We start from the raw sequence: 50,593 nt of genomic DNA, 5'->3' as shown, positions 1-50,593 counted from the left end.
GCGGGGACGCCCGCGGGAGCGACGGCGAGGAGTCAGTCCTCGTCGGCGGCTCCGGAGGTGCCGGCGTTGACGTCGCTGAGCTGGTACGTCGCGTAGGCCTTCTCCGCCAGCGACGGGTCGACGGAGCCCTCGTCGGCCAGCATCTGCAGCGCGCGCACCACCATGGAGTGGGCGTCGATGCGGAAGAAGCGGCGGGCCGCCGGCCGGGTGTCGGAGAAGCCGAAGTCGTCGGCGCCCAGCGTGGCGAAGCGGTTCGGCACGAACTGCCGGATCTGGTCGGGGACCTGGGTGGAGAAGTCCGTCGAGGCGACGATCGGCCCCTCGGCGCCGGCGAGCTTCTGCGTCACGTACGGCACCTCCGGCTCCTTCTCCGGATCCAGCATCGCCGACTGCTCGACGTCCAGCGCCTGGCGGCGGAGCAGGTTCCACGAGGTCACCGACCAGATGTCGGCGGAGACGCCCCAGTCGTCGGCCAGCAGCTGCTGGGCCTCCTGGGCCCACGGGACCGAGACGCCGGAGGCCAGCAGCTGGACCTTCGGGCCGTCGGTCTCGCCGACGGCGATCCGGTGGATGCCGCGCAGGATGCCCTCGACGTCGACGTCCTCCGGCTCGGCCGGCTGGGTGACCGGCTCGTTGTACACCGTCAGGTAGTACATGACGTTGCGGTCGATCTCCCGGCCGTCGTGGTCGCCGTACATCTCGTACAGGCCGCGCCGCATGATGTGGGCGATCTCGAAGCCGAAGGCCGGGTCGTAGTGCTTGACCGCCGGGTTGGTCGCCGCCAGCAGCGGGGAGTGCCCGTCGAGGTGCTGCAGCCCCTCGCCGACCAGAGTGGTCCGGCCGGCGGTGGCGCCGACGACGAAGCCGCGGCTCAGCTGGTCGGCGGCCGCCCAGAAGGAGTCGCCGGTGCGCTGGAAGCCGAACATCGAGTAGAAGATGTAGAACGGGATCATCGGCTCGCCGTGGGTGGCGTAGCTCGTGCCCGCGGCGGTGAAGGCCGCCGTCGCGCCGGCCTCGTTGATGCCGGGGTGCAGCAGCTGGCCCTGCGCGGACTCCTTGTAGGCCAGCATCAGCTCACGGTCGACCGAGATGTAGTTCTGGCCCTTGGGGTTGTAGATCTTCGCCGTGGGGAAGAACGAGTCCATGCCGAAGGTGCGGGCCTCGTCGGGGAACATCGGCACGATGCGGTGGCCGATGTTCTTGTCCCGCATCAGATCCTTCAGCTGGCGGACCAGGGCCATGGTGGTCGCGGCCTGCTGCTTGCCCGAGCCCTTCTTCGCCTGGGCGTAGGCCTTGTCCCCGGGGAGCTCGAGGGTGTTGACCGGCTCGCGACGCTCCGGCAGGGGACCGCCGAGGGCCTTCCGCCGCTCGTGCAGGTACTTGATCTCCTCGGCGTCCTCGCCGGGGTGGTAGTACGGCACGTTGTACGGGTCGGCCTCGATCTGCTCGTCGCTGACCGGGATCCGCAGCGTGTCGCGGAAGAGCTTGAGGTCGTCGACCGAGAGCTTCTTCATCTGGTGGGTCGCGTTGCGGCCCTCGAAGCTCGGTCCCAGGCCGTATCCCTTGACCGTCTGGGCGAGGATCACCGTCGGCCTGCCCTCGGACTGCATGGCGGCCTGATAGGCGGAGTAGACCTTCTGGTAGTCGTGCCCGCCGCGCTTGAGGTTCCAGATGTCGTCGTCGGAGAGGTCGGCGACCATCTCCTTGGTCTTCTCCGAGCGGCCGAAGAAGTGCTCGCGGATGAACTCGCCCGACTCGGCCTTGTAGGTCTGGTAGTCGCCGTCGAGGGTCTCGTTCATGATGCGGACCAGCTCGCCGTCGTCGTCGCGGTCGAGCAGCTGGTCCCATTCGCGGCCCCAGAGGACCTTGACCACGTTCCAGCCGGCGCCCCGGAAGAAGGCCTCCAGCTCCTGGACGATCTTGCCGTTGCCGCGCACCGGACCGTCGAGGCGCTGCATGTTGCAGTTGATCACGAAGGTCAGATTGTCGAGCTTCTCGTTGGCGGCCAGCTGCAGCATGCCGCGCGACTCCGGCTCGTCCATCTCGCCGTCGCCGAGGAAGGCCCAGACGTGCTGCTCGGAGGTGTCCTTGATCCCGCGGTTCTGCAGGTAGCGGTTGAACTGCGCCTGGTAGATCGCGTTCATCGGGCCGATGCCCATCGAGACGGTGGGGAACTGCCAGAAGTCCGGCATCAGCCGCGGGTGCGGATAGGAGCTCAGGCCGTGCGGCGCCTGGGACTTCTCCTGGCGGAAGCCGTCGAGGTCCTCCTCCGACATCCGGCCCTCCAGATAGGCGCGGGCGTAGTTGCCCGGGGAGGAGTGGCCCTGGAAGAAGACCTGGTCGCCGCCGCCGGGGTGGTCGGCGCCGCGGAAGAAGTGGTTCAGCCCGACTTCGTAGAGCGTCGCCATGCCCGCGTAGGAGGAGATGTGGCCGCCGACGGAGATGCCCTCCTTCTGCGCGCGATGGACCATGATCGCGGCGTTCCAGCGCAGCACGCGGCGGAACCGGCGCTCGAGCTCCTCGTCGCCGGGGAACTCGGGCTCCTGATCGACCGGAATGGTGTTGACGTAGTCGGTGGTGGTCACCATCGGGATGTCCACGGACTTCGCGCCCGCCCGCTGCAGGAGGGTGCGCACGATGTACTCGGCCCGCTCGGTGCCGTGGATCTCCAGCAGCTGGTCGAACGACTCCAGCCACTCCCGGGTCTCCTCCGGGTCACGGTCGGGGAGCTGATTCGTCAGACCGCTGCGAATGTGCGAGTTCTCTTCACCAGCGCTCACAGGTACCTCTCTCAGGGGTCGGCGGTGCGGTCCCGTGACCCGCGGACAGGGGTGCGTCGCGCGGCGGGGCCGGGAGGTCGGGCGCGACCATCAGTGTGAGGACGCGCTCTTTCTGGGGCAACTTTACCCCCAACGTCGATCCGCGCACGTCGGAGGTCCTCCGGCGGCGGTCCGCGGGGCGGCGCAGACGCAGATCATGACGGCCGGCGTCGTCGAGCGCACCATGAGGCCGCACCGCCGAGGCGGCGCACCCGGTGTGGCACTTCCCACCCGCGCGGGGCCCGACGTACCGTGGTGTCGGGACGTCGTCGACGTCGTGTCGGCGTCATGTCGACGGTGCGCCGACGGCGCACGCTCCGGCGACGTCCGCGTCCGACGCCAGACCTCCGCCGCGAGGTCGCCGACTGAGAGAGAGGGACAGACAGGTGAGCCAGGCAGCCGCTGCCGAGGACCCGCTGAGCGCCGACACCGGCCATGGATACGACGCCGCGTGCAATGTGGTGGACTCATCGGGACTGCTGGGGGAGCTGGGCTTCTCCGCCGACCACCTGGTCCAGGAGATCGGCGTCGACGACGACGTCGACGAGGACTTCCGCCGGCGGCTCGAGGAGCTGCTGGACGAGGAGCTCATCGACGAGGACTCCCAGGAGGTCGTCGACGCGGTGCTGCTGTGGTTCCGCGACGGCGACGATGATCCGGTCGACGCGATGATGGACGCGCTGACCACGCTCGACGAGGGCGGCGTGGTCTGGATGCTGACCCCGCGCTCCGGCCGCGAGGGCTACGTCCCGCCGGTGGAGATCCACGACGCGGCGGCCAACGCCGGACTGCACGTGACCTCCTCGGCCGGCGTGAGCGAGAACTGGGCGGCCTCGAAGCTCATGGCGCGCAAGTGACCCGGACGGCGCGCCGCGGGCCCTCCGCGGGCGCCGACGGCGGAGCACGGATCGGCGAGCTCGCGCCTCCGGCGGTCGGCCGGACCCACCACGGCGAGGAGCTCCGACTGGAGCAGCTGGCCGGGGCGCCGGTGCTGGTGATGTTCTATCCCTTCGCCTTCAGCCGCGTCTGCGGTTCGGAGCTGGCGGAGCTGCAGGCCCGTCGTGCGGAGCTGCGTCGCCTGGGCGTGCGAGCGCTGGCCGTCAGCTGCGACGCGATCCACAGTCTGCGGGCCTATGCCGAGCATCTGGTCGCGGCCGCCGGATCCGCCGGCGACGTCGGCGACGTCGGCGACGCCGAGGATGCCGACGACGGCGCGGGGCCCGCGGCCGGCGACGGGCTCGGCGTCGAGCTGGTCAGCGACTTCTGGCCGCACGGGCGGATCGCCCAGGACTTCGGGGCCTTCGACGCCGAGCGCGGCGTCGCGACGCGGACGAGCTACCTGCTCGACGCCGAGCTCGTCGTCCGGCATATCCAGCACGTGCCGACGCATCAGGCTCGAGAACTGGACGAGACCCTCGACGTGCTCGCCCGGCTGAGCCGCATCCCCTGAGCCGCATCTCCTGACGCGTTCCTGCTCGTCCGCGCCGCAGCATCCGCCCGTGGCGCATCCCATGACCCCATCCGGCGGCCGCGGGCGGCGTCGGCGCCCGCCTTTCGCTTAGAGTGGAGCTCCGTGAGCACCACGACTGAGACTGCGACGGCCGCGCGAGGCGGCGCTCTGGACCGATACTTCGAGATCACCGCCCGCGGGTCGACGGTGGGCCGCGAGATCCGCGGCGGGCTGGCGACCTTCCTGGCGATGTCCTATATCGTCGTGCTGAATCCGCTGATCATCGGGGCCTCGACCGATTCGACCGGCCACTTCCTCGGCGGCGGCACCGAGCCGAACCTGCCCGCGGTCGCCGCGGCGACCTCCCTGGTCTCGGGCCTGATGACCATCCTGATGGGCGTGGTCGGCAAGTTCCCGATGGCGGTCTCCTCCTCGCTGGGACTCTCCGCCTTCATCACCTACGGCATCGTCGTGCTGCCCGGCATGACCTGGGCCGACGCGATGGGTCTGGTGGTCATCGAGGGATTCATCCTGCTGCTGCTGGTGCTCACCGGCTTCCGCCAGGCCATCTTCGACGCGGTGCCCGCCCAGCTGAAGACCGCCATCAGCGTCGGCATCGGCCTGTTCATCGCGCTGATCGGGATGATCAACGCCGGCTTCATCCAGAACGGCGGCGGCACCGCCCTGGAGCTGGGCGCCGGCGGCTTCCTCTTCGGCTGGCCGCTGGTCATCTTCCTGGTCGCGCTCTTCGCACTCTTCGCCATGTGGGCGGCGAAGATCCGCGGCGCGATCCTCTACTCGATCGTCGGAGCGACGGCGCTGGCCATCACCCTGGAGTCCTTCCTGCACATCGGCGCCGTCGGCCAGGACGGCGAGAACCCCTACGGCTGGGAGCTGACGGCGCCGACGCTGGACCAGGAGTGGTTCACGCTGCCGGACTTCTCGCTGCTCGGCGGGTTCAACCTGCTCGGCTCCTGGGAGAGCATCGGCATCATCGCCGCCTCGCTGGCGGTGTTCACCCTGCTGCTGGCGAACTTCTTCGACCTGCTCGGCACCATGGTCGGGGTCTCGAACGCAGGGGGCATCAAGGACGCCGACGGCGGCGTGCCGTGCTCGCGCCGCATCATGGTCTCCGATGCGCTGGGCACCATGGGCGGCGGACTCGGCGCGACGTCGGTGAACTCCGGGTTCATCGAGTCGACGGTCGGCGTGGGCGACGGCGCCCGCACCGGCCTGGCCAACGTGGTCACCGGCGCGCTGTTCCTGGCCACGATCGTGCTCTCGCCGCTGGCTGCGGTCATCCCCACCGAGGCGGCCTCCGCGACACTGGTGCTGGTCGGGTTCCTGATGATGCAGCAGATCACCCGCATCGACTGGACCGACCCGGAGATCGCGATGCCGGCGTTCATGACCGTGGTGCTGATGCCGTTCTCCTATTCGATCACCAACGGCATCGGTGCCGGCTTCATCACCTACGTGGTCATCAAGATCCTGCGCGGCAAGGCGAAGCAGGTGCATCCGCTGATGTACGTCACCGCGGCGCTGTTCATCCTGTACTTCATCTCCGGGCCGATCCAGGACGCCGTGGGCGCCGGCTGATCGACGACGGTCGGGCCGGTCGGGCCGGTCGGGCCGTCGGGCGCGCTCAGCCGGCCAGCAGCTGCTCGCTGAGCTCCCAGTGCCGGCGCGCGACCTCGGGATCGTGTCCGGCGGCGGCGGTGCGCGCGATCTTCAGGTCGGATCCGCAGTACTGGCCGGACTGCCAGGTCCGGCCCGGCGTGCCGGTGATGAGGTGCGCCAGCCGCGTCCCGCCCTCCTCGGGGGTGGTGAACATCCTCCGCAGGGCCGAGTGGTACGCCAGGCGGAACCAGCTGGAGGTGTCGGAGGCGAAGTTCGTGGCGACGAACCCGGGGTGGAAGGCGACCGCCGACAGCCCCTCGGCGTGGAACCGGGCGTGCAGCTCGCGGACGAAGAGGATGTTCGCCAGCTTCGCGTTGCCGTAGGCTCGATTGGCGGTGAATCGCTCCCACGTCTGGACGTCGTCGAGGTCCAGGCGGGAGAAGACGCGGGCTCCGATGCTGGAGGTGGCCACCACCCGCGCCCGCGAGTCCAGCAGCCGGTCCTGCAGCCGCCGCGTCAGCAGGAACGGCGCGAGGTGATTGACCTGGAAGGACTTCTCGAAGCCGTCCGGCGTGGCGCTCGGACCGGAGAAGACTCCGCCGGCGTTGTGGGCCAGCACGTCGATGCGCTCGCAGCCCCGGCGCAGCGCCTCGGCGAGCGACCGGACGTCGTCGAGCCGGGTGAAGTCCGCGATGTGATGCTCGGCGCCGACCTCCTCCGCCACCGCTCGCGTCTTGTCCGGCGAGCGGCCGACGAGCACCAGCCGATGCCCGGCGTCGGCGAGCTGTCGTGCCGCGGCGGCGCCGATGCCGTCGCTGGCTCCGGTGATGACGATCGTCTCGGTCATGCCGTCTCCTGGGCGAAGATCTTGCCGGGGTTGAGCAGACCCTGCGGATCGAAGACCGCCTTGATGCCGCGCTGCAGCTGCAGCTGCTCGGGGCCCAGCTCGTCGGGCAGCCAGGCTCGTTTGAGCAGCCCGATCCCGTGCTCGCCGGTCAGCGTGCCGCCGACCGCCAGGGCATGGGCGAAGAGCGCCTCCGCCGCCGCCCAGACTCTCGCGGGGATCTCCTCGCTCGTGACCACGAAGGTCGGGTGCAGGTTGCCGTCGCCGGCATGGCAGGTCGTCGGGATCGTCACGCCGTGGGCGGCCTCCAGCTCGCGGATCGCCGCGAAGGTCTCCGCCAGGCGGCTCCGCGGGACCGCGATGTCCTCGACGAGCAGCGTGCCCTGCGCCTCCAGGGCGGGCAGGGCGGCACGGCGCAGCGCCAGCAGCTCGGCGGCGCGCTGCTCGTCGTCGGTGGCCTCGACGTCGCCGCCGTGGTCGCGCAGCACGGCGACCACGGCCTCGGCCAACGTCGCGGCGCCGGGGCCGTCGCACTGGACGAGCAGATGCGCTCTTCCCCGACGCAGCAGATCCTGGTCCGCGTGCTCGGCGACCGCGGCGAGCGTCGGCTCGTCCATCAGCTCCATCAGGGCGATGCGATGGCCGGCGGCGGTGATCGCCGCGGCGGCGCGGGCGGCGTCGTCGACGGAGTCGAAGAAGGCTCCGATCGTCGTCGGCGGGCCCTCGGGCAGCGGATCGAGCCGCAGCGTGGCCTCGACGATGATGCCCAGGGTGCCCTCGGAACCGATCAGCAGGGCGCAGAGGTCGTAGCCGCTGACGCCCTTCACCGTGCGATGCCCGGTCTCGACCACCCGGCCGTCGGCGAGCACGACGGTCAGCGCCAGCACCGCCTCCCGGGTGACGCCGTACTTGGCGCAGAGCAGCCCTCCGGCGTTCATGGCGATGTTGCCGCCGACCGTGGAGATGTCGCGGCTGGCCGGATCCGGCGCCCACCAGAGGCCGTGCTCGGCCAGGGCGCGGTTGAGGTCTCCGTTGAGGATCCCGGGCCCGACGACGGCGAGCCGGTCCGCCGGGGAGATCTCCAGGATGCGGTCCATCGAGCGGGTGGAGAGCACGATCTCTCCGCCTCCGGCGACCGCTCCGCCGGCCAGGCCCGTGCCGGCGGCCCGGGTCACGATCGGAGTTCCGTGCGCCGAGGCGATGCGGCAGGTCTCCTGCACGTCGGCGACTTCGCGGGCCTCCACCACCGCCAGCGGCGGTGCGTCGGCCCGGTGGCCGGAGCGGTCCGCCGTGCAGGCGGTCAGCACCTCGGGGTCGGTGACGACGCGGCCGGGCAGGGCCCGTCGCAGCGCCTCGACGACGCGACCGTCCGTCTCCGAGGGGCCCGACGCGGGGGCACCGGTGCTGACGTCGGCGCCGGCGTCTGTGCTGGGGGACATGCTCACCTCGTGATCGCGGGGCAGCGGGGCACGTGCTCGCAAGCAGTCTAACCGGGCCGACTCCGGCCAGAGCGCTGCTGGGCGCCGGCGTCACCAGGCTGGATCAGGTCGCCCGGATCGACGACGCCGAGCTGCCGGCGCTGCACGGCGTCGGGCCCAAGGCCGTGCGGATCCTGCGCGGGGCCCTGCGGGAGCGTGAGGGCCGCGAGAGCTGAGTCAGTCCTGTTCTGGATCGCCGGCGTCGACCGTCGTGCTGTCCGAGGGCTCGTCGCCGGACTCCCGGGGACGAACCGCCGGTTCCACCGCCTGCATCACCCAGGAGGCGACGCCGGCGGTGATCGCCCCGAGCAGCGCGATGCCCACGATCATCAGGGCCACGGCGATCAGCCGCCCGGCGACGGTGACCGGGTAGAAGTCGCCGTAGCCGACGGTGGCGCTGGTGACCACCGCCCACCAGATGGCGTCGCCGAAGCTGGTGATGTTGGCGTCGGGATGGCCGCGTTCGACGTCGAGGATCGCCACGGCGCCCAGCAGGATGCACAGCAGCGCGGTGGCGGCGACGTAGATGCTGGTCTGCCCCACGAGTCGGCGGGTCATCACCCGCTGGACCAGGCGCAGGGCGCTGAGCACGCGCAGCACGCGCAGCGGACGGAACACCGGCACGAGCACCAGCAGCACGTCGTACCAGCGGGCGAGCAGGTAGCGGCCGCGCCGCTCCGCGAGCACCAGGCGGATGCCCAGATCCACGGCGAAGGCCGCCCAGAGCGTCCAGGAGACGGTGATGAGCAGCTGCTCCAGCGTCGGCGGGATGCTGGTGTCGATCACCCGCCAGGCGTAGGCGACGAAGAACGCCGCCGCCAGCAGGATCATCGGGATCTCGGTGCGGCGCTCCCAGCGCTGCACGCGGCTGAGCGTATGGTCGGTCGGCTGCGGGGTCATCGGCTCCGGCTCAGGCGGCCGGGCGGCCGGCGGCCTGCAGGATCTCGCGGCGCCAGGTCTTGCGGCCGAAGAGCACGAAGCGCAGCTCGGCGCCGTCGCGGGTGCGCACCGCGAGCGAGTTCGGCATCACCGGGATCGCGTCGAGGAAGAGCGTCCAGACCGGCTCGGCGTCGACGATCTCGCCGAGCCCCACGACGGAGGTCCCGGTCTGGATGTTGAACGCGTGGGATTCGAAGATCAGCCGGCGGTCGGTCAGATGGAGGCGTCCGCCGGGCGTCTCGGCGCCGCGCTGCAGATTGGCGTTCGAGGACTTCAGCACCGTCTCGCCGGGGTTCAGCTCGGTCTTCATGGATCTCTCCGCACACGGTCGGGAACATCGGCCGGGGCGCGCCGAGGTCGGCCCCGGCGCAGGATGTCGGTGGGCCCTGCCGGGATCGAACCGACGACACTCGCGGTGTAAACGCGATGCTCTGCCAGCTGAGCTAAAGGCCCGTCACCGGCGGCCGCGGCGCCACGATCCGCCGGCTCCGCGGGACGACCCGCGGGCGGCAGGCAAGGCGCCGGGCGCACCGGCGAGAAGACTATACCAGTCGCACGGTCAGCGTTTCGCCGCCTGTCGGCGGGTCTGCTCGGCCGCGTGCAGGGCGGCGCCGACGATGCCGGCGTTGTTCTTCAGCTGCGCCGGCACCACCGGGGCACGGACGTCGGTGACCTGCGGCAGGAAGTCCTCGCTGCGCTTGGAGATGCCCCCGCCGATGATGAACTTCTTCGGCGAGAACAGCCGCTCCAGGTGCACCAGGTAGCGGTTCAGCAGCCGTCCGTACTCGTCCCAGGGCATGTCGGCGCGCTCGCGGGCCGCCGCCGAGGCCTTCTGCTCGGCCACCTCGCCCTCGAACTCCAGGTGACCCATCTCGGTGTTCGGGACCAGCTCGCCGTCGTGGACCAGCGCCGAGCCGATCCCGGTGCCGAGGGTGACGGTCATGACCGAGCCGGAGGTGTCCGAGCCGGCGCCGTAGTGGGCCTCGGCCAGGCCGGCGCCGTCGGCGTCGTTGAAGGTGTGGATCTGACCAGGCAGGTCGCGCAGCAGGGCCCCGGCGTCGCACTCCAGCCAGGAGTCGTCGATGTTCGCCGCCGAGAGCACCTGGTTGTCCACCACGATGCCCGGCACCAGCACCCCGACCGAGAGCTCCGCGACCGCCGGGGCCTTCTCGCGGCGGAGCAGCTCCTCGAGGATCTCGCCGATCACCCCGGCGACGGCCTCGGGGGTCGCCGGCTTCGGCGTGGGGATGCGGAAGCGCTCCCCGGTGAGCTTGCCCTTGTCGAGGTTGACGATGCCGCCCTTGATGCCGGTGCCGCCGACGTCGATGCCGATGGCGCGCTTGGGCAGCCCGTGCGGGCCGGTCGTGGACGGGTTCTCGACTGCGTGGGTCATCGCTCTCCAGGGGTGGGGCGACCGAGCGCGGATCCTGCGGCGACGACGTCGCCCGGGCGCCGATCGCGGGCCTCAGCGTGCGGGGTGTGCGTCGTCGCACCGGAACAGCAGGCCGTGCCGAGCGGCGCGGCGCCGGAGAACAGGATAGCGTCCGAAGCGATCCGGGTCACGTCCGCGCCGCGGAGAAGTCGTCGCGCGCGGCGGGACTCAGGCCTCCTCGGAGGGCAGCGTGAGGATCTCGGCGCCGTCCTCGGTGACGACCAGGGTGTGCTCGAACTGCGCGGTGCGCCTGCGGTCTCGGGTGACCGCGGTCCAGCCGTCCTCCCAGAGCTCGAAGTGCCGGGTGCCCAGGGTGAGCATCGGCTCGATGGTGAAGACCATGCCCGGCTCCATCGGCTGGGAGTGGTCCGGCGCGGCGTCGAAGTGCGGGATGACCAGCCCGGTGTGGAAGGCCTTGCCCACGCCGTGGCCGATGAACTCGCGGACCACGCCGTAGTCGAAGCGCTTCGCGTAGGACTCGATGGTCCGCCCGATGACGTTGATCGGCCGTCCGGGCTTCACCGCACGGATGGCGCGCATCATCGCCTCCTTCGTCCGCTCGACGAGCAGCCGGGACTCCTCGTCGACGTCGCCGACGAAGAAGGTGACGTTGTGGTCGCCGTGGACGCCGTCCAGGTAGGCGGTGATGTCCAGGTTGACGATGTCGCCGTCGGCCAGCGGCCGGGAGTCCGGGATCCCGTGGCAGATCACCTCGTTGACCGAGGTGCAGATCGACTTCGGGAACCCGCGGTAGCTCAGGCAGGAGGGATAGGCACCGCGGCTGACCAGGTACTCGTGGGCGACGGCGTCGAGCTCGTCGGTCGTCACGCCCGGAACGACGTGCCGGCCGGCGGCCACCATCGCATCGGCGGCCAGCTGCCCGGCACGGCGGATCCGCTCCACGGTCTCGGCGTCGTAGACGTCTTCGCCGGTGTACTCCGGCGGCGCGTCGAGCCCGACGTAGTCCGGACGCGGGATATGGTGCGGCACCGTCCGCTCGGGGCTCAGCGTGCCCGGGGTCAGCGTGCCGATCGGAGCCGTGGAGGAGGATGCGGATGCCATGTCGGCGATCCTATCGCTCGGCGCGCGCGAGGACCCAGTCGTCGGCGGGCTGCTCCTCGCGGACGTGCCGGAGGTCACTGCTCGCCACGCGGTGACGGCCTAGCATGGCGACATGGAGAGCAGAGCAGGTGCTGACGGGACGACTGACGGGACGACTCACGGGCCGACCGGCGAAGCGACCGGCCGGGTGGCCCCGCTGCGGCGTCGGGTGATCCAGGCGCCCATGGCCGGCGGGCCGTCGACGCCGGAGCTCGCCGCGGCGGTCGCCGACGCCGGCGGGCTGGGCTTCCTGGCCGCCGGATACCTGGACGCCGAGGCGATGGCCGGGCAGATCGCCGCCGTCCGCGAGCTCACCGACGCGCCGGTCGGGATGAACCTCTTCGCCCCGCCCGAGGACGAGGCCGACCTCGTCGCCGCCGACGATCACGGCCTGGCGGACTACCGGCGACGCCTCGAGCCGGAGGCGCGCCGCCTGGGCGTCGACCTGCCGACCTCGACCATCGTCGACGACGATCACTGGCGCGCCAAGCTCGACGCACTCATCGCCGATCCGGTGCCGGTGGTCTCCTTCACCTTCGGTCTGCCGCAGCCTGCCGACGTCGCGGCGCTGCACGGAGTCGGCACCCGGCTAGTCGGCACCGTGACCGGCGAGCGTGAGGCTGAGGACGCGCTCGCCCGCGGGATGGATGCGATCTGCGTGCAGGGGCCGGAGGCCGGCGGCCACCGCGGCACCCACCGCGTCGGCGCCGATCCGGACGACCGGCCGCTGGGTGAGCTGGTCGCCGCCGTCGCCGAGGTCGTGCGGCGCTCCCGGACCTCCGACGACCCCACCGGCACCACCGGCTCGACCGTCGTGCCGCTGATCGCCGCAGGTGGCATCGTCGACGCCGCCGACGTCGCCGCGGTCCGCCGGGCCGGGGCGGATGCGGTCCAGCTCGGCACGGCATTCCTGCTCACCCGCGAGGCCGGGACCTCGCCGGCGCATCGTCGGGCGTTGGACGAGGAGCGCGATGCGGTCTCCGCGTCGCGGCCGGCACGCGGAACGACGGTGACCCGCGCTTACACCGGACGGCCGGCGCGGGGCCTGCGCACCTCCTTCATCGAGACCTATGGGCACGTCGCTCCAGCGGCCTATCCGCAGGTCCACCAGCTCACGAAGCCGCTGCGGGCGGCCGCGGCCCGTACCGGCGACCTCGAACGGTGCCACCTGTGGGCGGGGACCGGCGCCTCGCGGACGTCGGAAGGCCTCATGTCGGATGTCCCGGCAGCGTCCGTGGTGGACCGGTTCGCCGCGGCCTTCGACGCCTGAGTCGGCGCGCCGCACGTGTCAGCACCTCAGTACCTCAGCACCGTCAGTTCTCTCGGCCCAGCACGGACGGTCATCGGCCGACGGCCGGGCGGCGCGGACGCAGCTGCAGGGCCAGCGCGGCCACGGCGATGATCGTGACCAGGGTCAGCGCCGTCGGCAGCGACCAGACGGCGGTCGCGGCTCCGATGGCCGGGCTCAGGCCGATCGAGACGGTGCGCATCGTCCAGCTGATCCAGGTGACCCCGCTGTGCGCCGGCAGACCCTCCAGGGCGTCGGCGCCGGCGAAGGCCAGCGGCACGGTGATCGCACAGCCCAGGCCCGCCACGGCCAGCGCCGCCAGCGTCAGCGCCAGCGAGGGCGCCCAGGCGGCGCCGAGCATCCCCGCCACCACTGCGGCGAGGCTGCCCAGCAGCGCCGGACGCTTCCCGATCCGGTCGACCACGCGGTCGCCGAACAGCCGGCCGACGAACTGGGCGCCGAGCAGCACGCTGAGCCCCACGCCGGCGGCGGCCACCGGGGCGTCGCGCTCGGAGGCGAGCAGCACCGCCGACCAGTTGTTCCCCACGTCCTCGACGGAGATCCCGGCCAGGGCGACCAGGGCAAGCGGCGCCAGCAGCATCGCCACGCGCAGGCCCGGCGGACGCGCCGTCGGCGCCTCGGCGTCCAGGGCGAGCGTCTTCTCGGGCAGGAACCGTCGGGCCGCCAGCGCCATCGAGGCCGCGCAGGCCAGGCTCCAGATCCCCAGATGGGCGAGCAGCGGGACGCCGAGCATCGCCGCCAGCGTGCCCACGCCGCCGCCGAGGGCCGCTCCGACGCTCCAGCCGGCGTGCATCGAGTTCAGCACCGAGCGTCCGCCGGCCTCCTGGACACGGATGCCCTGGGCGTTCTGCGCGACGTCGACGACGGCGTCGCCGCAGCCGGCGGCCATCAGCCCGACCAGCACGATCCACGGGGAGCCCAGCGTGACTCCGGCGGCGACCACCACGACCGCCGCGGCCACCCAGACGGTGCCCAGTGCGGCGGCCCGGGCGACGCCGATCCGGCGGGAGACCACTCCGGGAAGGTGCAGCGCCAGCGTCCCGCCGACGGCGTAGCCGACGACCAGCAGGCCGAACAGCGCGGGGGAGAGGCCCAGCGCCTCCTTGACCTCCGCGTAGCGGGCGAGCAGCGACGCGGGCAGCGCGCCGTTGGTGGCGAAGGCGAGCATCGCCGCCATCCGGGCTCTGCGGACCGGGGGAGGCGTCGGAGCACGAGCGTCGGCGACGGCGGATCGAGGCATGCTGACGAGTCTCGTCCAGGATCCGCGGAGGCGCAATCAGCTTCCTGCGGCGGCGCGGCGCGTAGGCTGGAGGCATGACGGAGTACTGGTACAACGTGACCACCGGCGAGGTCGAGGAGGGGGCGCAGTCCAGCTGGAAGCACCTGCTCGGCCCCTACGACACGCGGGAGGAGGCCGCCGCGGCGCTGCGTCGAGTCCGGAAGAACAACGAGGCCTGGGAGGACGAGGGCCCCGGAGACGACGAGGGCTGACCCGAGGGACTCGCCGTCCGGCCGACGCCTGAGCGCCGGATGCTGGGCGGCTCAGTCGTCGAAGCTGTGCTCCGCGGCCGGGAATCGCCCGGCGCGGACGTCCGCGCGGTAGGCGCCGACAGCCTCGGCGACGGTCGAGCGCAGATCCGCGTACTCGCGCACGAACCGCGGCTTCCGGCCGGCGGTCAGTCCCAGCATGTCCTGCCAGACCAGCACCTGACCGGTGGTTCCCGCCCCGGCGCCGATGCCGATCGTCGGCACGGTCAGTTCGGCCTCGACCCTCGCGGCGACCTCGGCGGGCACCATCTCCATCAGCACGCCGAAGGCCCCCGCCTCCTCGAGGGTCCGGGCGTCGGCGAGCAGCCGCTCTCCGGCCTCGCCGCGGCCCTGCACCCGGTAGCCGCCGAGCGCGTGCTCGGACTGCGGAGTGAAGCCGATGTGGGCCATCACCGGGATCCCGGCGGCGACCATGGCGCGCACGTGCTCGGCCATCGCGGCGTCGCCCTCGACCTTCACCGCGTGGACGCCGCCCTCCTTCATCAGCCGCACTCCGGTCTCCACAGCCTGCTGCGGGGAGGCCTCGTAGCTGCCGAAGGGCACGTCGGCGACCACCAGGGCGCGGTCGACGCCGGCGACGACCGAGCGCGAGTAGACCAGCATCTCCTCGACCGTCATCGACAGCGTCGTCGACCGGCCCATCATCACGTTGGCCGCCGAATCCCCGACCAGCAGCACCTCGACGCCGGACTGGTCGAAGATCCCGGCCATCGTGGCGTCATAGGCGGTGAGCATGGAGAAGCGCTCGCCGGCCTCCTTGAACCGCCGCAGATGCACTGTGCGCACTCGGCGCGGAGTGAACCCCGCCGCCGGGTCCTCGGCGCCTCCGGCCGTGCTCGTCGACGAGGCCGGTGCCGGTGCTGGACCGGCGTACGGCGCGGTCTCGGCGTCGGCGGGGCCGCGGGCGGCCTGCGGGGTCTGCGGAGAGGTCTGCGGAGGGGTCTGCGGCGTCTCGGACATGGCCCCCACGATACCGCCGACGCACGGCCCGGCCGCCCGACGGGACTCCGGTAGAGTGGGGACGGCCAGTGACCCCGCACGTCAGAGAGTTGGCAGCGAGCATGGATCGACAGCAGGAATTCGTACTGCGCACCATCGAGGAACGGGACGTCCGTTTCGTGCGCCTCTGGTTCACCGACGTCGTCGGCGCCCTGAAGTCGGTCGCCCTCGCGCCGGCCGAGGTCGAGGGCGTCTTCAGCGAGGGACTGGGCTTCGACGGGTCCTCCATCGAGGGGCTCTCGCGAGTCTTCGAGTCCGACATGCTGCTCAAGCCCGACCCCTCGAGCTTCCAGATCCTGCCCTGGCGCGGCGAGGAGGAGCCGACCTCGCGGATGTTCTGCGACATCCTCACCCCGGACCAGGAGATCGCCGCGGCCGACCCTCGCTCGGTGCTGCGTCGTCAGCTCGACGCGGCCGGAGAGATGGGCTTCACCTGCTACACGCATCCGGAGATCGAGTTCTACCTGCTGGAGTCCGAGCATGTCGACGCCGAGGGCCACCCCGTGCCGGTGGACCGGGCCGGCTACTTCGACCACGTGACCGGCAGCGTCTCCCAGGACTTCCGGCGCCACGTGGTCAACATGCTCGAGGCCGTCGGGATCTCGGTGGAGTTCAGCCACCACGAGGCCGGCCCGGGGCAGAACGAGATCGATCTGCGCTACGCCGACGCGCTGACCACTGCGGACAACATCATGACCTTCCGCACCGTGATCAAGGAGGTCGCGGTGATGCAGGGCAAGTACGCCACTTTCATGCCCAAGCCCTTCGCCGCGCACCCGGGGTCGGGGATGCACACCCACTTCGGCCTCTTCGAGGGCGACACCAACGCGTTCTTCGCCCCCAACGCGGAGTTCAACCTCTCGACCATCGCCCGGCAGTTCATCGCCGGCGTGCTCACCCACGCGCCGGAGTTCACCGCGGTGACCAACCAGTTCGTGAACTCCTATAAGCGGCTCTGGGGCGGCGGCGAGGCGCCGTCGCACGTCTCCTGGGGCCACAACAACCGCTCGGCGCTGATGCGGGTGCCGCTGTACAAGCCCACCAAGGGCGGCTCGGCGCGCATCGAGTTCCGCGGCATCGACTCCTCGGCCAACCCCTACCTGGCCTACGCCATGGTCCTGGGCGCCGGGCTGAAGGGCATCCGCGAGGAGTACCAGCTGGCCGAGGCCATCACCGAGGACGTGTGGTCGCTGACCACTCCGGAGCGCAAGGCGCTGGGCATCAAGCCGCTGCCGGGCACGCTGCACGATGCGATCCGTCAGATGGAGGAGTCCGAGCTCGTCGCCGAGGTCCTGGGCGAGCAGGTCTTCGAGAACTTCCTGCGCAACAAGCAGGAGGAGTGGGACGACTACCGCGTCAACGTCTCGCCGTTCGAGATCAACCGGTACCTCGGCCTGATCTGAGAGGGCGAGGTCGAGCATGGACGCACTGTCCACCCGTGAGCTGATCGCGACCGGATTCCAGCAGCTCGACCGCGCCGCCGGCTTCCTGAAGGATCCGCAGCTGGCCGACGTCGACGTCCGGGCGCTGCTGAGCACGCTGCGCGTCGCTCCGGACCCCGACCAGGCCCTGCTGCTGCTGATCCGCCTGCTCGAGCGCGCCGAGGGCGTGGCCGAGCTGCTGGTCCCCGGCGCCGAGGGCGGGATGCCCCGCGCGATGCCGATGCTGCGGCTGCTGGGCGCCTCTCCGGCGCTCGGCGAGTTCATCGTCCGGCGGCCCGAGCACGCCGACCTGCTCGCCGTCGACTGCGCGGCGATGCCGCACACGGTGCCCGCCGAGACGATGCGCGCTGAACTGCTGGCCGCCGTCCGGGCCGACGGCGCGTCGCCCGGCGGAGCCGCCGCGGCGCCGGAGGCCCGACTGGCGGAGGACTTCACCGTCCGCGACGCCACGGTCGCGCTGCGCGTGGCCTACCGTCGGCAGCTGACCGCGCTGGCGCTGCGCGACCTCTGCGCCGAGGACCCGCTGGAGCATCAGCCGCTGGTCTCCCGGCAGCTGGCCGACCTCGCCGGTGCGGCGCTCGACGCCGCCCTGGCCGTCTCGCGCGCCGATCTCGTCGCCCGCCAGGGTACGGCCGTGCGCGAGGTCGAGCTGGCCGTCATCGGCATGGGGAAGTGCGGTGCCCGCGAGCTGAACTACGTCTCCGACGTCGACGTCATCCACGTCCACCGGGCCCCGGAGCACCTCGAACCTTCCCGGGCCGGCACGCTCGCGGCAGGGCTGGCCTCGGGGATCGCCCGCGTCGTCGACGGCTCGGCTCCGGAGCCCGGCCTGTGGGAGGTCGACGCCAATCTGCGCCCCGAGGGCAAGGACGGACCGCTCTCCCGCAGCCTGGAGTCCCATCTGGAGTACTACCGACGCTGGGCGCACGGCTGGGAGTTCCAGGCGCTGCTGAAGGCCCGCCCTGTGGCCGGCAGCGCCGATCTGGGCGCGGCGTACATCGCCGCGATCTGGCCGCAGGTCTGGAGCTCCTCCCAGCAGGAGGGCTTCGTGGAGAACGTCCAGCGCATGCGTCGGCGGGTCTTCGCGACCATCCCCGACGAGAACGTCGCGCGCGAGCTGAAGCTCGGCCGCGGCGGGCTGCGCGACATCGAGTTCACCGTGCAGCTGCTGCAGCTGGTCCACGGTCGGGTGGACGAGTCGCTGCATGTGCGCGACACGCTCACCGCGATCCGTGCGCTCGGCGACGGCGAGTACATGGCCGCCCGCGACCAGGACGCGATGTCGCGCTGCTATCGCTGGCTGCGGCTGCTCGAGCATCGCATCCAGATGACCAGCATGCGGCGCACCCATCTGATGCCCGTCCGCGAGGAGGAGCTGCGGGCGCTGGCGCATGCGATCCAGCCGCCCGGCACCGACCGGCGGCATACGCCGGAGGGCCTGCAGCGTCGCTGGCGCGACGTCGTCCGCGAGGTCACCAGCTTCCACGAGACGATCTTCTACCGGCCGCTGCTGTCGACCACTGCGGTGCTCTCCGACGAGGAGGTCCGGCTCTCCTCCGAGGCCGCCCAGGCGCGGCTGGCCGCACTGGGATACTCGGACACCGCCGGGGCGATGCGGCACATCGAGGCGCTGACCTCCGGGGTGACGCGGCGGGCGACGCTGCAGCGGCGCATCCTGCCGATGATGCTGGGCTGGTTCGCCGAGGGTGTCGACGCCGACGCCGGTCTCATCGCCTTCCGTCGGCTCAGCGAGTCGCTGGGCAGCAGCCCCTGGTACCTGACGATGCTGCGCGACTCCTCGGTGGCCGCCGAGCGGCTCTGCCACGTGCTCTCCAGCTCACGGTTCATCTCCGACCAGCTGGAGCATTCTCCGGAGTCGACCCGCTGGCTCGGCGACGACGACGCGCTGCGGCCGCTCAGCTATCAGGCGCTCTGGACCGAGGTGCAGAACCAGCTCGCCCGCCACGAGGGCGACGCGATGACCGCCGTGCGGCTGACCCGTCTGGTGCGCCAGCGCGAGGTGCTGCGCATCGCCGTCGCCGATGCGGCCGGGCTGCTCGACATCCAGGAGATCGGCCGGGCGCTGGCCGACGTCGACCGGGCCTGCACGCTGGGGGCGCTGCGCGTCGCCGAGCAGGACGTCTTCGGCGCCGAGGATCCGCAGGTCGAGCTGCTGGTGGTGGCCATGGGCCGGCAGGGCGGCCGGGAGATCACCTACGGCTCGGACATGGATGCGCTCTTCGTCCATCGGGCGCTGCCCGGTGGGGACTCCACCGCCGCCGACGAGCAGGCCCAGCGGCTGGCCTCGCGGCTGAGCGCGCTGCTGACCGGGTCGGTGAAGCCGCCGGTGCGCGGCGAGCACCCGCTGCAGCTCGACGCCGACCTGCGTCCTGAAGGACGGAAGGGCACGCTGTCCCGCTCCCTGGAGTCCTTCCGCGAGTACTACCGCCGCTGGATGGACGTCTGGGAGCGGCAGGCGATGCTGCGTGCGAGGCCGCTGGCCGGCTCCGACGCGCTGGCCGCGGACTTCATGGAGCTCGTCGACGAGGTCCGCTTCGGCGCGCCGCCCACCGACGGGCAGGTCCGCGAGATCCGCCGGATCAAGGCCCGGGTGGAGAGCGAGCGGCTGCCCCGCGGCGCCGATCCGTCCCGGCACGTGAAGCTCGGGCGCGGGGCGCTCTCCGACGTCGAATGGCTGGTCCAGCTGACTCAGCTGCAGCACGGCCACGAGCTGCCGACCCTGCGCGGGCAGTCGACGCTGCCGACGCTGGAGGCGATGGTCGCCGCCGGGCTGGTCACCACTGAGGACGCCGCCGTGCTCGCCGAGGCCTGGACGCTGTGCACCCGGGTGCGCGCCGGGATCAAGATCTGGACCGGCCGGTCGAGCGACGTGCTGCCCTCCGGCCGGCGCGATCTGGAGGCGGTGGCGCGCTGGTGCGGCTTCGAGGCCGGGGAGGCCGCCGCCTTCGAGGAGCACTATCTGCGCACCACCCGGCGCTGCCGGCAGGTCTACGAGCGGCTGTTCTACACCGAGGCCTGAGCCCCGGCGCCGTCCGGGCTGGGGAACAGACCTGCCGGATCAGGCGCGCGGGGCCAGCAGCTGCAGCGTGCGGTGCTGGACGGCCTCGTCAGGGGCCAGGTTGACCAGCATGAGCTCGTCGGCGGAGACCTCCTCGGCGAAGGCGTCCAGCCAGGAGACGACCTCATCGGCCGTGCCGGCGGCGGTGCGCGAGAGCATGTCGAGAACCTGCTGACCGGCCGGATGGCCGCGCAGCGCGGTGACGTCGTCGTCGCTGAGCTCCCGCTGGCGACCCAGCATGGTGCGGATCCACTGGTCCTCGGCGCGGCGCCGCTGCTCGGCGGCCACGGCGCCGTCGTCGTGGGCGATGACGTTGGCCGCGGCGATGAAGTGCGGCTCGGCGTCGGGGCCCTGCAGCGAGTTCGTCGCGTCGAAGTGCTCGCGGTAGACCGCCGCGGCCTCGGCGAGCATCTGCGGGGCGAAGTGCGAGGCGAAGGCGTAGGGCAGACCCAGTCGGGCGGCCAGCTGCGCGCCGAAGGTCGAGGAGCCCAGAATCCACAGCGGCACGTCGGTGCCCTGGCCCGGGTGGGCGTTGACCCCCGGGATGCGACTGGGTCCGGCGAGGTAGCCGGAGAGCTCGAGGATGTCGGTGGAGAAGCGGTCGGCCTCCGAGCCGTCGCGGCGCAGGGCGCGCAGCGTCGCCCCGTCGGTGCCCGGGGCGCGTCCCAGACCCAGGTCGATGCGGCTGGGGAAGAGCGTCTCCAGCGTGCCGAACTGCTCGGCGATGACCAGCGGCGCATGGTTCGGCAGCATGACGCCGCCCGAGCCGACGCGGATCTGCTCGGTGGCGGCGGCGACGTGCTGGATCAGCAGCGAGGTCGCCGAGGAGGCGATGTGCGGCATGTTGTGATGCTCGGCGAACCACAGCCGGGTGTAGCCGTGGGCATCGGCCGTCTGCGCCAGCCGCACGCTGCGCGCGATGCCGTCGGCGGCGGTCTCGGGCGGGCGGACGACGGCGAGGTCGAGCACGGAGAGGGGGCGGGATGCGGACACGGCGGCGGCTCCTGGAATGACGCGGGGCGGACGGGACGACGGCGCCGTCGTCGGGCGGCGGCCGGCGGACCGCGCCCGGCCTCGAGGGAGGAGCCTCGCGGTCCGGGCACGGCCCTGTGAAGAGCAACAGGGCCCCGCGGGCCGCTCATCCCGGATTCGCTGAGAGCATGATCACCGTGCCCCGGCGGCGCATGGTCGGGCGCACGCCCGGATTCTCACCCGGACACACGCGAGGCCCGCATCGCGTCCTGCGATGCGGGCCTCGCCGGGGTGCTCCTTCGGGCCGATCCGAACCAGATCGGCGTCGGGATCAGCTTGCGGAGATCAGATCGAGGGGATCAGACGGAGTAGTAGAGGTCGAACTCGTAGGGGTTCGGGCGCAGCGCCAGCGGCTCGATCTCCTCCTCGCGCTTATAGGCGATCCAGGTCTTCACCAGGTCCTCGGTGAAGACGTCGCCCTCGAGCAGGAACTCGTAGTCGTCCTCCAGCGCCTCGAGCGCCTCGTCCAGCGAGCCCGGGGCTTTCTGGATCCCGGAGAGCTCCTCCGGCGGCAGCTCGTAGAGGTCCTTGTCGATCGGCTCGGCCGGCTCGATGCGGTTGCGGATGCCGTCCAGGCCGGCCATCAGCTGCGCGGAGAAGGCCAGGTAGGGGTTGGACGAGGGGTCCGGCGCGCGGAACTCGAGGCGCTTGGCCTTCGGGCTGGCGCCGGTGATCGGGATGCGGATCGCCGCCGAACGGTTGCCCTGCGAGTAGACCATGTTGACCGGGGCCTCGTAGCCCTTCACCAGACGGCGGTAGGAGTTGACCGTCGGGTTGGTGAAGGCCAGCACGGCGGAGGCGTGCTTCAGCAGGCCGCCGATGTACCAGCGGGCGGTGTCGGAGAGGTTCGCGTAGCCCTTCTCATCGAAGAACAGCGGCTCGCCGTCGGTCCACAGCGACTGGTGGCAGTGCATGCCGGAGCCGTTCTCGCCGAAGATCGGCTTCGGCATGAAGGTGGCCGACTTGCCGAACTGCTCCGCGGTGTTCTTCACGACGTACTTGAACTTCATCAGGTCGTCGGCGGCGTGGACCAGCGTGTTGAAGGTGTAGTTGATCTCCTGCTGACCCGGACCGGCGACCTCGTGGTGGGAGCGCTCGACCTCGAGATCCACGTTGTCCAGGGCGATGCAGATCGCGTCGCGGACGTCGGAGCTCTTGTCCTGCGGGGAGACCGGGAAGTAGCCGCCCTTGGTGCCCAGCTTGTGGCCCAGGTTGCCGCCGGGGACGTCCTCGCCGGAGGTCCAGGTGGCCTCCTCGGAGCCGACGACGTAGAAGGAGGCCTGCGGCTCGGACTGCCACTTCACGTCGTCGAAGAGGAAGAACTCAGCCTCGGGGGCGAAGAACGCGGTGTCGGCGATGCCGGAGGAGCTCAGGTACTCCTCGGCCTTCTGCGCGACGCCGCGCGGGTCGCGGCGGTAGGGCTCGCCGGTGCGCGGGTTGACGATGGAGAAGGTCATCGCCAGCGTCTTCTCGGCGCGGTACTCGTCGACGAACGCAGTGGCCACGTCCGGGATGAGCTGCATGTCGGACTCTTCGATGCCCTGGAAGCCGCGGATCGAGGAGCCGTCGAACAGCTGGCCGTCCTCGAAGAAGTCCAGGTCGACGGTCTTGGCCGGCACGTTGAAGTGGTGCTGGCTTCCGGGCAGGTCCGTGAAGCGGACGTCGACGAACTTGACGTCCTCATCCTTGATGAACTTCAGGACCTCTTCGGGTGTGCTGAACATGCGTCCTTGCTCCTGTCGAGTGGTGTCGGGGTCCGGACGGAGCCCCGGTCGGCGTGATTCACCCTATCGACGTCCTCGACGGCGTGTGCCTCCGATCACCCAATGTGTCGCCTGGGCGGCGTTCCATCGTGCGGTTCGGCGGCCGACGCGGCCGTCGGAGGACTCGACGGCGGTCGCTGGCGACCACGCTACGGGGGCGCCGTTTCTCCACCATCACGCAAATGTTTCCGCGATGTAACTTAAGCTGCTCATCCGCCGGCCCGATCCCGGCTGCCGGCGGTGCGGGCGTGAGGCCTCCGTCGGGGGTCCGCGGCGGCCATCATCTCCTCCTGTCGTCGGGCTGTGAGGTATCGCAGGGCAATCGCGCTGCGATACCTCACAGCCCGACGATGACGCGCGGTCGGACTCCGGCAGGCTCCACGGAGCAGCCTCGTTCGGGGAGAGGGCGGCGGCCGGGGAGGTAGAATGAGGGGGGTGTCTCGTAGCCCAGAGGGGGCCTGATGTCCGCGCTGTCCGCGCCGCGCGACCCGCCGGCGTCCCCGTCCTGTCCGTCGTATCCGTCCAGGAGGAGTCCCGTGGCCGATCGAACCTCCGCCGAATCGTCGCCCGCCGCGGTCTGGCCCGGCAAGCGGCTGGGACTGCCGGAGGCGGGCCCAGGCAGCATGGCGGGGCTGGGTCGGCGCATCGTCGCACTGCTGATCGACTGGCTGATCGCCGGGCTGATCTCGGCCGCCTGGCTCGGCGGCGACTCGCTGCTCACGCTGCTGATCTTCGCTGGGATGCACACCATACTCCTCGGCCTGCTCGGCACCACGCTCGGCAAGCGTGTGGTGCGCCTGCAGGTCGTCCGCGGCCCGCGGGCGGCCGGCGTGCCCCGGGCGCTGCTGCGCACGGTGCTGCTGCTGCTGATCCTGCCGGCGGTCCTCTCCGACGGCCAGGGGCGTCCGCTGCACGACGCGGCGGCTGGTACGGTGCAGCTCAGAATGTGAGTCCTCCCACGTGCTGACGGGCCCGCGTCGACGTGCGGGCCGACGCGGGCGGACTCCGCTGCGCACCGGAGGGGATCCATGCAGGACCGCACCATGCCGACGACGGCCGTCGCACCGGGGATCGGACCGCCTGTCGGTCGGCGTCGCCGAGGATCCGCGGCCCTCGCGGCGCTGGTGGTCGGCGCCCTGCTGACCGGATGCGCCGGCGACCCCTCGGAGTCGGAGTCCGCGCCCGAGGACTCCGACCAGGCCGAGTCCCCAGGATCCGGCGCAGAGGGACCTGGCGAGGGATCCGGTGAGCAATCCGGCGGAGACGCCTCGGACGACGCTTCCGCGACCGATCCCGAGGCGGGCCCGAGCGAGGAGGGTGACCCTGACGAGGAGCAGGCCCGACCGGACTGGCCGGCGTCGTCGTCCACCGGACTGCAACCGGTGGAGACGATCACCGCCGGCGACATCTCGCCGAAGTCGGTGGTCTCCAGCGACCATGGCCTGATCATCACGAACAATATGATGTATCAGCACAACATCACTCTCTACGACGCACGCACCCATGAGGTCGTGCAGACGCTGGAGGACACCGTCCAGCCGGCGGAGTTCGGACTGGAGGGCTACCCGGACACGGTGGCCGGGTCGCCGGTGGAGGCGACGTGGACCGCCGACGGGCAGCACGCCTACGTCTCCAACTATCAGCTCAACGACGGCGCCCACCGCGACCTGGGCGCCTCCGCCGACGACTCCTGCACCGCCGGCGACGCCATCCGGCCCTCCTTCGTCTACCGCTACAGCGTCGTCGAGCAGGACTGGGACCAGGTGATCGAGGTCGGGCGCGTGCCGAAGTTCCTCACGCTCACACCCGACGACTCCCGCCTCCTGGTCTCGAACTGGTGCGACGCCTCGATGTCAGTGGTCGACACCGCCTCGGGCGAGGAGATCGAGCAGATCGGGCTGAACAGCATGCCGCGCGGGATCGTGGCCATGCTGGACAACACCACGGTCTATGCCACGGCGATGTTCGCCGACGAGGTCTACGCGGTGGACCTGGATCAGGGCACCGCCGACGTCGTGCTGCGCACCGGCAGCCGGCCGCGGCATCTGGTCCGCGACGCCGCCGGCGAGGACATCTACCTGACGGTCTCCGGGGCGGATGCGGTGCTGCGGCTGGATCCGGAGAGCGGCGAGGTGGTCGATCGAGCCGTCACCGGCGACGAGCCGCGCAGCATGGCGATCTCGGCCGACGGCAGCGCCCTGCACGTGGTCAACTACCACGAGGACACCGTCTCCAAGTTCGACGCGGAGAGCATGGAGGAGATCGTCCGCCGGCCCACCGGGCATCACCCCGTCGGGATCACCTACGACGTGGTCACCGGATCGGTGCTGGTGGCCAACTACAGCGGCTCGTTGAGCGTCTACGACGACACCGGCGGGGCGCCGGGGAGTTTGGCGGCCGACTGATCGGTGGTCACGCCGTCGCCGTCGCCGGTGCTCCTGCGGTCAGACCCCGCGTGCGGTAGCGCGCCCGATGACGGTCGAAGACGACGGTCGCGGCGATCATCAGCAGCGCCGAGCCGAGCATGTGGAGCAGCACCAGACCGATGGGCAGCCCCAGGAAGTGTTGGGTGTAGCCGAGCGCGGCCTGCAGCACGATCACGACGACGAGCCACCAGCTCGCCCGGCGTCGTGCGGGGGAGTCGCCGAGAAGCCGCTGGCGGACCAGCAGCACCGCCGCCGCCGCGCAGAGCACGTAGACCGGCAGGGTGTGCACCCGGGTGATCAGCTCCGGGTCGAAGCCGTGCCGCGGGGAGCCGGGATCGCCGGCATGCGGGCCGGTGCCGGTCACCACCGTCCCGGCGATCACCGCCGCCCAGGCGGCGACCAGCACGATCATCGCCATGCCGCGGCTCAGCGGGTCGCGGACGCCGACGGCGAGCGGGCGCGGCGTCGGCACGTCGGCCGCGGAGGCGTCCAGCTCGGCCTGCACGCGCAGCAGCAGCTGGGTGGAGAGCAGCACCAGGGCCGAGGAGAGCAGGAAGTGCAGGCTCACCACCCAGGGGTTCAGGTTCGTCCAGACGGTGATGCCGCCGATGACCCCCTGGAAGGGGATGCCCAGACCGATGATCAGGCTGCGCGCCCACAGCGGTCGGTGACTGCGCGCGAGCCGGGCCACTGCCAGGAACATGGCCACCGTGATGGCGATCAGCACATAGGTCAGCAGGCGATTGCCGAACTCGATGGCGCCGTTGATGCCCATCTCCGGGGTCGCGGTCCAGGACTCGGGCGTGCAGCGGGGCCATTCGGGGCATCCCAGCCCGGAGGCGGTCAGCCGCACGGCGCCGCCGGTGACCATGATGCCGACGTTGGAGATCAGCGTGGCCAGCGCCAGCAGCCGCGTCGTCGGCGTGATGCGCGTCGGCAGCCGGCGGCGGATCGGGTCGAGGACGGCGCGCAGCATCTGGAGCACGCCGGAGAGTGCGCGGCGAACGGGGGCGAGGCTCAGCGCCATTTGAACCACCTTCGTGCGGCGAGGGAGGCGAGCGTGGCCCAGCCCGCCAGGACGAGGACCGGGAGTCGCGGCGAGGGTCCCGTCGGCCGCCGCGCGCAGCGCTTCGCCGAGCGCGGCCGAGGGCAGGAGCAGCAGGGCGCCCGAGCCGGTGTGATCCAGCGGCACCACGGCCCCGCCGGCGGCGCCGAGGAGCACCCAGAGCACGTTGGTCAGCGCCAGCGTCGCCTCGGCCCGCACGGTGCCGGCCAGCAGCAGGCCCAGCGCGGTGAAGGCGGTGGCCCCGAGCAGCAGCGTGACCGGACCCCAGAGCAGCGCCGTCGGCTCCGGGTGCCAGCCGAGGATCAGCCCGGCGACGCCGATGACGAGGACCTGCAGGACCACGACGGCGAGCACCGCCAGCGCCTTGCCCAGGATCAGGCCGAGCGGGCCCAGGGGAGTGGTCGCCAGATGCGCCAGCACTCCGTACTGCCGTTCGAAGCCGGTGGCGATGCCCTGGCCGGTGAACGCCGAGGCCATCACCGCCAGGGCCAGCACGCCGGGGACGAGCGTGTCGATGCCGGGCACCGCGCCGCCGGCGACGGACTCCAGCCGGTGGGCGCCGACGAGCACCAGCAGCGGCAGGATCAGCGAGACCAGCAGCTGCTCGCCGTTGCGCAGCACGTTGCGCGTCTCGTAGAGGCCGTGGGAGAGGATCCGGGCGCCGGCCGGCGCCGGGGCCGAGCGGCGCGGCAGGGGGCGAGGGTCGGCCGCCGGGCGCGGCGCCTGCTCGTGGCTGCTGCGGTCGTTCATGCCGCGGAGACCTCCCAGAAGACGTCCTCGAGCGTGCGGGCCTCGAAGGAGACCTCGGCGGGCATCAGATCGATGCTCCGCCACCAGTGCGTCATCGCCGCCAGGTCGTCGGGCGTGGAGATCGCCGCGGCCGCCCAGCGGGCACCGGGGACGTTGGCCGGGCCCCCGTCGAGGGTGACCTCGATGGGAGCGGCGGCGATCTCGTCGCGGGTCAGCGTGCGCGGGGCGACGAAGAGCAGGCGGCGCCGTCGGCCGTCGTCTGTGAGCTCCTCGACCGTGCCGCGGCGGACGACCTCGCCGTCCTTGAGGATGGCGACGGCGTCGGCGAGGTTCTGCGCCTCCTCGAGCAGATGGGTGGTCAGCACGATGCCCAGGCCGAGGTCGCGCAGATCCTCGATGAGCGCGAAGACCCGCTGCCGGGACTGCGGGTCCAGGCCGGCGGAGGGTTCGTCGAGGAAGACGACCTCGGGCCGGCCGATGAGACTGGCGGCCAGCGCGATGCGCTGGCGCTGCCCGCCAGAGAGACGGCGGACGGCGGTCTGCATGAAGTCGGCCATGTCCAGCCGATCGATCAGGTCCTCGAGCGGCCAGGGGTCGCGGTGGAGGCTGGCCAGATGTCGCAGCAGCACTGCCGGGCGTACCGACTGCGGCAGTCCGCCGTCCTGCAGCATGACTCCGACCCGGGCGCGCAGCGCGGCATCGGCGCGGTGCGGGTCCTCGCCGAGCAGACGGACGGTGCCCTGCGAGGGACGCAGCAGGCCCTGGGCGCAGCTCAGCGCGGTGGTCTTGCCGGCGCCGTTGGGGCCGAGCAGCACGGTGACCTCGCCGTGCCGGGCGGTGAAGTCCACGCCGCGGAGGATCTCGTGCAGGCCGGCGGAGGAGCGCGTCGAGCCCACGGCGTAGCGCACGTGGGACAGGCTCAGGCAGACGGGTGGCTGGGGCACCCGATCATTCTACATTTCTACATCACGTAGAAGTGCGGGCGGGACGTGCGGCCCGACGGTCCCGTCAGAGCGCCGCCCCGACGGCGAGGGCGACGGCGAGCCCGGCGGCCGCCAGCGCGATCGCCTGGAAGAGCACGATCCACACCGGCGCGGGCAGCACCGAGTGGTGCGCGGCGAGGTCCGGGTCGCTGCCGGTGCCCCGCACCGCCCAGAGGCCGACGGTGGAGCGTGCCGCGGAGAAGGTCAGCAGCAGTCCGACCGCCAGAGTGAACAGCGTGACCAGCATCGGGGCCGCCTGCCAGAAGACGGCGCCGGCGGCGGCCAGCGCCCCGAGCGTGACCAGCAGGCCGAAGGCATTGCGGATCAGCAGCAGCGCGAGGATCAGCAGCACCATCGTCGCGGTCAGTCCGACGCCGGCGTATCCCGACACCGCCGCGGCCACCAGGCCCAGGCCCACCAGCGCCGGGGCGGGGTAGCCGGCCAGCACGGTCAGCAGCACGCCGAGTCCCTGCGGGCGGCCGGCGGAGAAGGTCAGTCCGGAGGCATCGGAGTGCAGGCGGATGCCGCGGACGCGGCGGCCGGTCAGCCAGGCGGTCACCACATGCCCCATCTCGTGGACCAGCGTGGCGGCGTGTCGGAGGACCCGCCAGGCCGGGCGCCAGGCCAGGGCGACGACGAGCGCCGCCGCGACTCCGCCCACGGCCCAGGGCGTCGGCAGCTCGGAGAGCGACCAGCGGCGGACCAGCCAGTCGACGGCGTCCTGGATCGTGGTGGCGTCCATCGTGCTCCTTCCGGACAGCTGCGGGCGTCGGCCTCGGACCACCGATGCCCGCGCCGATTCTCGTCGTCGGCGCGGGCATCGGCAACGCGGGAGTCGATCCCAGGATCGTCCGAACGCCTCCAGCGCATCGGCAGCCGGTGAACGTCTCGGCGTCGCTCCAGCCGTCGTTCGCCCAGTCTTCCGCCGGGGCCGGGTCGAAGCCCTCGTGGCGGTCGGCGAGTGCGTCGAGGAGCCAGCTGGTGAAGCGCGCCGCACCCTGCGGACAGGTATGGATGCCGTCGTCGCTGCGGTCGATCGAGCCGTCCTGTTCGCGGCTGTACTCCTCGCCCCAGACCTCGGAGGCGTCGATGAATGTCGCATGGTCGGTCTCCGCAGCAGCTCGGCGACGGCGAGTCCGCGCAGGCCGTCGAGTGCGGGCAGATGGCCGGCCGGCGCCGGGCGTCGTCTCGAGCGTCCGGGCCGGAGCGGCCGGAGCGGCCGGAGCGGCCGGGCGGAGACCGAGGAAGGAGGTGAAGGACGCACGTCGGTCATGCTCCGACTCTCAACGGCGCGCGTCGCGGCAGGATCACGACGATGTCGCGATCATGTCGCAGTCTGCTCGAAGGCCGGGCGGATGCCCATTGCGAAGCCGGAGGCGCTCCTATACTCCCGGATGTGACTTCCGTGCTGCTCATCGAGGACGACGCCCTGGTCCGTCGCGGCCTGCAGCTGGCGCTGCGCCGACACGGCCACGCCGTGCATGCCGCCGAGGACGGCGAATCCGGACTGGAGACCCTGGCCGCCGAGGAGATCGACCTGGTCGTCCTGGACCTGATGCTGCCGGGGATCGACGGCTTCGAGGTCTGTCGTCGCATCCGCGCCGGTTCGCAGGTGCCGATCATCATGCTCACCGCCCGCGGAGACGACTTCGACGTCGTGGCCGGCCTCGAGGCCGGCGCCGACGACTACATCATCAAGCCCGTCCAGCCCACCGTGCTCGACGCCCGGATCCGTGCGGTGCTGCGGCGTGCTGTCAGCGACCCCGACGGCGTGCGGTCCCACCGCGGGCTGCGCATCGACACGGAGACTCTGTCGGTGACCCTCGACGGCGCAGAGGTGGCGCTGACGCCGACGGAGCTGCGGCTGCTGCTCACCCTCTCGCGCTCGCCGGGCCGGGTGTTCAGCCGTCAGCAGCTGCTGGAGGACGTCTGGGAGCACGGATATCTCGGCGATTCCCGGCTGGTCGACAACGGAGTGATGAGGCTGCGCGCGAAGATCGAGCAGGACCCGGCGCGACCGGTCTTCGTCCAGACGGTCCGCGGATTCGGCTACCGGTTCGGGCCGGTGTGACCCGCGTGGGCGACAGGACGAGGACACGGATCCGGCGCGGGGTGCACGTGATGCTCGGGCTGCGGGGGAGGCTGGTTCTGGCCTGCGTCGTCGTGGCCCTGCTGGGCGCTGCGGCGGCCGCAGCGGCCGGGGCCCATCAGGCCGGCCGGACCCTGGTGGAAAACGACCCAGCAGCAGCATGCCGAGGGGCTCGTCGAGCAGATCACCGCGGCGGCTCCGTCGGTGACGATGCCGCCGTCGGAGCAGTCGCTGCAGCTGCTGCTCAACGCCGCCGGCGAGGACGCGATGGTGGTCCACGACGACCTCGTCGTCGCGGCGGGCGTGCTGGCCGCGCGGCCCGGCACGGTGCCGGAGTCCTTCCGGGAATCCGTGCAGAGCCGGGCCGCGAAGGACGACCCTCGGATGGTCACCAGGCGCGTGGAGATCGACGGCGCTCCCTGGCTGCTGCTGGGCACGCCGGTCACGCATACCACCCCCGGCGGTGAGCGCCGCGCCACCGACGTCGAGGTCTATGCCGCCCGCGACCTCTCGGCCATCGACGAGCAGCTGGACCAGCTGGTGGCCGCGGCGGCGGGCACGGCGGCGCTCGTGCTTCCGCTCGCCGTCGTCGTCGCGCTGCTGGCCTCCGGCAGCGTGCTGAAGCCGGTGGCGAAGCTGCGCACCACCGCCCGACGCCTCGCCGACGGCGATCTCGCCGCCCGCACCGAGCCGCGCGGTGTCGACGAGCTCGCCCAGCTGACCCGCACGGTCGACGAGATGGCCGCGGCGCTGCAGGAGTCGATGGAGTCGATGGCCCGCATGCAGCAGGACGCCCGCCGCTTCGCCGCCGACGTCTCCCATGAGCTGCGCACGCCGCTGACCACGCTCACCGCCGCCGTCGAGGTCCTCCACGCCGCTCTGGACGAGCGTCCGTCGTCGGCGGAGGGCGCCTCTGGGCACTCTGCGGAGGACGACGAGGTGCGAGAGTCCGCAGAACTGGCGATCGAGGAGACACGACGTCTGGTGCAGCTGGTCGAGGACATCATGGAGATCGCGCGCTTCGACGCCAGCACGGCGACGATGCGCTGGGAGGAGACCGACGTCGTGGCCGCCGTCGCGGACTGCCTGCGCACCCGGTCGTGGGCGGGCCAGGTGCACGTGGTCGGCCCGGGCTCTCCGGAAGCCTCGGACGAGATGGTCGTGATGGCCGACCGGGGCCGGCTCGACATGGTGCTGGCGAATCTCGTGGGCAATGCACTCCGCCACGGAGGCGCTCCGGTGCAGGTGACCGTCGTGTCGGCGCCCGGGGAGGTCTCCGTCGAGGTGCTCGACGGCGGCCCGGGAATCCCGGAGAGCGTGCTGCCGCACATCTTCTCGCGGTTCTACAAGGCCGACGGTGCTCGCTCCCGGACCGTCGGCAGCGGACTCGGGCTGGCCATCGCGCAGGAGAACGCGCACCTGCACGGCGGTCAGCTGACCGCGGAGAATGTCGACGACGGAGCGCGCGGCGCGCGGTTCACCCTGCGTCTGCCGCGGGACGGCCGCGGCGTCGTGCGCGCGGGTGACGGTGCATCGACGGGGGAGCCGTCCGGAGAGGAGTCGTGATGAGCTGGATGCGACGCGTCGCCGCGGCCGCGGCGGCCGGGTTCCTCGGCCTGAGCGTGCTGACCGGATGCAGCCTCGAGCCCTCCGGCGTCGAGACCGGCCCGCGAGCTCCGACGGGGCTCGCCGAGGGCACCGTGCTGTATTTTCTGGACTCCGACGGCGAGCTGGTGGCCGCCGAGCGCGACACCGGCAGACTGGGCACGATCGCCGAGGCGGTCTCGCTGCTGCTGACCGGACCGGGGCCGGGATCATCGGGGCTGACCACAGGGATTCCGGAGACGGCTCAGACGCGTGTGCAGGTGACCATCTCCGAGGATATGGTCACGCTGAGGCTGCCGCTGCCCTCCACGCGGGTCTCCGCACGCGGGATCGATCAGATCGCATGCACCGCCCTGGTCGCCCACGCCCAGGCAGGAGCTTCCACCGATGTGCGGGCCCGGCTGATCTTCACCGACACGGAACCTGAGGCTGAGGACGGCCGCCTGCACGACTGTCCGGCGTCGGCGTGACCTGAGGCGGCCCGGGCCCTCCGGGGCAGGAGCCGCGAAAGTCTCATCGGCCGGGCCGCACATCGCGACAGGTCTGTGACACGGCGACGATCGGACTGCAGAACGCCCTCGGAAGCCTGGGAGGCATGGACACCGATGACACTCCTGAGACCTTCCAACTACACGACGACCAGGCCCGCCGGCGCAGCGCGCGAGTCGCCGTCGCGGTGCTCGCGCTGGGCGCCGTCGGCCTCGGCGGCTGCGCTTTGTCTCCCGCGGGGTCGGGGGAGCTGCGCGAGGATGATGCGGGGCAGGCCGTCGACGAGCTGCGCACCGGCCTGCGGGTCCCTGGAGTGCCATCAGACTCGGACAGCGCAGAGGAGCCTACGGTGCTCCACCGGGTGTCCACAGATGATCCGGTGGTCTTCGTGACCCTCGACGACGGGACGCATCCCGATCCGCAGGCCCTCGATCTGGTGCGTGAGCAGGACATGCCCGTCTCGCTGTTCCTCAACGAAGACCCGGTGCGCCGGCACGGAGACTATTTCGCCCAGTATCTCGCGCTCGGCGACCACGTGCACTCCCATACCAGGACGCATCCGGATCTCACCACGCTCGGCACCGACGCGCAGACCGATGAGATCTGCGGGATGGCCGAGGTCCTGGACGAGACCTACGGCGCCACCGGGCAGGTGGGACCGTTGGCCCGCACCCCGTATGGAGCCTCCGACGAGTCCACGCTCCGAGCGGCGGAGAGCTGCGGGATCGAGCACCTGATCCACTGGAGCGTCGTGGCCGAGGACGGCGGACTGTCCTATGCCCTCGGCGACGGTCTGCGTCCCGGCGACATCGTGCTCGCGCACTTCACGCCCGGACTTGCCGAGGACCTGGAGGCCGTCCGAGACGCCGCCGACGAAGCCGAGCTGGAGGTCGCCAGATTGGAGGACTACGTGCCGGCGGAGTGATGCTGCGGGCACCGCTGCGGGCACCGAAGGCTGTTCCGGTGATCTGCGACGACGGCGCGGACTGCGACGCACGTCTCCTCCGGGTGAGGGTCCCCTGGGTAGCCACTCAGATCTGAATAGGTCATAATAGAGTCATGTATTCGAGCCGGAACTCCGCAGACCCGGCGTCGGGCGCGTCCGACGTGGGCCGGGACGGCGACGGCGGCACGCGCGAGCGGGTGCTGCAGCTCGTCGTCGAGGAGGGGCCGATCAGCGCCGCCGCCCTCGGGCGCCGGCTGGACCTGACCGCCGCGGCGGTGCGGCGCCACCTCGATGCGATGACCGAGCAGGGCATCGTCGAGATCAAGAACGTCACCTCCCGGCAGAAGGGTGCGGGACGCCCGTCGCGGCGCTATGTCATCTCCCAGCGCGGCCAGGAGGTCCTCGGCGACGACTACCTGTCGCTGGCCCGCGCGGCGCTGAAGCTGCTCGAGCCCGCGTCGGGGCAGGAGGCCGCGGCCGCCGAGGCCTCGGAGCCGGGCGCCGAGAAGGTCGACGACGCCGCCGCGCGCCGGCTGGCCGCCGGCTACTTCGGCGCCTTCGAGGAGCGCTGGCGCGAGGAGCTGGCCGACGTCGACGACCTCGACGAGCGTACCGAACGGCTCTCCCAGCTGCTCAACGAGGCCGGCTTCGCCGGATTCACCCGCAAAGTCGGCCGGGACAGCCCGCTGCTGGCCATGCAGTCCACCCAGTTGTGCCAGGGCCACTGCCCGATCCGGGAAATAGCCGAGGAGCATCCGGTGTTCTGCGAGGAGGAGACCGAGATGATCTCCCGCCTGCTGGACGTCGACGTGCGACGGCTGTCGACCCAGGCCGCCGGAGCGCACGTGTGCACCACCCACGTTCCGGTCGGGCGCGAGAAGCTCGCCGCCGGACGACAGCATTCCGGGCCCGACGAGGGACCGGCCCCATCGACCACCGCCGGGTCGGGGAGCGGACGGCTCTCCGGCGGCGGACGCAGACGAATCGTCATCTCCCCCCGTCAACAAGAGAGGTTGTCATGACCGAGCAGATCCAGCGCACCGAAGACCCGGGGGTCATCTCCGAGGTCCTCGAGCAGAACCCGGAGCTCGAGGGACTCGGCACCTATGAATACGGCTGGTCGGACAGCGACGCGGCCGGCGAGAACGCCAAGCGCGGTCTGGACGTCGAGGTCGTCGAGGACATCTCCTCCAAGAAGGACGAGCCCGACTGGATGCTGAAGCTGCGCCGCAAGGGCCTGAAGTACTTCGAGCGCAAGCCGGTTCCGGTGTGGGGTGCGGACCTCTCCGAGATCGACTTCGACAACATCAAGTACTTCGTCCGTTCGACCGAGAAGCAGGCGCAGTCCTGGGAGGACCTCCCCGAGGACATCCGGGAGACCTACGAGAAGCTGGGCATCCCGGAGGCCGAGCGCGAGAGCCTCGTCTCCGGCGTCGCGGCGCAGTACGAGTCCGAGGTCGTCTACCACCAGATCCGCGAGGACCTGGAGGCTCAGGGCGTCATCTTCATGGACACCGACACCGCCCTGAAGGAGCACCCGGAGTTCTTCGAGGAGTACTTCGGTTCGGTGATCCCGGTCGGCGACAACAAGTTCGCCGCGCTGAACACCGCGGTGTGGTCCGGCGGCTCCTTCGTCTACGTGCCGAAGGGCGTCCACGTCGAGATCCCGCTGCAGGCCTACTTCCGCATCAACACCGAGAACATGGGCCAGTTCGAGCGGACGCTGATCATCGCCGACGAGGACTCCTACGTCCACTACATCGAGGGCTGCACCGCCCCGATCTACGACACGGACTCGCTGCACTCGGCGGTCGTGGAGATCGTGGTGAAGAAGAACGCCCGCATGCGCTACACGACCATCCAGAACTGGTCGAACAACGTGTACAACCTGGTCACCAAGCGCGCCGTCGTCGACGAGGGCGGCACGATGGAGTGGATCGACGGCAACATCGGCTCCAAGGTCACCATGAAGTACCCGGCGGTCTACCTGACCGGCGAGCACGCCCGGGGCGAGACGCTCTCGGTGGCCTTCGCCGGCCAGGACCAGCACCAGGACACCGGGTCGAAGATGGTCCACATGGCCCCGCACACCGCCAGCTCCATCGTCTCCAAGTCGGTGGCCCGCAACGGCGGCCGCGCCTCCTACCGCGGTCTGGTGCAGGTCAACGAGGGCGCCGCGCACTCGGCCAACTCGGTCGTCTGCGACGCGCTGCTGGTGGACACCATCTCCAAGACCGACACCTACCCCTACATCGACATCCGCGAGGACGATGTGACCCTCGGCCACGAGGCCACCGTCTCGAAGGTCTCCGAGGACCAGCTCTTCTACCTGATGTCGCGCGGGATGGCCGAGGACGAGGCCATGGCCATGATCGTCCGCGGCTTCATCGAGCCGATCGCCCGCGAGCTGCCCATGGAGTACGCCCTGGAGCTCAACCGGCTGATCGAGCTGCAGATGGAGGGCTCGGTCGGCTGATCCCGACGCCTCCTGCCGCCCGCCTCCGCCCGGCGGAGGCGGGCGGCGCGTCGTGACGCCCAGGCGCGCGAGGCCGTCTCGCCACGAGGCCGGCCGCGCCGAGCGCCCGGCACGACGCCCCTGACCAGATCCCCTGACGACATCTCACCGACGACCGAGGGACGAGAGAACAGATGACGAACACCCCCGCATCTCCGGGCACGGCGACCGACGACCAGGACGCCACGGCCGAGGAGGTCGCCGGCGTGGAGGTCGGCGAACGCCGCATCTCCATCCCGGGCATGACCGAGGAGGGCGAGAACCTCGCCGCCGAGACGAACTCCGCCTCCGACCACTCCCACGGAGGCGTGGGCGAGTCCGAGAAGAAGCCGCTGACCTCCGGCGTCGGCTCCCGGGCGAACCGGCACACCGGCTTCGACCTCGCCGACTTCCCGGAGCCGAAGGGTCGCGAGGAGGAGTGGCGCTTCACCCCGATCAAGAAGCTCGCCGGAGTGCTCTCCGACGCCGCCTCCGACGCCGACGCGGTCGAGCAGCAGGTCTCCGCGCCCGACGCGGTGACGGTCTCCTCGCTCGCCGAGGGCGCGGCGCCGCGGCACTCGGTGCTGCAGCCGGCCGACCGGGCCGCCGTCGTCGCGGTCAAGAACGCCGGCGAGGCGCTGCACGTCAGCGTCCCGGCCGACGCCGAGATCGACGAGCCCGTCCGGGTGCAGATCACCGGCCAGGACGCCGCCCGCCGCGAGAACAGCCACATCGTCCTCGAGACCGGGGTGAACTCGAAGGCCGTCTTCGTCCTCGAGCACCGCGGCACGGCGCAGTTCAACGGCAACGTCGAGACCATCGTCGGCGAGGGCGCGGACGTCCGCGTCATCTCGCTGCAGCGCTGGGAGGACGACGCCGTCCACGTCGGCCAGCACGACGCGGAGGTCGGCAAGGACGCCAGCTACAAGCACGTCGCCGTCTCGCTCGGCGGCGCGGTGATCCGGCTGAACACCAACTTCCGCTACGCGGCCGAGGGCGCCGAGGCTGAGATGTACGGGCTGTACTTCGCCGACTCCGGCCAGCACATCGAGCACCGGACCTTCGTGGACCACAACAGCCCGCGCAACACCTCCAACGTGCTCTACAAGGGTGCGCTGCAGGGCGAGTCGGCCCGGACCGTCTGGGTGGGCGACGTGCTCATCCGCGCCGAGGCCGAGGGCACCGACTCCTACGAGAAGAACCAGAACCTCATCCTCACCGACGGCGCGCGCGCCGACTCGGTGCCGAATCTGGAGATCGAGACCGGAGTCATCGAGGGCGCCGGCCATGCCTCGTCGACCGGCCGCTTCGACGAGAACCACCTGTTCTACCTCATGGCCCGCGGCATCCCCGAGCGGGAGGCCCGGCAGCTGGTGGTCCGCGGCTTCCTCCACGAGATCATCCAGACGATCGGCGTGGACTCCATCGAGGAGTCGCTGGCCGAGGACCTGGAGAACGAGCTGGAGATCGCCGGCTTCTGATCCGGCGGCGCCCGCCGACGACTGCATACACGCTTCGACCCACAGAAGGACCCGCACACACCATGTCTACTCTCGAGATCAAGGACCTGCACGTCTCCATCGAGACCGAGCAGGGCTCCAAGGAGATCCTCAAGGGCGTCTCCCTGACCATCAACTCCGGCGAGATCCACGCCATCATGGGCCCCAACGGCTCGGGCAAGTCCACGCTGGCCTCGACGATCGCCGGCCACCCGCGCTACGAGGTCACCTCCGGCTCCATCACCCTGGACGGTGAGGACGTGCTGGCGATGTCGGTGGACGAGCGCGCCCGCGCCGGCGTGTTCCTGGCGATGCAGTACCCGGTCGAGGTCCCCGGCGTGACCATGACCAACTTCCTGCGCACCGCCAAGACCGCCATCGACGGCGAGGCCCCGAAGCTGCGGACCTGGAGCAAGGAGGTCCGCGAGGCGATGGAGCAGCTGAAGATCGACGCTGACTTCGCCAACCGCAACGTCAACGAGGGCTTCTCCGGCGGAGAGAAGAAGCGCGTGGAGATCCTGCAGCTCGAGCTGTTCAAGCCGCGCTTCGCCGTCCTCGACGAGACCGACTCCGGCCTCGACATCGATGCGCTGCGTGTGGTCTCCGAGGGCGTGAACCGCGCCCAGGAGACCAACGAGATGGGAACCATGCTCATCACCCACTACACGCGCATCCTGAACTACATCAAGCCGCACACCGTCCACGTGTTCGTCGACGGCCAGGTCGCCGAGCAGGGCGGCCCGGAGCTGGCCGACGAGCTCGAGGCCAACGGCTACGACCGCTTCCTGGCCGCGGTCTCAGCCTGAAGGACGCTGCGATGACCTCCGCCGAGCAGGCTGCGGCGACTGCCGGCTCCGCCCGTCCGCTGGACGCGGCGGAGCTGGCGGCGCTGCGCGCCGACTTCCCGCTGCTGGGCCGCACGGTCCGCGACGAGAAGCCGCTGGTCTATCTGGACGCTGCGGCGACTTCGCAGAAGCCGCAGGCGGTCCTCGACGCCGAGCGGGCGTTCAGCAGCCGGCACAACGCCGCCGTCCACCGCGGCGCGCACCAGCTGGCCGAGGAGGCCACCGAGGCCTATGAACAGGCTCGGGCGGCGGTGGCCGGTTTCGTCGGCGTCGACGTCGACGAGCTGGTCTGGACCAAGAACGCCACCGAGGCGCTGAACCTGGTGACCCACGCCTACCTCAACGCCACGTTGGGCCGCGGGGGAGCGGCGGCGGCCGAGTTCGCGCTCTCCGCGGGTGACGAGATCGTCGTCACCGAGGCCGAGCACCACGCGAACCTGGTGCCCTGGCAGGAGCTCTGCGCACGCACCGGGGCGCGGCTGCGCTGGATCGGGGTGAGCGACGACGGGCGGCTGGACCCCGAGACATTCGACGTGATCGGCGAACGGACGCGAGTGGTCGCGCTGACCCATGCCTCGAACGTCACCGGGGCGATCAGTCCGGTGGCCGACGTCGTCGCCGCCGCCCGCGCCGTCGGGGCCCACGTGGTGCTCGACGCCTGCCAGTCGGCGGCGCATCTGCCGCTGGATCTGCACAGCCTCGAGGTCGACTTCGCGGCCTTCTCCGGGCACAAGATGCTCGGTCCCACCGGCGTCGGCGCGCTCTACGGGCGCCGGGAGCTGCTGGAGGCCATGCCTCCGTTCCTCACCGGCGGCTCGATGGTCGAGACGGTGACCATGGAGTCGACGACCTTCGCCGCCCCGCCGCAGCGCTTCGAGGCCGGCACCCAGATGGTCGCCCAGACCGTGGGGCTGCACGCGGCCGTCGACTACCTCTCGCAGGTGGGGATGGACCGGCTGGCCGCCCATGAGGAGCGGCTGACCCGTCGCCTGCTCGACGGCGTCGCCGGGGTGCCGGGCGTGCGGGTGCTCGGTCCGACCGAGCCTCAGGAGCGGCTGGCCGTGGTGGCCTTCGCCGTCGACGGCGTCCACCCGCACGACGTCGGCCAGGTGCTCGACGACTCCGGACTGGCGGTGCGCGTGGGGCATCACTGCGCCCAGCCGGTCCACCGGCGGCTCGGCGTGCACGCCTCGGCCCGGGCCTCGGCCGGCATCCACACCACCGAGGCCGAGGTCGACGCGTTCATCGAGGGACTGCATCGGGTGAACAGCTTCTTCGGCGTCGCAGGAGGCGAGCATGGCTGAATCCCTCGAACAGCTCTATCAGCAGGTCATCCTCGACCATTCGCGCCAGCGGCACGGTGCGGGGGACCTGGAGCCCTGCGACGGCGAGTCGTTCCAGGTCAATCCGACCTGCGGCGACGAGGTCACGCTGAAGGTGCGGCTGAGCTCCGACGCCGAGGGCGTGCGCATCGCCTCGCTGGGCTGGGAGGGGCAGGGATGCTCCATCTCCCAGGCTTCGTTGTCGGTCCTGCACGACCTGGTCGACGGCCGCCCCGTCGAGGAGGTCGAGGAGCTCGACGCGCTGTTCCGCGAGCTGATGCACGGCCGCGGACAGCCGTTGGGGGACGAGAAGCTCGAGCGACTCGACGACGCCTCGGCATTCGTCGGCGTCGCGAAGTATCCTGCCCGCATCAAGTGCGCGCTGCTGGGCTGGATGGCGCTGCGCGACGCCCTCGTGCAGGCCCGATCCTGACCGGACGGGCATAGGACCACCGTGATGAACGTTGTGCGCGATCAGGAAGGAGGCCGCACGATGAGCGAGACCGCAACCACCGACCGGACGCCTCTCGAAGACATCGAGGAGGCCCTGAAGGACGTCATCGACCCCGAGCTCGGGATCAACGTCGTCGACCTGGGGCTGCTCTATGGACTGAACTACTCCGAGGACGGCGCCCTGGTCATCGATATGACCCTGACCACCGCGGCCTGCCCGCTGACGGACGTGCTCGAGGAGCAGGTCGGCCAGCAGATCGGCACCATGGTCGACGAGTGGCGGCTCAACTGGGTCTGGATGCCGCCGTGGGGTCCGGAGAAGATCACCGAGGACGGCCGCGAGCAGATGCGGGCCCTGGGCTTCAACATCTGATCCTCCCGGTCCTCTCCGGAGTCCGGCCGCGTCGGCCGGTCGACGCCTGCGGGCGTCTCAGTCGGCGCGGTCGCCGAGGGCGAGCCTGCGGTAGCGAGGAATCGCGGCCGCAGGCTCGTCGTCGTCGACCAGCCGTCCGCCGTCGAAGACCAGCACACGGTCCGCGGCGGCGGCGAAATCGAGATCATGGGTGGCCAGCACCAGCGGCACCCCCAGCGAGAGCAGCCGGTCGCGGAACTCCGCGGACGCGCGCAGATCCAGCAGCGTCGTCGGCTCGTCGGCGACGACGAGCTCAGGCTCGGCGGCCAGCACTCCGGCCAGGGCGACCTTCTGCCGCTCGCCGGAGGAGAGATCGTGCACACTGGCCTGCTCCCGGTCCTCCAGCCCCAGCGAGGCCAGGATGCGCCGAGACTCGGCGCCGCGCGCGCTGCGGTTCCGGATCCTTCCGCGCAGCGAGAAGGCGATGTCCTCGCCGACGATCGGCATGATCAGCTGAGCGGTCGGGTCGGCGAAGATGAAGCCGGTCCGCGGGGGAGTCGGCGAGAAGCGCACCTCGCCGAGGCTGGGCTCGACGAGTCCGGCGATCAGCCGCAGCAGCGTCGACTTGCCGGAGCCGTTGGCCCCGACGACGGCGATGACCTCCTCGGTCAGCTCCGCGTGCACCGGCGCCAGCACGCGTCGTCGCGCACCGTCGGCCGCCTCGACGTCCAGCCCGGCGCCGTCGACGTGGATCGTCCGGCGCCGCCGCCCCGCCGACTGGCGGGCCTCCGGCTCGCCGGTAGACTGTCCGGGTCGTGCCGCGTGCTCCACGGGCATGGCCTCCTCGACGGCCCCACGGCCGCATCGGGTCTCCATCATCTCAGCACCCCGCCCACCGGGCACCACCCGTGCAGGAAAGGTCCTCTTCAGCAGTGATCAGCGTATCGAAGCTCGAGCTGCGCGTCGGCGCGCGGCTCCTCATGGACGACGTGTCGTTCCGGATCGACGCCGGCGACAAGATCGGCCTGGTCGGACGCAACGGCGCGGGCAAGACCACCATGACCAAGATCCTGGCCGGCGACGGCATGCCCGCCGAGGGGCACATCGAGCGCCGCGGCTCCATCGGCTACCTGCCCCAGGACCCCCGAGTGGAGAACATGGAGCAGCTCGCCCGGGACCGCATCCTCGCCGCCCGCGGCCTGGACGAGGTCATCGCGACGATGCGCCGCACGGAGGAGGAGATGACCTCGGAGGACGACGTCGTCCGCGATCGGGCGATGCGCCGCTACTCGACGCTGGAGGCGGAGTTCACCGCTGCCGGCGGCTACTCCGCCGAGGCCGAGGCGGCGACGATCTGCGCCAACCTCGACCTGCCCGAGCGGATCCTGCTGCAGCCGCTGGAGACGCTCTCCGGCGGACAGCGCCGGCGTGTGGAGCTGGCGCGGATCCTGTTCTCCGGGGCGGACACGCTGCTGCTCGACGAGCCGACCAACCACCTGGATCAGGACTCGATCGTCTGGCTGCGCGACTTCCTGCAGCAGTATCCCGGCGGGTTCATCGTGATCTCCCACGACGTCGAGCTCATGGAGCGCACGGTGAACAAGGTGCTCTACCTCGACGCCAACCGTTCCACCGTCGACGTCTACAACATGGGCTGGAAGAACTACCTGGCCCAGCGCGAGCAGGACGAGGCTCGCCGTCGTCGTGAGTACGCCAACGCGGAGAAGAAGGCCACCGCGCTGCGCGCCCAGGCCGACAAGATGCGTGCAAAGGCCACCAAGGCGGTCGCCGCGCAGAACATGCTCAAGCGCGCCGACCGGATGATGTCCGGACTCGAGGGGGAGCGGCAGGCCGAGAAGATCGCCAACATCCGTTTCCCCACGCCGGCCTCCTGCGGCAAGACGCCGCTGACCGCCGAGGGACTGTCGAAGTCCTACGGCTCGCTGGAGATCTTCACCGGCGTGGATCTGGCGATCGACCGTGGATCCCGTGTGGTGGTGCTGGGCTACAACGGCGCGGGCAAGACCACGTTGCTGCGGATGCTCGCCGGCGTCGGCGAGCCCGACTCCGGCGTGGTCCGCGCCGGCCACGGGCTCAAGCTGGGCTACTTCGCCCAGGAGCACGACACGTTGGATCCCCAGCGCTCGGTGCTGGCCAACATGAAGACCGCCGCCCCGGAGCTCACCGACACCCAGCAGCGCACCATCCTGGGCTCGTTCCTGTTCAGCGGAGACGACGTCGAGAAACCCGCCGACGTCCTCTCCGGCGGCGAGAAGACCCGGCTCGCGCTGGCCACGCTGGTCGCCTCCGGGGCGAACGTGCTGCTGCTCGACGAGCCGACGAACAACCTGGACCCCGCCTCCCGCGAGGAGATCCTCAACGCGCTGCACAACTACGAGGGTGCGGTCGTGCTGGTCTCCCACGATGAAGGTGCCGTGGAGGCCCTGGCGCCGGAGCGTGTGGTGCTGCTGCCCGACGGCATCGAGGACCTCTACACCGAGGAGTACGAGGACCTGGTCACGCTGGCCTGAGTAGCCCGGCGCAGACGAGAACGTCCCCCGCCCATGGTCCGGCTGCTGCCGGATCCGGGGCGGGGGACGCTCTGCAGGGGGTCGCGCAGGGTGTCAGCCGTTCTGACGCAGGAAGTCCTCGGCGCCGCCGACCAGCTCGGTGTGGCCCTGCTCCAGGCCCTCGCGGTTGACCTGCGCGGCGATCTCGACGGCGAACTCCTCCACCGAATAGAGCTTGCCGGCCTCTTCACGGCGGGTCTCGATCGCGCCGGGCTCGGAGCGCTCGAGCAGCGTGGCGGTGATGGTGCCCTCGATCATGTCTGCGGAGACCACGGTGAGCGTGATGCCCTTCTCATCCAGCTCCGGGATGAGCTCGCGGATCGCGTCCTCGCCGGCGCGCTTGGAGCGGGCCACCGGCTCATAGGCGTCCAGCGTGGCGGTCTGGTTGATGAAGTGCGCCTGGTGGCTGGTGACGAAGATGATCTGCGAGCCGGCCGGCATGACCTCCATCGCGGTGCGGGCCATGAGCACCTGAGCGTCGCGGTTGAGCTTCAGCGCGTAGTCCTCGCCGCGGTCGGACTCCATGCCGCCGGAGGCGTTGAGGATCAGCAGGTTCAGCGAGCCGAAGTGCTGGCGGGCGGCATCGACCAGGGCCTGGGCGCCGTCGGCCTCAGTGATGTCGGCACCGACGGCCACGGCCCGGCCGCTGGCCTTCTGGATCTCGCCGACGACCTTGTTCGCCCGCGGGGCCTTCTGCCGGTAGTTGATGACGACGCCGGCGCCGCGGGCGGCGATCAGCTGCGCGGTGGCCGCGCCGATGCCGCGGGAGGATCCGGTGATCACCGCACCGGTGCCGGCGAGGTCCTGGGTCGTCTCGGAGGTCTGCTCAGTCATGGATGCGTCCTTCGGATGGTGCGAACGGGGAGATGCGGGGGAGCGGGCGCGATCAGTGGCCCATGCCGAGGCCGCCGTCGACCGGCACCACGGCGCCGGAGATGTAGGCGGCCTCCTCGGAGGACAGCCAGCGGACCACGCGGGCGACCTCCTCGGTCTCGGCGAACCGGCCGGCCGGGATGGACTCGAGGTACTTCGCCTGCGTCTCCTCGTCCAGCGCGTCGGTCATGTCCGAGCGCACGAATCCGGGGGCGACGACGTTGGCGGTGATGCCGCGGCCGCCGAGCTCGCGGGTCAGTGAGCGGGCCATGCCGACCAGTCCGGACTTCGAGGCCGCGTAGTTGATCTGACCGGGGGAGCCGTAGAGGCCCACCACCGAGGAGATCAGCACCACGCGGCCGCGCTTGAGCTTCAGCATGCCCTTGGACGCGCGCTTGAGCACGCGGAAGGCGCCGCCGAGATTGGTGTCGACCACATCGGTGAAGTCGTCCTCGCCCATGCGCAGCAGCAGGGTGTCGCGGGTGATCCCGGCGTTGGCCACCAGCACCTCGACGGGTCCGTGAGCCGCCTCGACCTCCGTGAAGGCCGCGTCGATGGAGGCGGAGTCGGTGACGTCGGCGGCGACGCCGAGCGCGCCCTCCGGCGCCTCGCCGCTGCGCGTGGTCACCGCGACCTTGTCGCCGTTCGCGAGGAACTCCTCGGCGATGGCGCGGCCGATGCCGCGGTTGCCGCCGGTGATCAGAACAGAGCGTGGACTCATGGGTCTCCCGTCGTCGCGGTGTCCGGGCGAGCGTCGGCGTCGCCGGAGCTCGACGACGTCCTCGCCCGGGTGGGGCATGATCAGCCTCCAGCCTATGCCAGCGCCCCCGTCATCGTCGCGTCACATCGCCGGTGGACGGCGGAGGTCGCCCTGTTCTCGGGTCCGCGCCGACGGGCACTAGAATGGGCAGGTGACCGAGCCCGTCCATTCCCTCACCGATGCCCCGCTGCGGCACAGTGAGGAACAGCACGGCCGCATGGTGCGCTACGCGATCTCCATGGGCATCCGGCTGGTGTGCTTCCTGGCCGCGGTGGTGGTGCAGAACTGGATGAGCTGGGTCTTCCTCGCCGCGGCCGCCGTGCTGCCCTATATCGCGGTGACGGTCGCCAATGCGGGCACCGATCGCTATCAGCACCATCGCACCGCCGGCGACGTCGAGCCGGTCGCCGGACTGGAGCCGGGCCGCCGTCAGGTCGCCGCCGGGGCCGCGCAGGAGGTCCCGACCGAGAGGGACGCCGGCGACGAGCCCGACGAGACCGCCGCCGGAGCGGAGGAGGCACCGGCCGAGGGCGGAACGATCATCCCCGGCGAGATCGTCGCCGACGACGAGACCGGAGACGAGACCGCAGACGAGACCGGAGAGGGGCGTGAGGATGGATCTGCTCAGTTCCCTGGGCGGGGACGGACCGCAGGGTCCTGAGAGCCCGCAGTGTTCGCGGAAGGGATGCCGGGCCGAGGCGGCCTGGCAGATCCTCTGGAACAATCCGAAGATCCACGACGAGCAGCGCCGCAAGATCTGGCTGGCCTGCGACGAGCACCGCAGCTGGCTGGAGGACTTCCTCCGGCAGCGGCTCTTCTGGCGCCGCACCGCCGACATGTCCGAGGATGTGGGGCCCGGGTGAACCGCCGGTATCGCTTCCTGCTCACGCCGCGCTGGCTGGGCTGGCTGGCGCTCTGCCTGCTCTTCGCCGTCGCCTGCTCCTTCCTCGCCCAGTGGCAGATGGACCGCCGCGAGCAGGCGCTCGAGGAGATCGACCGAGTGGTGTCCAACTACGACGCCGCCCCGGTGCCGTACGCCTCGGTGCGCGGGTCCTTCGTGGACCCGGCCGCCGACGACGAATGGACCGTGGTGGAGATGACCGGCAGCTACCGTCCGCAGGACATGCGGCTGGTCCGCAACCGGTCCGACGGCGGCTCGGTCGGCTATGAGCAGCTGGTGCCCTTCGCCGTCGAGGACGCCGACGACGTCGTCATCGTCAGCCGCGGCTGGCTTCCCACCGCCAGCGAGGACGGGTCGCGGCCGGCGACCAATCCCGCCCCGCCCGAGGGGACGGTCGAGCTGACCGTCCGGCTCAAGCCCGGCGAGCCGGCCATCGATCGCGGGGCTCCCGAGGGGCAGCTCGCCTCCATCGACCTCTCGGCCTACGCCGAGCAGATCGGCGTCGAGCTCATGCCCGGCGCCTACGGGCGCATGGCCGAGGAGCACCCGGCCCCGGCGCAGGCGCCCGAGCAGCTGTCACGCCCCAGCATGGACGAAGGGCCGCACCTGTCCTACACGATGCAGTGGTATGCCTTCGGCGCACTGGGGTTCGTCGGCTGGGGCTATGCCGCCCGGCTGCATGCGCGCACCCGTGACGCCGAGGCGCTGGCCGCCGAGGAGGATGACCGCCACGCCGCCGTCGCCGCGTCGCCGCAGGAGCGGATGAAGCAGGCCCGGCGGCTGGAGCGGCTGCGCCGCGGCAGGCCCTCCGACGAGGACCTGGAGGACGCCGCCGTGGAGGAGTCGCTCGTCGACCGCTGACGTGTCCGCCCGGTGGACGAGCCGGCTCAGACGACCAGCAGCACCGCCGTGGGCCCTGCCAGCAGCGTCGCGGAGGCGAGCACCACGGCGACGACGGCCGACCGCGGCAGCGCCGGAGGCGGGACGAGCAGCCGCTGCAGCCGAGCGGTGGTGATCACCGTGCCCCCGGCGCCCGAGGTGGCCCCCTGGGCGCGATGGGCGGCCCCGGTGCCGGCGTCGTCCTCGCCGGCCTCCGACGAGCTCAGCGCCAGCGACCGCAGCAGCGCGGTGCGGCTGTGTCCGCGGAGCGCGCCGTCGTCGGCGAGCATCTCGGTGAGCTCCAGCACCGCCTCGCGCCCGTGGCGGGTGGTCGGCAGCCAGGGCAGCGCGCGGTACCAGGCGTCGAAGGCCATCGTCAGCAGGTGGTGGCGCTGCTGCAGATGCGTGCGTTCATGCGCCACGACGGCGGAGAGCTCCTCCGGGGAGAGCTGGTCGAGCAGTCCGCGGGAGACCACGGTCAGCGACCGTCCCCCGGTGCGCCCGGGCAGGCAGTACGCCAGCGGCGCCTCATGCTCGATGACGTGGGCGACGTCCTCGCCGAGCTCGGCATGGGGACCGGCCGCGTCGGTCCGGTCGGCCGGCGTCGAGAGCAGCCGGACCAGATCACGATGGCGGCGCCGAGAGGCGAGCACGCGCACATAGGTGCGCAGCAGCGTCAGCAGCAGATGCAGGCCGAGCAGCACGGCCAGGCAGAGGGCGAAGACATGGGCGGGATGCACATGCAGGCCCACCAGGGCGGCGAAATCTCCGGCGACGAGCAGCTCGAGCATCGTCGCCAGGGCGGTGTGCAGCGTCGCGCCGAAGGGGCTGAGCCCGTAGACCAGCGGGGCGCCGATCAGCGAGAGGCCGCCGGCCAGGGCCACCGCCTGCCAGAGCAGCATGGCCGCCCAGGGTGAGCGCGTGCGGAAGCGTGCCCGGCTGATCAGCGGGGGCAGCACGACGGCGAGCACCAGGGCCAGGGCGGCGAGGAAGACGGCCAGCGGGATCACGAGGACAGTCTATGACGCGACGCCGAGACTCATGGCCGGCCGACGGCGGTCGCCGCGGACGCCGGGACGCACCTCACTCGGAGTCCAGCATGCGCCGCAGCGCGGCGGCCTCCGCATCGGAGATGCCGCCGATGAAGCGTGCCAGCACGGCCTCACGGTCCGAGGCGGTGCCGAGCACCTCGTTGAGCATCTCGACGGTGTGCTCCTCGCGGCTGGCGGTGGCCGAGTAGCGGTGCGGACGGGTCGAGCGCTCCCGGGCCACCATGGACTTCTTCTCCAGCCGGGAGAGGACCGTCAGCACCGTGGTGACGGCCAGATCCTCGTCGAGTCGGTCGCGGACCTCGTTGGCGCTGAGCGACTCGCCGCCGTCCCAGAGCAGGGTCATGACGGAGCGCTCGAGGTCTCCGAGAGTGGCCATGCGTGATGTCCTCCAGATGTCAGGTGGTCGTGCCCCACGATACTCCGGCACCGGCGGCTTTTCTACATGGAGTAGTAGGAATGTGTCACATGCTGGACGCTCCGCCCCGCCGCCCGGGGCGGAGACGGGGTGTCACTGCGGACCGTCACTGCGAACCGTCACTGCGGGGAGTCGTCCGCGGCCGCGCCGTCGCCGGCGTCGTCCCCGCCGGCCCGTGCGGCCGTCCGCAGGGTCGCCGCCCGGGCGAGGGCCTCGGGACTGGAGGCCACGGCATCGACGGCGGTCTCCAGCGGGACGCCGGAGGCGTCGCGGCGGGCCATCTCGGCCGGCAGCGCGCGGGCGGACCCGTTCTTCGCCGCACCGAGGGCCGGCCCCATGCCGGCCCAGCCCAGTGCGAGGCGGTCCTCGCCGCGCAGCAGCCGGTGCGCGCGCACGCCGGCGGTGCCGCGGCCCTTGGCCGGGAACTCGCTGAGCTCGGTGACCTTCACCGAGCCGGACTCGAAGCCCTCCAGCGGCTCGTCGCCGGCGGCGACGGTGACCACCACCGGCGTCCAGCCGGCCAGCTCCTCGTCCGGACCGCCCTCGCGGTCGTCCAGCGCCGCGCCGGGCACCACCGAGAAGCTGATGACGCGGTCGCCCTCGGCGAGCTTGATCCCGGCCATGCCGGCGGCCGAGCGTCCCTGCGGCCGGACCAGCGAGGCGTCGTAGTGCAGCAGCTGGGCGCCGGCGGTGAGGAAGATCAGCTGGTCGTCGTCGGCGACCGCGGTCTGGGCGCCGACGACGGCGTCTCCGTCCTTCAGCGAGACCGCCTCCCACTCGTCGCGATTGAGCGGGTAGTCCGGGTTGACCCGCTTCACCCGCCCCTGGGCGGTGCCCAGGGCGAAGACCGCGTCCAGCGGCACGAAGCCGACGAGCTGCTCCTTCTTGCCCAGGCCCAGGAAGTCGGCGACCTTGACCCCCTGGTTCAGATTCACCTTGCCGGAGGTGACCTCCACCTGGGGCATGTCGACCACCGGGACTCTGATCATCCGGCCGGTCGAGGTCACCGCGCCGATCTCGCCGCGGGCGGAGGTCGGCACCATGGAGACCAGCGCGTCGTGCCGAGCGCGGCGGGCGGGATGGAGCAGCGGCGACCGGTCGGCGGTGCGGGCCAGCCGTCCCGAGGTCGACAGCAGCGCCCAGCAGGGGGAGTCGGCGATCTGCAGCGAGCCGGCCGCCTCGTCGGGCGAGGCCGAGGGCTTCGGCGCCGGGGCCTCCAGCGCCTCGGACTCCAGCAGCCGGGTGCGACGATCGTCGGCGTGGCGCTCGGCGACCTCGTCGAGCTCGGCGGCGACGACCTCGCGCAGCCGCTGCTCGGAGTCCAGGATCGCGCTCAGCTCGGCGATCTCCTCCTCGAGCCGCTGCTTCTCCTGCTCCAGCTCCAGCGTGGAGTAGCGGGTCAGCTGGCGCAGCCGCAGCTCCAGGATGTGGTCGGCCTGCGCCTCGGTGAGGTCGAAGACGGTCATCAGCCGGGTGCGGGCCGTCGCCGTGTCCTCGGCGTTGCGGATGATGGCGATGACGTCGTCGATGTCGACGATGGCGATCAGCAGGCCCTCGACCAGGTGGAGGCGCTGCTGCCGTCGGTCCAGCCGGTGGGCGGTGCGCCGACGGACGACCGAGAGCCGGTGGTCGACGTAGACCTGCAGCATCTCGGCCAGTCCCATGGTCCGCGGCTGACCGTCGACCAGGGCGACGTTGTTGATCCCGAAGGAGTCCTCCATCGGGGTGAGCTTGTAGAGCTGGGCCAGGACTGCCTGGGGGTTGAAGCCGGCCTTCAGCTCGATGATCATCCGCAGCCCGTGGGTGCGGTCGGTCAGATCCAGCACGTCGGAGATGCCGGCGAGCTTCTTGCTCTGCACCGCCTGCTTGATCTTCTCGATCACCTTCTCCGGGCCGACCATATAGGGCAGCTCGGTGACCACGATGCCGGTCTTCCGGGGCGAGACCTGCTCGATGGAGACCGATGCGCGGGTCTTGAAGGAGCCGCGGCCGGTGGCGTAGGCGTCGCGGATCCCGTCGAGGCCGACGATGCGCCCACCGGAGGGCAGATCCGGGCCGGGGATGAACCGCATCAGCTCGTCGAGGCCGGCGTCGGGGTTGAGCACCAGATGCTTCGCGCCGGCGACGACCTCGCCCAGGTTGTGCGGGGCCATGTTGGTGGCCATCCCGACGGCGATGCCGGAGGTGCCGTTGACCAGCAGGTTCGGGAAGGCCGCCGGCAGCACCGTGGGCTGCTGGAGCTGGTTGTCGTAGTTGGGCTCGAAGTCGACGACGTCCTCGTCGAGGTCGGCGGTCATCGACAGGGCGGCGGCGGTCATCCGGGCCTCGGTGTAGCGCGGCGCCGCGGGACCGTCGTCGAGCGAGCCGAAGTTGCCGTGGCCGTCGACCAGCGGCAGCCGCAGCGAGAACGACTGCGCCAGGCGGACCAGCGCGTCGTAGATGGCCGCATCGCCGTGGGGGTGCAGCTTGCCCATGACCTCGCCGACGACGCGCGCGGACTTCACGTGCCCCTTCTCCGGGCGCAGGCCCATCTGGGACATCATGTACAGGATGCGACGCTGCACCGGCTTCATCCCGTCGCGGGCGTCGGGCAGCGCCCGGGAGTAGATCACCGAATAGGCGTACTCCAGGAACGAGGTCTCCATCTCCGACGAGACGTCGATGTCGACGATGCTGTCCTCGGGCGTGACCGGAGGCTGGTCCGAGGAGTTCGCGGAACGGGAGGCGGAGCTCGGTCGGCGGGCCATGGGGGCGTCTGCTGTCCTTCGCGGGGTCTGACGTGCGGTCTGTCGTACGGTCTGTCGGCGGCGGGATCGGCGGATCGTCGCGGACGCGTCCGCCGCTCTCGACTCTCCGCCGTCGCGGGCTCGGGGCGGGAGCGCCGCGGCGGAGATCGCCGCAGGCGCCGCGCGGACGGAACGGACGACCGCGGCCCCGGGCATGGGTCGGCGGAGAGGAATCTCGTAGTG

The 50,593-nt window shown here is 71.4% G+C and carries 45 protein-coding genes and 1 tRNA gene; 25 read left to right on the top strand and 21 right to left on the bottom strand.

From position 1 onward, the window contains the following. Positions 1-32 precede the first annotated feature (32 nt). Positions 33-2,780: a pyruvate dehydrogenase (acetyl-transferring), homodimeric type gene (gene aceE / locus GU5_RS0105280; protein ID WP_010524535.1), complete on the bottom strand. Its 2,748-nt coding sequence runs from the start codon at positions 2,778-2,780 to the stop codon at positions 33-35. 425 nt (positions 2,781-3,205) lie between these two features. On the opposite strand from aceE, the gene GU5_RS0105275 reads away from it, so the two are divergent. From GU5_RS0105275 to GU5_RS0105265, 3 genes are all read left to right on the top strand, one after another. Next, positions 3,206-3,676 carry a DUF3052 domain-containing protein gene (locus GU5_RS0105275; protein ID WP_010524534.1) on the top strand — a complete coding sequence of 157 codons (471 nt, stop codon included), beginning with the start codon at positions 3,206-3,208 and terminating at the stop codon, positions 3,674-3,676. Then, positions 3,673-4,269, top strand: a complete 597-nt coding sequence (locus GU5_RS14170; protein WP_010524533.1) for a redoxin domain-containing protein — start codon at positions 3,673-3,675, stop codon at positions 4,267-4,269. The genes GU5_RS0105275 and GU5_RS14170 overlap by 4 nt, the downstream gene beginning before the upstream one ends. 123 nt (positions 4,270-4,392) lie before the next feature. Next, entirely contained in the window at positions 4,393-5,868 is a 1,476-nt protein-coding gene (locus GU5_RS0105265) for an NCS2 family permease (RefSeq protein ID WP_010524532.1), read from the top strand. Between the two features lie 46 nt (positions 5,869-5,914). On the opposite strand, the gene GU5_RS0105260 is transcribed toward GU5_RS0105265, so the two are convergent. Together GU5_RS0105260 and GU5_RS0105255 are read right to left on the bottom strand one after the other, a co-directional pair. Beyond that, entirely contained in the window at positions 5,915-6,736 is an 822-nt protein-coding gene (locus GU5_RS0105260; protein ID WP_010524531.1) for an SDR family NAD(P)-dependent oxidoreductase, read from the bottom strand. Next, entirely contained in the window at positions 6,733-8,172 is a 1,440-nt protein-coding gene (locus tag GU5_RS0105255; protein WP_010524530.1) for an FAD-binding oxidoreductase, read from the bottom strand. Before GU5_RS0105255 ends, GU5_RS0105260 begins: the two co-directional genes overlap by 4 nt. 32 nt (positions 8,173-8,204) lie before the next feature. On the opposite strand from GU5_RS0105255, the gene GU5_RS14165 reads away from it, so the two are divergent. Next, on the top strand, positions 8,205-8,387 hold the full coding sequence (locus GU5_RS14165; RefSeq protein WP_010524529.1) for a hypothetical protein: 183 nt from the start codon (positions 8,205-8,207) through the stop codon (positions 8,385-8,387). A gap of 1 nt (position 8,388) precedes the next feature. Here the strand turns inward: GU5_RS14165 and GU5_RS0105245 are convergent, their stop codons facing one another. The 5 genes from GU5_RS0105245 to map all read right to left on the bottom strand — a co-directional run bounded on the left by GU5_RS0105245 (position 8,389) and on the right by map (position 11,644). Further along, complete coding sequence (locus GU5_RS0105245; protein WP_010524528.1) at positions 8,389-9,111, bottom strand: potassium channel family protein; 723 nt, start codon at positions 9,109-9,111, stop codon at positions 8,389-8,391. A 10-nt stretch (positions 9,112-9,121) separates the two neighbouring features. Next, positions 9,122-9,460, bottom strand: a complete 339-nt coding sequence (locus GU5_RS0105240) for a GRAM domain-containing protein (protein ID WP_010524527.1) — start codon at positions 9,458-9,460, stop codon at positions 9,122-9,124. A gap of 70 nt (positions 9,461-9,530) precedes the next feature. Next, positions 9,531-9,603, bottom strand: a tRNA-Val gene (locus tag GU5_RS0105235). Between the two features lie 106 nt (positions 9,604-9,709). Continuing rightward, positions 9,710-10,543 carry a polyphosphate--glucose phosphotransferase gene (gene ppgK, locus GU5_RS0105230; protein WP_010524526.1) on the bottom strand — a complete coding sequence of 278 codons (834 nt, stop codon included), beginning with the start codon at positions 10,541-10,543 and terminating at the stop codon, positions 9,710-9,712. 207 nt (positions 10,544-10,750) lie between these two features. After that, positions 10,751-11,644 carry a type I methionyl aminopeptidase gene (gene map, locus GU5_RS0105225; protein WP_010524525.1) on the bottom strand — a complete coding sequence of 298 codons (894 nt, stop codon included), beginning with the start codon at positions 11,642-11,644 and terminating at the stop codon, positions 10,751-10,753. 112 nt (positions 11,645-11,756) lie between these two features. Here map and GU5_RS0105215 point away from each other — a divergent pair, with 112 nt between their 5' ends. Then, complete coding sequence (locus GU5_RS0105215; protein ID WP_083830321.1) at positions 11,757-12,953, top strand: nitronate monooxygenase family protein; 1,197 nt, start codon at positions 11,757-11,759, stop codon at positions 12,951-12,953. 70 nt (positions 12,954-13,023) lie between these two features. On the opposite strand, the gene GU5_RS0105210 is transcribed toward GU5_RS0105215, so the two are convergent. Next, on the bottom strand, positions 13,024-14,232 hold the full coding sequence (locus GU5_RS0105210) for an MFS transporter (RefSeq protein ID WP_029514029.1): 1,209 nt from the start codon (positions 14,230-14,232) through the stop codon (positions 13,024-13,026). A 74-nt stretch (positions 14,233-14,306) separates the two neighbouring features. Here GU5_RS0105210 and GU5_RS16995 point away from each other — a divergent pair, with 74 nt between their 5' ends. Next, positions 14,307-14,483, top strand: coding sequence for an SPOR domain-containing protein (locus GU5_RS16995; RefSeq protein ID WP_010524522.1), 177 nt, complete (start codon positions 14,307-14,309; stop codon positions 14,481-14,483). Positions 14,484-14,534: 51 nt separating this feature from the next. Here the strand turns inward: GU5_RS16995 and panB are convergent, their stop codons facing one another. Next, complete coding sequence (gene panB, locus GU5_RS0105200) at positions 14,535-15,500, bottom strand: 3-methyl-2-oxobutanoate hydroxymethyltransferase (RefSeq protein ID WP_010524521.1); 966 nt, start codon at positions 15,498-15,500, stop codon at positions 14,535-14,537. Between the two features lie 101 nt (positions 15,501-15,601). On the opposite strand from panB, the gene glnA (GU5_RS0105195) reads away from it, so the two are divergent. After that, on the top strand, positions 15,602-16,942 hold the full coding sequence (gene glnA, locus GU5_RS0105195; RefSeq protein ID WP_010524520.1) for a type I glutamate--ammonia ligase: 1,341 nt from the start codon (positions 15,602-15,604) through the stop codon (positions 16,940-16,942). A gap of 16 nt (positions 16,943-16,958) precedes the next feature. Then, a complete protein-coding gene (locus tag GU5_RS0105190; protein ID WP_010524519.1) occupies positions 16,959-20,021 on the top strand; it encodes a bifunctional [glutamine synthetase] adenylyltransferase/[glutamine synthetase]-adenylyl-L-tyrosine phosphorylase in 3,063 nt (1,020 codons plus the stop codon). A gap of 39 nt (positions 20,022-20,060) precedes the next feature. Here GU5_RS0105190 and GU5_RS0105185 read toward each other — a convergent pair whose 3' ends face one another. Together GU5_RS0105185 and glnA (GU5_RS0105180) are read right to left on the bottom strand one after the other, a co-directional pair. Then, positions 20,061-21,053, bottom strand: a complete 993-nt coding sequence (locus tag GU5_RS0105185; protein ID WP_010524518.1) for an LLM class flavin-dependent oxidoreductase — start codon at positions 21,051-21,053, stop codon at positions 20,061-20,063. A 338-nt stretch (positions 21,054-21,391) separates the two neighbouring features. Beyond that, positions 21,392-22,816, bottom strand: a complete 1,425-nt coding sequence (gene glnA, locus GU5_RS0105180; RefSeq protein WP_010524517.1) for a type I glutamate--ammonia ligase — start codon at positions 22,814-22,816, stop codon at positions 21,392-21,394. 575 nt (positions 22,817-23,391) lie between these two features. Here glnA (GU5_RS0105180) and GU5_RS0105175 point away from each other — a divergent pair. Together GU5_RS0105175 and GU5_RS14160 are read left to right on the top strand one after the other, a co-directional pair. Further along, positions 23,392-23,805, top strand: coding sequence for an RDD family protein (locus tag GU5_RS0105175; protein WP_010524516.1), 414 nt, complete (start codon positions 23,392-23,394; stop codon positions 23,803-23,805). A 78-nt stretch (positions 23,806-23,883) separates the two neighbouring features. Next, complete coding sequence (locus tag GU5_RS14160) at positions 23,884-25,260, top strand: YncE family protein (RefSeq protein ID WP_010524515.1); 1,377 nt, start codon at positions 23,884-23,886, stop codon at positions 25,258-25,260. Between the two features lie 7 nt (positions 25,261-25,267). On the opposite strand, the gene GU5_RS17845 is transcribed toward GU5_RS14160, so the two are convergent. From GU5_RS17845 to GU5_RS14155, 3 genes are all read right to left on the bottom strand, one after another. Beyond that, the gene (locus GU5_RS17845; RefSeq protein WP_010524514.1) at positions 25,268-27,097 is read right to left on the bottom strand and encodes a COX15/CtaA family protein; all 1,830 of its coding nucleotides are present in this window, start codon (positions 27,095-27,097) and stop codon (positions 25,268-25,270) included. Beyond that, on the bottom strand, positions 27,094-28,041 hold the full coding sequence (locus GU5_RS0105160; protein ID WP_033227892.1) for an ABC transporter ATP-binding protein: 948 nt from the start codon (positions 28,039-28,041) through the stop codon (positions 27,094-27,096). Before GU5_RS0105160 ends, GU5_RS17845 begins: the two co-directional genes overlap by 4 nt. Positions 28,042-28,105: 64 nt before the next feature. Beyond that, positions 28,106-28,822, bottom strand: coding sequence for a M50 family metallopeptidase (locus GU5_RS14155; RefSeq protein ID WP_010524512.1), 717 nt, complete (start codon positions 28,820-28,822; stop codon positions 28,106-28,108). A 663-nt stretch (positions 28,823-29,485) separates the two neighbouring features. Between GU5_RS14155 and GU5_RS0105150 the strand changes: the two genes are divergently transcribed. From GU5_RS0105150 to GU5_RS0105100, 11 genes are all read left to right on the top strand, one after another. Continuing rightward, positions 29,486-30,151, top strand: coding sequence for a response regulator (locus tag GU5_RS0105150; RefSeq protein ID WP_010524511.1), 666 nt, complete (start codon positions 29,486-29,488; stop codon positions 30,149-30,151). Between the two features lie 228 nt (positions 30,152-30,379). Continuing rightward, entirely contained in the window at positions 30,380-31,735 is a 1,356-nt protein-coding gene (locus tag GU5_RS15835; RefSeq protein WP_237704671.1) for a HAMP domain-containing sensor histidine kinase, read from the top strand. Continuing rightward, positions 31,735-32,244: a GerMN domain-containing protein gene (locus GU5_RS0105140; protein ID WP_010524509.1), complete on the top strand. Its 510-nt coding sequence runs from the start codon at positions 31,735-31,737 to the stop codon at positions 32,242-32,244. Before GU5_RS15835 ends, GU5_RS0105140 begins: the two co-directional genes overlap by 1 nt. Positions 32,245-32,369: 125 nt before the next feature. After that, positions 32,370-33,188 carry a polysaccharide deacetylase family protein gene (locus GU5_RS0105135; protein ID WP_139084322.1) on the top strand — a complete coding sequence of 273 codons (819 nt, stop codon included), beginning with the start codon at positions 32,370-32,372 and terminating at the stop codon, positions 33,186-33,188. Between the two features lie 134 nt (positions 33,189-33,322). Next, the gene (locus GU5_RS0105130) at positions 33,323-34,231 is read left to right on the top strand and encodes a metalloregulator ArsR/SmtB family transcription factor (protein ID WP_010524507.1); all 909 of its coding nucleotides are present in this window, start codon (positions 33,323-33,325) and stop codon (positions 34,229-34,231) included. Further along, entirely contained in the window at positions 34,228-35,685 is a 1,458-nt protein-coding gene (sufB, locus tag GU5_RS0105125) for a Fe-S cluster assembly protein SufB (protein WP_010524506.1), read from the top strand. Before GU5_RS0105130 ends, sufB begins: the two co-directional genes overlap by 4 nt. A gap of 173 nt (positions 35,686-35,858) precedes the next feature. Then, a complete protein-coding gene (sufD, locus tag GU5_RS0105120; RefSeq protein WP_010524505.1) occupies positions 35,859-37,184 on the top strand; it encodes a Fe-S cluster assembly protein SufD in 1,326 nt (441 codons plus the stop codon). Positions 37,185-37,246: 62 nt separating this feature from the next. Next, positions 37,247-38,008, top strand: a complete 762-nt coding sequence (sufC, locus tag GU5_RS0105115; RefSeq protein ID WP_010524504.1) for a Fe-S cluster assembly ATPase SufC — start codon at positions 37,247-37,249, stop codon at positions 38,006-38,008. Positions 38,009-38,019: 11 nt separating this feature from the next. Further along, positions 38,020-39,351 (top strand): SufS family cysteine desulfurase, encoded by a 1,332-nt coding sequence (locus tag GU5_RS0105110; protein WP_010524503.1) that lies wholly within the window; start codon positions 38,020-38,022, stop codon positions 39,349-39,351. Next, positions 39,344-39,802 (top strand): Fe-S cluster assembly sulfur transfer protein SufU, encoded by a 459-nt coding sequence (gene sufU, locus GU5_RS0105105; protein ID WP_010524502.1) that lies wholly within the window; start codon positions 39,344-39,346, stop codon positions 39,800-39,802. The genes GU5_RS0105110 and sufU overlap by 8 nt, the downstream gene beginning before the upstream one ends. Before the next feature lie 60 nt (positions 39,803-39,862). Then, positions 39,863-40,195 carry a metal-sulfur cluster assembly factor gene (locus GU5_RS0105100; RefSeq protein ID WP_010524501.1) on the top strand — a complete coding sequence of 111 codons (333 nt, stop codon included), beginning with the start codon at positions 39,863-39,865 and terminating at the stop codon, positions 40,193-40,195. A 57-nt stretch (positions 40,196-40,252) separates the two neighbouring features. On the opposite strand, the gene GU5_RS0105095 is transcribed toward GU5_RS0105100, so the two are convergent. Further along, positions 40,253-41,011: an energy-coupling factor ABC transporter ATP-binding protein gene (locus GU5_RS0105095; RefSeq protein ID WP_010524500.1), complete on the bottom strand. Its 759-nt coding sequence runs from the start codon at positions 41,009-41,011 to the stop codon at positions 40,253-40,255. Between the two features lie 95 nt (positions 41,012-41,106). Between GU5_RS0105095 and GU5_RS0105090 the strand changes: the two genes are divergently transcribed. Continuing rightward, a complete protein-coding gene (locus GU5_RS0105090) occupies positions 41,107-42,705 on the top strand; it encodes an ABC-F family ATP-binding cassette domain-containing protein (RefSeq protein ID WP_010524499.1) in 1,599 nt (532 codons plus the stop codon). Positions 42,706-42,798: 93 nt separating this feature from the next. On the opposite strand, the gene GU5_RS0105085 is transcribed toward GU5_RS0105090, so the two are convergent. Both GU5_RS0105085 and fabG read right to left on the bottom strand, forming a co-directional pair. Then, positions 42,799-43,578 carry an SDR family oxidoreductase gene (locus GU5_RS0105085; protein WP_010524498.1) on the bottom strand — a complete coding sequence of 260 codons (780 nt, stop codon included), beginning with the start codon at positions 43,576-43,578 and terminating at the stop codon, positions 42,799-42,801. Positions 43,579-43,630: 52 nt separating this feature from the next. Further along, the gene (gene fabG, locus GU5_RS0105080; protein ID WP_029514022.1) at positions 43,631-44,338 is read right to left on the bottom strand and encodes a 3-oxoacyl-ACP reductase FabG; all 708 of its coding nucleotides are present in this window, start codon (positions 44,336-44,338) and stop codon (positions 43,631-43,633) included. A gap of 190 nt (positions 44,339-44,528) precedes the next feature. Here fabG and GU5_RS16260 point away from each other — a divergent pair, with 190 nt between their 5' ends. The 3 genes from GU5_RS16260 to GU5_RS0105065 are packed head-to-tail and all read left to right on the top strand — an operon-like array spanning position 44,529 to position 46,139. Next, complete coding sequence (locus GU5_RS16260) at positions 44,529-45,038, top strand: DUF3099 domain-containing protein (RefSeq protein WP_010524496.1); 510 nt, start codon at positions 44,529-44,531, stop codon at positions 45,036-45,038. Next, positions 44,992-45,240: a hypothetical protein gene (locus GU5_RS0105070; protein ID WP_010524495.1), complete on the top strand. Its 249-nt coding sequence runs from the start codon at positions 44,992-44,994 to the stop codon at positions 45,238-45,240. Before GU5_RS16260 ends, GU5_RS0105070 begins: the two co-directional genes overlap by 47 nt. Further along, complete coding sequence (locus tag GU5_RS0105065) at positions 45,237-46,139, top strand: SURF1 family protein (protein ID WP_010524494.1); 903 nt, start codon at positions 45,237-45,239, stop codon at positions 46,137-46,139. The genes GU5_RS0105070 and GU5_RS0105065 overlap by 4 nt, the downstream gene beginning before the upstream one ends. A 26-nt stretch (positions 46,140-46,165) precedes the next feature. Here the strand turns inward: GU5_RS0105065 and GU5_RS0105060 are convergent, their stop codons facing one another. The 3 genes from GU5_RS0105060 to GU5_RS0105050 form a co-directional block, all read right to left on the bottom strand. Beyond that, positions 46,166-47,167: a M56 family metallopeptidase gene (locus tag GU5_RS0105060; RefSeq protein WP_010524493.1), complete on the bottom strand. Its 1,002-nt coding sequence runs from the start codon at positions 47,165-47,167 to the stop codon at positions 46,166-46,168. A gap of 73 nt (positions 47,168-47,240) precedes the next feature. Then, complete coding sequence (locus tag GU5_RS0105055) at positions 47,241-47,585, bottom strand: BlaI/MecI/CopY family transcriptional regulator (RefSeq protein WP_010524492.1); 345 nt, start codon at positions 47,583-47,585, stop codon at positions 47,241-47,243. Between the two features lie 158 nt (positions 47,586-47,743). Beyond that, positions 47,744-50,371, bottom strand: a complete 2,628-nt coding sequence (locus tag GU5_RS0105050) for a DNA topoisomerase (ATP-hydrolyzing) subunit A (protein WP_010524491.1) — start codon at positions 50,369-50,371, stop codon at positions 47,744-47,746. Between the last annotated feature and the right edge of the window lie 222 nt (positions 50,372-50,593).

The organism is Nesterenkonia sp. F, assembly GCF_000220985.1.
Classification (GTDB): Bacteria; Actinomycetota; Actinomycetes; order Actinomycetales; family Micrococcaceae; genus Nesterenkonia.
The sequence above is the reverse complement of the archived record's forward strand: the minus strand, read 5'-3'. Positions and strand labels throughout refer to the sequence as shown.

Coding starts and splice junctions, on each gene's coding strand:
- GU5_RS0105055 (WP_010524492.1), bottom strand. CDS start 47,585: ATGGCCACTCTCGGAGACCTCGAGCGCTCCGTCATGACCCTGCTCTGG.
- GU5_RS0105260 (WP_010524531.1), bottom strand. CDS start 6,736: ATGACCGAGACGATCGTCATCACCGGAGCCAGCGACGGCATCGGCGCC.
- GU5_RS14155 (WP_010524512.1), bottom strand. CDS start 28,822: ATGGACGCCACCACGATCCAGGACGCCGTCGACTGGCTGGTCCGCCGC.
- sufU (WP_010524502.1), top strand. CDS start 39,344: ATGGCTGAATCCCTCGAACAGCTCTATCAGCAGGTCATCCTCGACCAT.
- ppgK (WP_010524526.1), bottom strand. CDS start 10,543: ATGACCCACGCAGTCGAGAACCCGTCCACGACCGGCCCGCACGGGCTG.
- GU5_RS0105095 (WP_010524500.1), bottom strand. CDS start 41,011: ATGCCCGTGGAGCACGCGGCACGACCCGGACAGTCTACCGGCGAGCCG.
- GU5_RS0105135 (WP_139084322.1), top strand. CDS start 32,370: ATGGACACCGATGACACTCCTGAGACCTTCCAACTACACGACGACCAG.
- GU5_RS14160 (WP_010524515.1), top strand. CDS start 23,884: ATGCAGGACCGCACCATGCCGACGACGGCCGTCGCACCGGGGATCGGA.
- GU5_RS0105215 (WP_083830321.1), top strand. CDS start 11,757: ATGGAGAGCAGAGCAGGTGCTGACGGGACGACTGACGGGACGACTCAC.
- GU5_RS0105255 (WP_010524530.1), bottom strand. CDS start 8,172: ATGTCCCCCAGCACAGACGCCGGCGCCGACGTCAGCACCGGTGCCCCC.
- GU5_RS0105070 (WP_010524495.1), top strand. CDS start 44,992: ATGGATCTGCTCAGTTCCCTGGGCGGGGACGGACCGCAGGGTCCTGAG.
- GU5_RS0105140 (WP_010524509.1), top strand. CDS start 31,735: ATGAGCTGGATGCGACGCGTCGCCGCGGCCGCGGCGGCCGGGTTCCTC.
- panB (WP_010524521.1), bottom strand. CDS start 15,500: ATGTCCGAGACGCCGCAGACCCCTCCGCAGACCTCTCCGCAGACCCCG.
- GU5_RS0105085 (WP_010524498.1), bottom strand. CDS start 43,578: ATGACTGAGCAGACCTCCGAGACGACCCAGGACCTCGCCGGCACCGGT.
- GU5_RS15835 (WP_237704671.1), top strand. CDS start 30,380: ATGCCGCCGTCGGAGCAGTCGCTGCAGCTGCTGCTCAACGCCGCCGGC.
- GU5_RS17845 (WP_010524514.1), bottom strand. CDS start 27,097: ATGAACGACCGCAGCAGCCACGAGCAGGCGCCGCGCCCGGCGGCCGAC.
- GU5_RS0105210 (WP_029514029.1), bottom strand. CDS start 14,232: ATGCCTCGATCCGCCGTCGCCGACGCTCGTGCTCCGACGCCTCCCCCG.
- GU5_RS0105130 (WP_010524507.1), top strand. CDS start 33,323: ATGTATTCGAGCCGGAACTCCGCAGACCCGGCGTCGGGCGCGTCCGAC.
- sufB (WP_010524506.1), top strand. CDS start 34,228: ATGACCGAGCAGATCCAGCGCACCGAAGACCCGGGGGTCATCTCCGAG.
- map (WP_010524525.1), bottom strand. CDS start 11,644: ATGGCATCCGCATCCTCCTCCACGGCTCCGATCGGCACGCTGACCCCG.
- GU5_RS16995 (WP_010524522.1), top strand. CDS start 14,307: ATGACGGAGTACTGGTACAACGTGACCACCGGCGAGGTCGAGGAGGGG.
- GU5_RS0105110 (WP_010524503.1), top strand. CDS start 38,020: ATGACCTCCGCCGAGCAGGCTGCGGCGACTGCCGGCTCCGCCCGTCCG.
- GU5_RS0105100 (WP_010524501.1), top strand. CDS start 39,863: ATGAGCGAGACCGCAACCACCGACCGGACGCCTCTCGAAGACATCGAG.
- glnA (WP_010524517.1), bottom strand. CDS start 22,816: ATGTTCAGCACACCCGAAGAGGTCCTGAAGTTCATCAAGGATGAGGAC.
- fabG (WP_029514022.1), bottom strand. CDS start 44,338: ATGAGTCCACGCTCTGTTCTGATCACCGGCGGCAACCGCGGCATCGGC.
- glnA (WP_010524520.1), top strand. CDS start 15,602: ATGGATCGACAGCAGGAATTCGTACTGCGCACCATCGAGGAACGGGAC.
- sufD (WP_010524505.1), top strand. CDS start 35,859: ATGACGAACACCCCCGCATCTCCGGGCACGGCGACCGACGACCAGGAC.
- sufC (WP_010524504.1), top strand. CDS start 37,247: ATGTCTACTCTCGAGATCAAGGACCTGCACGTCTCCATCGAGACCGAG.
- GU5_RS0105190 (WP_010524519.1), top strand. CDS start 16,959: ATGGACGCACTGTCCACCCGTGAGCTGATCGCGACCGGATTCCAGCAG.
- GU5_RS0105240 (WP_010524527.1), bottom strand. CDS start 9,460: ATGAAGACCGAGCTGAACCCCGGCGAGACGGTGCTGAAGTCCTCGAAC.
- GU5_RS0105050 (WP_010524491.1), bottom strand. CDS start 50,371: ATGGCCCGCCGACCGAGCTCCGCCTCCCGTTCCGCGAACTCCTCGGAC.
- GU5_RS0105245 (WP_010524528.1), bottom strand. CDS start 9,111: ATGACCCCGCAGCCGACCGACCATACGCTCAGCCGCGTGCAGCGCTGG.